Consider the following 57,671-nt stretch of genomic DNA (forward strand, 5'->3'; position numbering starts at 1 on the left):
TGGGTCACGATTAGCATACGGATGACTTTCATCAAACGATGTTCCTGTTTCCTTAATTGTTTTTCCATCCAGCATAATATAACTGTCTACCAACTCCTGCAAAGGAGAAAGCTGGGAATATCCACCCAAAGTGGGCGGCAGGAAAACATACATCATCTGATGTTCACGACTGGTTGGACGATACTGTGCATCCAAAATTACTTCAGAGTTGTATTCATTAGCGATCTCAAACAATCCTGCATAACTTCCAAAGAGTTTAAAGCCCCCCTCTGTCATAATGGTAGAAGTGATATTTTTCACTTGCGTCCAATTACCTTCAAACAAATAGATTTTAGCTTTAATCGCCATTGCCGCCCAACGGGTAATCCGACCTTTATTATCCGCATCATAAGAAGTCGGCAAATAGTTACCATTAATCACTTCATCCAGATCGGCCAAAACATTTGCTATTACAGTGGCTTTGGCCGTACGTGCAATAGACATACTTTCTTTAATAGAAAGCACTTTGGTAGTATAAGGTATATCGCCGAATTTCGTATACAACTCATAATAACTATAAGCACGAAGTACTTTTGCCTCACCAATATAACGTTTCTTCAATTCCGGGTCTAAATCAGGAACCCTGTCTATATTTTCCAGCAACTGGTTACACATACGAATACCCGTATAGCGCCCGTCCCAAACCTTTTTCACGTAAGGGTCTGCTGTAGAATATGAACCATTACCGATATTCTGTGTAGCATCGTTCGGTTGCTTGGTATAAGCATTGTCCGTCATTGCTTCACAATAAAGCTGTTCGTCCATATTTCCCAAATAGGTATAGCAAGTATTCAACGCCTTGACAGCTGCTTCAGGATCCTCTTCCCAATAAGTCAAGTCCGTTTCTCTGTCATACGGTGCCGTATCCAAGTCAACACAAGAGGCACCGCCCACTACCAAGACAGCAGATAAAATCAAATTCTTTATAGTTGTTTTCATCACGGTACAGTTTAAAATTTAACATTAAGTCCAAATGAATATACTCTTGCCACAGGATAAGAACGACCACTACCGTCTCCGGTATATTCCGGGTCCCATCCGCCTTTCATCTTCGTGAAAGTCAACGGATTCTGCACACTGGCAAAAATTCTTAAATTCTTGACATAGAGTTTTTTCATCCATTGTTGCGGGAAAGTATATCCAATCTGCGCATTTTTCAAACGCAAGTATTTAGCATCCTGAATCCAGAAATCCGATTTCGCTGCATTATTAGCAGATTCCGCACCCATTGTCAGACGAGGATAAGTAGCATCCGGATTATTCGGAGTCCAGCGATCTTGATGGAAATCCATTACAGGACCTTCATTGTTATTATGGAAAGCCTCTACAGATTCACCACGCATCCACTTGTTACGTTTTCCTACTCCTTGCCACATCATCGAGAAATCAAAACCTTTATATTCCAAACCATAGGTGAAGCCGAAAGTATATCTTGGGAAGTCATTACCAACAATAAAACGGTCATCGTCCGGTTTAATCACACCATCGCCATTTTTATCCAGATAACGGATATCTCCCGGTTTCGGTGTAATACCTTCCAAGTGCGGTCCTTTCTGACATTCTTCCTCATTCTGGAAAAATCCATCCGAACGATATGCATAGTAAGAGTACAACGGATAACCTTCCTTGATAATTGTCTGTACATCCGAGCCACCGATAATTTCCGTACCGCGTGTATCTATTACTTCATTAAAGCTATCTGAAATATTTCCGGCGAAGTTATGCACTACCGGACCAGTTTTCAAACGATAACTTACTGATAATTCCCATCCTCTCGTCTCTACCTTACCAGCGTTTTGAATCGGGGCACCATTACCAAACAATCCGGGAACCGGTAAATTCACCAAAATATCTTTTGTACGATTATTGAAGCAATCAAAAGTAATATTCAAATCATTATTCAACAATCCCAATTCGAAGCCGATATTAGCCATACGGGTAGTTTCCCATTTGAGATCAGGGTTTGTAGAAGCGAATTCAGCCGTCTGCGCCAGCTTGTCGCCAAAACTGATACCGTTCTTTACAGACACCGTCTGCATGTATTGATAAGCACCAATGCGGTTATTACCAACCAATCCCCAAGAACCTCTGATTTTCAAAGAAGGAACATACGGTTTCAATACAGACCAGAATTTTTCTTCCGAGATACGCCATCCTGCCGAGAAAGACGGGAAGACTCCCGAACGGTTTCCTTTCGCAAAATAAGAAGAGTAGTCATTACGGATATTAAATTCCAGCAGATATTTTTCATCATAGTTGTAAGTGGCTCTTGCAAAACCGGAATAGATAGCCCAGTCACTTGCCGAACCACCATTGCTAACTTTATCCCCACTCAAATCACCTACAAAAATATCATATTTAGAATCCTCCGTCAAACGACTGGTAGAGAACTGCTTTTCAGAGAAACCCTCATAAGCATATCCTAATAATCCACCGATAGAGTGTTTCCCTATTTTCGTATTATAAGTCACCATAAGATTGGTAGTGATATTCTTAGAACGATAGAATTGCTCGGTCAACTTATTTTCACTATCTCCCGTACCTTCGAAGGCCTTCCGGTTTTCATGCAAATTATTATTCCAAACACGTCCACCGGCACTTCCGATCAGTTTCAGTCCTTTATATACTTCCCATTCGGCTTGTATGGTTCCCAATAATTCATCATTCACATTCTGGCGATAACCGCCTTCTTCCAAACGCTGCAAACCGTTTGAGTTACTTCCGGCAGGATAATTATAACTGCCATCCTCATTCTTGATCGGGTAAATCGGTGGCATACGGTTTGCCTGCTCAATAATCCATTCCGTCCAGTAAGCATGTTCTTTAATATCATTACGGGCAAATTGAGAAGTCAAATTCAATGTAAAGTTATTCGTCACCTTATGGCTTACATTCAGACGTGCATTGTAGCGCTTATAACCATAATCAGGTCCTTTGAACATACTGTTCTGATCCATATAACCCAAAGAAGCCATGTAAGACAACTGGTCGTTACCGCCTGTCATCGAAACATTGTGTGAACTTTGAGGAGAATTACGATTATAAAGTTCTTTCACCCAATTTACATTCGGACCACCATTTCTATATTGCGCAATCTGCTCGGGAGTGAATTTTGCAGCTCTTCCCGAATTAACAGCCGCTTCATTATACAGTTCAGCGTATACCCACGAGTCTGCTATCTTAGGCAATGAAGTAGGTTGCTGAACACCATACATAAAATCATAAGAGATTTCCACCTTACCGGCTTTTCCTTTCTTGGTAGTAACAAGTACCACACCATTGGAAGCACGTGAACCATAAATAGCAGTAGAAGAAGCATCTTTCAAAATAGAAATCTGCTCAATATCAGCCGGATTCAGATTGGCGAGCGATCCTTCAATTCCGTCAATAATCACCAACGGATCATTGTTGTTCATCGTATTCAATCCACGGATATTAATAGAAGGTACACTACCCGGAGTAGAACTTCCCTGCTGAATTACCAAACCGGGAGTCGTTCCCTGCATCGCTTCCAATACATTGGAAATCGGCTTTCCTTCCAATTCATCCGTAGAAACAGAAGACACAGCTCCTGTCAGGTTGACTTTCTTCTGCACACCGTAGCCTACCACTACCACATCTTTCAAAGCAACCACATCCGACTTCAACACCACATTGATAAACTGGCGGCCGTTCACCGGAACTTCCTGTGTTTCATATCCAATTGAGGAAACTACCAATACCGCTTTCGAAGCAACATTCAGTGAAAAATTTCCATCCATATCCGTAGCCGTACCCGTAGATACACCTTTCACCAGCACGGTAGCCCCAATCACGGGTTCCCCGTCTGCCATTACCTTACCTTTCACTGCGATTGTATTAGATTGCGCATACAGTTTGGAACCAACAGCCACATTCATACAAACAATCAACATAACAGCCAATAATTGCCAACTCGAAAATGCCGTTCTGAAAAGCCGGCGGGCAAATTGCGCGTTCAATAGATTAGATTGTTTCATAACATTTTATATTTGAATTAATAGAAGAGTTATCATATATTATAAGATATTAAGTTGGGACAAAGCAAAGGAATAAGCCCCTAAAGCAACAGCCCTGCTTGCTCCTAATGTAGAAACAGCAATGCCTATTTTCTTGTGACAGGCATAATGTACCTCTCTCTCCGAAAATGGTATTTTCACCATCTTGTCTTTTTCTTCCAGAAATTTATCAAATGCCTCTTTTTCGGACAGATTGAACACCTCCATCTGCAAACAAGGGAAAGAAGCTCCTGCAAACGTGCCAATCTGCCGATTCATCTCATTCATAATTCCCGGAAGTATGTATTTAGCCGCTCCAGCCACTCCTCCGCCAATCACTACCAAGCCATCAACAATATTCAATGCACGGATGATAGCATCACCGGCCATCTCTCCCAGTTCGTTAAAACTCCGGACAGCAGCCTGCTGATCTCCCTCTGCAGTCCCTTCGGCAATATCATATATATCTTTGGGAGTCAAAGAAGAAGCATCCTTTCCGGTCAATTCCTGATATACTCGCCTGACGGCCCTGATGCTGACACTTTCTTCCGCGATCATTTCGGGATATTTCTTATTCCGCATAATCCAGACGTCGCCGCCGCAACCGTTGTCTCCGGTCAGTAACCGGCTGTCAATCACCACTCCGGCACCAAACCCGGTACCCAGCGTAATTCCGAGCAGGTTCTTATATACCTTACTGCTGCCTGCTTCTTTCAGGCGTTTATTCACTTCGGGCAAAGTGCCTGCCAAGGCTTCGCCATAAGCAAACAAATTACCGTCATTATTAATAAAAACCGGAATACCAAACTGTTCCCTCAAATAAGGTCCAAGTGCCACTCCTCCCCTGAAGGCCGGGAAGTTGGGCAAGTCACCAATAATTCCATGCTCATAGTCAGCAGGCCCGGGGAAAGCAAAACTGATAGCTACCGGAAGTTTCGGCAATCGTTTCTCAACTTCCAAGAAACCTTCTACAAGAACAGACAAGCAACGCTCCAAGTCGTCGGACGCTGCCGGAAGGCAAATAGGTTCCACTATTTCGCGACAGCCTTGTATGGCTGAAAACACGAAATTAGTGCCTCCCGCATCGAGCGTCATTACGATTCGTTCATCATGTTCATACATAGTTTTCAAGATATTAGATGATTTATTTCATTATTAAAAGCGTACGTAAGCTTTGATCGTTACACATTCTTTTCCTGCAGATTTACCATACGGGGCAATGGTATATTCTTTCACCCCGGCAGGAATGATAAATGTTTCGGCATAATGCACCACGAAAGGTTCAAAAGCATGAGTAGGACTCTCAACTACGGCCTCTTCTCCCTCCAACAGATTCAGTACATTTACACTATCGTTTGTGTGATGTAACACCGGTGATGAGAAACGGTGGCGACGAGTTTCGATAAATTCGTTCGGATGCAGTCCGGTACGTTCTTCTACCCAACCTTCTCCGGAAGCGACTTCCGTAAACTGATTGCGAAGGTGTTCATTCACATATTCCGTATCGCGATTCCAGTTGATAACGCATTTACCACGTTCCACATTGATCGGACGCGGTTTTCCATCCAGTCCCAAGCGTTGCCAGTCCCATAGTTTGAAAGTAAAGAGGTTCGGAGTCGAGCTGATTTCAAGCACCATACTGTTGGCACCGGAACAATGAACAGTTCCTCCCGGAATCAGGAAGTGATCGTGTTTCTTTGTCGGAATCTTATTTACGTACTTTTCTGCGTCAAACACCAGTTCACCTTTTTGTGCTTTACGCAAATCGCCGATCATCGCTTCTTTGTCCACTCCTGTCTTCACTCCCAGATAAACTACGGCATCTTCTTCCGCGTCTACCATGTAGTAACTTTCATCCTGCGTGTAGTACATACCGAAGCTGTCACGGATAAATTGAGTAGTAGGATGCACCTGCAAACTCAAATTACCTCCGCCCATCGTATCCAAAAAGTCGAAACGAATAGGGAAGTCTTTTCCAAAGCGTGCCTCCACCGGTTCACCAAGCAACTCTTTACTTTTCAGTAAAACCAAATCAACCGAAGGCAGTTCAAAGCGCACTCCATTCACTTCAAAATAAAGGCTGTTCTCTTCAGGTACACAGTCAAAGCACCAGCCGAAATTTTCGCGTTCACGATCCAGATCGCAAACCTCTTTCATCCATTGACCACCCCAGGGAGCCGGATCGAAGAAAGGAACTACCCGGAACGGTGTGTTCACCGTTGCCTCTACCCCTTTAAAGAAAGTATCCTTATCAATCATCTTCGGTGTCCCGGCCACATGGGTGTCAATCCAGAATTCTACCCTGCCAAACAATCTTTCCTTATACCTATCACATACTCTCCAATCGTTGAAATACCCTCTCTTGTATTGCAAAGAAACGGCATCGTTCCGATTGTCTATACCTAAAGCTTTTACCTCATGCCGGCGGAAACGTTGTTGGATTTCCCAACGTGCCATATCCGCATAAACCACCATTGCGTCCTGTGGAGCAACAACAGCAGCACCCGTACCTATGATTACAATGGTTTCTTTTGCTTCACTGATTTGCTTCCGTGCAGCAGCCACCTTATCCGCATCCAAATAATCTTCCAGCTTCAAATTGGTGACATAGCCGAATAATACATCTTCAGTCATGAAGCGTTCTGTCAACGCTTGAATTTCTTTTTCCGGTTTCATCAAATCACGTACATTCATCACTCTTCCGGAGAATTCTTTTGAAAAAGCACCCAGCACTTCTTCTTCATATACTCCTGTATATAAATCCACAGCCAGCACTTTTCTTGCATCCATTTTCTCTTTTAACATAGAAATGATAGAATCCCACCCCTGAACAAGCATCCCCGTCAGCTTCGTAGAAGGAAATTTATCATAATTAGCTTTTCTCATGTTTATAGCGTTTTTAAATTTTATATGTTCATACATACTTTCAATTGTGCAAATATATAGATTTTATTTTTATTCCAAACAAAACTTGGATTATTTTTTGATAAATCTTATATTTGCTGAAAATAAACCAATCAGGATAGATATGAAATTAGATCATAATAGTGATAAACCGCTTCATATTCAGGCAGAAGAGATACTAAGAAGACTCATAGAATCTGAAGAGTACAAAAACGGGAAGCTATTTCCCAATGAGGTCGAATTGTCTGAACAATTACATATTTCAAGGAACACATTGAGACAAGCTATCAACAAACTCGTGTTTGAGGGGCTTTTGGTGCGCAAGAAAGGCTACGGCACGAAAGTAGTAAAGAAAGGTATCGTAGGCGGAGTAAAGAACTGGCTTAGTTTCTCACAGGAAATGAAGATGTTAGGTATAGAGATTCGCAATTTCGAGCTGCATATCAGTTTAAAGCGTGCAACCGAAGAAATCGGTACATTCTTTGATTTAGGTTCCAGTCCCGACACTCGCTGTGTAGTGATGGAGCGCGTCAGAGGAAAAAAAGAATATCCGTTTGTTTACTTCATCTCTTATTTCAACCCCAATATTCCACTGACCGGAGAGGAAGATTATACACGTCCATTATACGAAATGCTGGAAACCCAATATAATATAGTGGTAAAAACCAGCAAGGAGGAGATTTCAGCCAGACTTGCAGGGGAATTTATTGCAGAGAAACTGGAGATAAAATCCAATGACCCTATATTAATAAGGAAAAGATTTGTTTATGATGTGAACGGAGTACCTATTGAATACAACGTCGGATATTACCGGGCGGACAGCTTTACTTATACAATAGAGGCAGAGAGATAGACGGTATGTTCATACATATATAATATAAGGAGGCTATTTTAGAAGTTGAAATCTCTATCTTTCCTTTAAAATAACCTCTTTATATCATCTCTCTTTCCATAATTATGTCCTACCCGTCATTTATTATCGAACTTACCATTAGAGCATCCGGCAAGAATCCGATCCAGACTTTCATCCACAACACCTATCATCTAAAGTTTGGATAATAAATGATAGTAGGAAGTTTTTCCTACTCCTTCTATTCTCAACAGACTTTTCCAACCTCTTCCCGATACGATTTCCAATAAGTCCTTTACCGTTCGAACATCTTGATTATACAAGATATTAGCCAACCGGGTATCAGCTATTTTACAAACAGGCAATTGAAGTATCCACTCCTCCTGCCCAACATTTATATTCTTATTATTGTCTGCCAAAGATAAAAAACGAGCATTGATAGCACGCTTTCGATAAGTAGCCAATATATCTTTCTTCAATTTCAACCCTTTAAGTATAGAGTTATACATTTGTAATGTCTTCCCATAGGTAATTCGATGCCGACCAGCCACTTTCGCTACTGATTCTCCTGTAGAAATAGAATAGAAAACATTGCGGGCAACAGGGTGAAGAATCAATGCTGCCAGTTCACGAATGATTATTTCATATAGCGGTTTACAAGTCTTCTGTGTTCTCAATACATATAGTAAATCATCATATTTGGAAATGATAAAGTCCCGTTCCAGTTTCTTTTCTTCCACGATTTTAGAAAGGTAACCTGCTTCTAAACCAAGTCTTTTGTGGGCTTCCAGATAAGCGTCCAAACTCTCATCATCCAAAAACAACTGATCGTTGATTCGGGAACTTGTAATATATCCAAGATTTGCCCAATTCTTTAAAATAGCTTCTTGGATGTCGTGTCTTTCAGACATCTGTTTTGTTGTGAGCCAATTTGACATAAAAAAACGGAACTAGATTAATAATATCAACTAGTTCCGTACCTTTTATTATAAAAGAGTACGGAGCTGCCACAATCCCGCAAACAGGAGGTAGTAGCGGCTACCTTACTTACACGGGCAGACAGCCCGTACCCTATGAGAAGTCATAGAAGTACAGGCGTCTCCCGGCGTAAGTAAAAAAAATCCGCTACGATTTCCTGTTCACCGAGGAAACGCACAATCGCATACCACAAAGGTATGCTACGTTCCAATGACAAAGGTACAAATACTTTTCGGAAAATAACAAGAGAGAGTTATAAATGTTTAGGGAAGAAAATGAATGATGATTGTATAATTAAAGCGTATGTATATAAAAAAGGCAGGTTTCAATAAGTTTTTTGTTTCGTATATAAAATAAGGGGCACACCATTTTGTCTCGTATACAAAACAAAATATTTAATAAAGCTGCTCTAATCTAGAGCACAATATCATTCAAGTCAAAATAAAGCAAACGTGTAGCAGAATCCACATCTTCATTATTCAAAGGAATAAATCCATTTCATACGTTTCCTCTATCAACTGACGATTCATATTTTATTTCTTAAAGATTTTCATTGCCAGTTCATAGTCTTTCAACCTTTTTTCCCGCTGCTCCGGCGTTTCACTACGCTTCTCTTTCATCCGTTCTTCAAATCGCCGAGCATCTTCTCCGAAAAGTATCGGAGTTTCCTTAATTGGTCTTGCCATACTTATACAACTCCTTTCTTTGGGTTTATACGCTACAAAAGTAATTGAATAAATCAGGAAGTGCAAGTTATTACGAAGTTATCTTTTACTCACCAGCTTTATTTTGCATACGAAATAAAATAAATAGCCTGTATTATTGTTTTGTATATAGAACAAAAGACGTACCTTTGCTCTTGCAAACAGAATACTAATAGAAAATGAAAACAACAGCAAACTATAAAAGCATCGAGAATCATGAACAAAAAAATTGACTTTAATGACATTCCTAAGAATTATCTATACTGCACCCACAACAAATGTCCGCGCCGCAATGAATGCCTACGCCATCAAGCGACACTCTGTATACCGCAAAATGTTCCTGATTTCCGAACAGTCAATCCCAACCACATAATAGGAAACGAGAATAACTGCAGATTTTTCAATCCATACTGCACTTCACGCTTTGCATGCGGAATTGACCATATATTGGACAACATACCATATTCTACGGCTATCACCATCCGCAAAGAATTATATTCTTTGATGGGGCGCAGTATGTTTTACCGCATCCGCAACAAAGAACGGATGCTACATCCTGACGAACAAAAGCAGATTACCGCCGTCTTTCTAAAACATGGTATCGAAAACAAACCTGAATTCGACAAATATATCGATTTATTCGATTGGTAAAACCTTTATCAGAAATGCTATAAAATTGCCGTTTCCAGACATTCTGACAAGGGGTAACACTCACGCCTATGAGAAAAAATACTCATACCAATGGGAATATATTCTCATAGGTATGAGTATTTTTTCTCATAGGCGTGAGTATAGTTGAGAATTTGTACTTCCCTGATAATGGTTGACTAGTTTAACCAGCCTTCTCTATAAGTTCCATTATCATCCGTGCAAACTCTTCAACAATCTTATGATTCTCTGATTGACTCACAACGTCCTCCTCATGAGTATCCAGCGCAAGATCTTCTTGCAATCGAAACATTTCCTCTTTTCCACAAGTTATCAGTTGATCCTTTTTACACATATTCCAGGGAACGAAAGTCTTGCAGATAAAAAGTTCCATGCCGGACACCATCGTAGCCGATCCGAGCGAAATACCATCCGGACTAGTGTACCACACAGGATTCAGCAAATCTTTCATTTCTTCTTCACTCAAGAATAAATGATCGGCATTATAGTGCATAGCAGTGTTCGTTTTAAAATATCTTTTTATCAGATCTTCTCCGGTGAGTTCCAATCCCATCCGTAGAGCATATCTGCTAAAAAAATGAGGTGGATAAAAAGTCACACCGGGGAGAGAACCTTCTTTAGCCGGTAAATCGTATCGATAAACATACTTACCATGATCTGTTTCTCTAACACAAACAAGAAAACTATCAACATACTGTTTCAAACGTCGCTTACTCTTGGCGAAGAATATCAAAATCCATTTGTTCTTCCTGGGTGAAGTGACTGTAGAGAAAAGAAACATCGGAAATTTGCTTTGCCTGCGGAAATATTTTAGAGCATCCGGCATTTTTTTCCGCATGATTATGCTCACGTCCATATAGTCCTTTGCTACTTCATTCGCCAATTCCTCGTAGGACATTTGTGAAGTTATCATATTTTCTTTTTTAATGTTTTAAATTACTCGATAATGAGAACTGGCGAAACTGATACCAAAGCATCGTTCCGGCAATCATACTTGCTATCAGGTCGGAAATCGGCATACTGATCCAAACTCCTAGTTGTCCGTAAAAGTGTGGAAGGATCAGCAGACAAGGTATCAGAATTAGAACCTGACGGGAGACAGACAAGAATATAGCCTTGCTTGCCATACCTATACTCTGAAAAAAGTTGGAAGTCACCATCTGAAAACCGACAATGGGAAAGAACATGACCACAATACGCAGTCCTTTAGCAGAAATACGAACCAGTTCTTCATCCGTGGTGAAAATAGAAACTGCCAAATCAGGTATCAGCATCCCCATCAAGAAACCGATAGTAGTGATAAGGGTGGCTACATAAATCGTAATTTTCAAGACTTTCGTCACACGGGGATATTGCTTGGCACCATAATTATACCCGGCAATGGGCTGCATCCCCTGATTCAATCCCATCACAATCATGACAAAAAGGAATACCAGGCGGTTGACAATTCCAAAAGCTCCAATAGCTAAATCACCTCCATACTGTTTCAACCCCTTATTAATCAAAATCACGATAAAACAAGCTGCCAGATTCATCAGAAAAGGAGCCATACCAATTGCTAAAGAATCAAACACAATCTTCTTTTTTAACCGGAAAATACCTTTATGAAAATGTAACAGTTCCTCTCTATTAGAAAATAACTTGAACTGCCATGCCAATGCGATAACCTGTGCAGTAATGGTAGCGATTGCCGCTCCTTGTATTCCCCAACCAAAGCCATAAATAAAAACAGGGTCGAGTATTGTGTTAATCACTACCGTAGCAATCGTGGCATACATCGCCTTCTGCGGATGTCCCGCCGAACGCAGTACAGCATTCAGACCTAAATAAAGGTGGGTGACGACATTACCCAACAAGATAACAACCATATAATCGCGGGCATAACCTACCGTAGCATCACTACCACCGAAGAAATAAAGAATAGGGTCGAGAAACAACAATGTGACGACTGTAAAGGCAAGCCCGATGATAATATTCAATACCAGTACATTGCCAAGTACCCGCTGTGCGGTATCGTAATCTTTCTGTCCCAATTTCACCGAAACCAATGTAGCCGCACCTACCCCCACCAAAGAGCCGAAAGCCGCGGCAAGATTCATTAGCGGAAAGGTTAATGCCAACCCGGAGATAGCCATCGCCCCTACTCCATGACCAATGAAAATACTATCTACCATATTATAAAGAGAAGACGCCGTCATGGCGATAATTGCCGGAATGGCATACTGCATTAAAAGCTTTCCAATCTTTTCCGTACCCAACGCAGTGGGTGTCTTTTGTCCTGTCATACCTATTAGTTTGAGGGTGCAAAGATACAAAAAAGAGACGGATTACAGGATATATGAGAAAAGTTTCGTATTTTTGCCCACAAAATTGAGTTAATACGTAACGAAATGAATATATTAGAACTAAGTGAACAGGAAATTATTCGACGTAACAGTCTGAATGAGCTTCGTGCAATGGGTATTGATCCATACCCTGCAGCAGAGTATGTAACCAATGCTTTCTCTACAGATATTAAAGCTGAATTTAAAGACGACGAAGAGCCACGCCAAGTTTCCGTAGCCGGTCGTATCATGAGCCGCCGCGTGATGGGTAAAGCATCTTTCATCGAATTGCAGGACTCTAAAGGTCGCATCCAGGTATACATCACCCGTGATGATATCTGTCCGGGAGAAGACAAGGAACTGTACAACGCTGTATTCAAACGCCTGCTCGACTTAGGTGACTTTATCGGTATCGAAGGTTTCGTGTTCCGCACACAAATGGGTGAAATCAGCATCCATGCAAAGAAACTGACTGTACTTGCAAAGTCTATCAAACCGTTGCCAATCGTTAAATACAAAGACGGAGTAGCTTACGACTCTTTTGAAGATCCCGAACTCCGTTATCGCCAACGCTATGTTGACCTGGTAGTAAATGACGGTATCAAAGAAACATTCCTGAAACGCGCCACTGTAGTGAAAACATTGCGCAACGTTTTGGATGAGGCTGGTTACACGGAAGTGGAAACTCCTATCCTGCAATCTATTGCCGGTGGAGCCAGTGCACGCCCGTTCATCACTCACCATAACTCATTGGATATAGACCTTTATCTACGTATCGCAACAGAGCTTTATCTGAAACGACTGATCGTAGGTGGTTTTGAAGGTGTATATGAAATAGGTAAGAACTTCCGTAACGAGGGTATGGATAAAACTCATAATCCGGAATTTACCTGTATGGAACTTTATGTTCAGTACAAGGATTACAACTGGATGATGAATTTCACCGAAAAGCTGCTGGAACGTATCTGTATCGCTGTAAACGGCTGTACGGAAAGCGTTGTTGACGGAAAAACGATCAGTTTCAAAGCTCCTTACCGCCGCCTGCCTATTCTGGATGCTATCAAAGAAAAGACAGGATACGACCTAAACGGCAAGAGCGAAGAAGAAATCCGCCAAGTTTGCAAGGAACTGAAAATGGAAGAAATCGACGAGACAATGGGTAAAGGCAAGCTGATTGATGAAATCTTCGGAGAATTCTGCGAAGGTACGTATATCCAGCCGACTTTCATCACCGATTATCCGGTTGAAATGTCTCCGCTGACCAAGATGCATCGTTCTAAACCGGGACTGACCGAACGTTTCGAGTTAATGGTGAACGGTAAAGAGCTGGCTAATGCTTACTCGGAATTGAATGACCCGTTGGATCAGGAAGAACGTTTCAAAGAGCAGATGCGTTTGGCTGACAAGGGAGACGATGAAGCGATGATTATCGATCAGGACTTCTTGCGCGCTTTACAATATGGTATGCCTCCTACATCGGGTATCGGTATCGGTATCGACCGCCTGGTAATGTTAATGACCGGACAGACCACTATTCAGGAAGTATTATTCTTCCCCCAAATGCGTCCGGAAAAAGTAGTGAAAAAAGACGCTGCCGCTAAATATATGGAATTGGGAATCGCAGAAGACTGGGTTCCAGTGATCCAAAAAGCCGGTTACAACACTGTAGCTGACATGAAAGATGTCAATCCGCAGAAGTTGCACCAGGACATCTGTGGCATTAACAAGAAATATAAATTAGAACTGACCAATCCGTCGGTAAACGACGTAACTGAGTGGATACAGAAAATTTAATAAGTTCTTCATCCAAATCCATACAAATGAAATTACCCGGCAAGATAGCGATAATGGGCGGAGGAAGTTGGGCTACAGCCATCGCAAAGATGTGTCTGGCCCAGGAAGACTCTATCAATTGGTATATGCGGCGAGACGACCGCATTGCCGATTTTAAACGATTAGGGCACAATCCGGCTTATCTGACAGGAGTGAAATTTGATACAAAACGCATCTCATTCAGTTCCAACATCAACGATGTGGTGAAAGAATCGGATACACTGATCTTCGTCACTCCCTCTCCTTATCTGAAGGCGCATCTAAAAAAACTGAAAACCAAGATAAAAGATAAGTTTATCATCACCGCTATCAAAGGAATCGTACCCGATGACAACGTTATTGTATCGGAATACTTCACAAAAGAATATGGTGTACCACCAGAAAATATAGCAGTCCTTGCAGGTCCCTGCCACGCAGAAGAAGTAGCCTTGGAACGCCTCTCCTACCTGACTATCGCCTGCCCTGACAAAGATAAAGCACGTATCTTCGCACGTCGTCTGGGAAGCAGCTTCATCAAAACATCTGTCAGTGATGACGTAGCGGGTATCGAATACAGTTCGGTACTTAAAAACGTATATGCCATCGCTGCCGGTATCTGTAGCGGTCTGAAATATGGCGACAACTTCCAGGCTGTATTGATCTCCAACGCCATTCAGGAGATGAACCGTTTCTTGAATACGGTGCATCCGTTGAACAGAAACGTGGATGAATCTGTTTATCTAGGGGATTTATTGGTGACCGGTTACTCCAACTTTAGCCGCAACCGAACTTTCGGAACGATGATAGGTAAAGGGTATTCCGTTAAGAGTGCGCAAATTGAAATGGAAATGATTGCGGAAGGTTACTATGGTACGAAATGTATCAAAGAAATCAATAAACATCATCATGTCAATATGCCGATACTGGACGCAGTGTACAACATTCTATACGAACGTATCTCACCAATGATCGAGATTAAACTGTTGACTGACTCTTTTAGATAAAAAAATATTAAGTATTAAGTATTAGGCATTTAAGTATTACCCGCAGGTACTCATACTTGACAATCCATACTTGATGACTAATACTTAATACTTAAAACTTAATACTTAAAAAATATGATTAGTTTAAACATTGAAAAAACATTTGGATTCATCTCCAAAGAAAAGGTTTTTGCTTACGAAGCTGAAGTAAAAGCCGCACAGGAAATGCTTGAAAAAGGTACAGGCAAAGGTAACGACTTTTTAGGATGGTTGCATTTGCCTTCTTCTATCACTAAAGAACACCTGGCCGACCTGAACGCTACTGCAAAAGTATTAAGAGACAATTGTGAAGTAGTAATCGTAGCCGGTATCGGTGGTAGCTATCTGGGTGCCCGTGCCGTCATCGAAGCTTTGTCTAACAGCTTCACTTGGTTGCAGGAAAAGAAAACAGCTCCTGTCATGATCTATGCAGGACACAATATCAGCGAAGATTATCTGTATGAACTGACTGAATATCTGAAAGACAAGAAATTCGGTGTCATCAATATCTCCAAATCAGGAACTACAACTGAAACAGCGCTTGCTTTCCGTTTGCTGAAGAAGCAATGTGAAGATCAGCGCGGCAAAGAAACTGCAAAGAAAGTAATCGTTGCCGTGACGGATGCCAAGAAAGGTGCTGCCCGTGTAACAGCCGACAAAGAAGGATACAAAACATTCATCATCCCCGATAACGTAGGCGGACGTTTCTCTGTCCTGACTCCGGTTGGTTTGCTGCCTATTGCAGTGGCCGGGTTCGATATCGACAAACTGGTTGCCGGTGCTGCCGACATGGAAAAAGTATGTGGTTCGGACGTTGCATTTGCTGAAAACCCTGCTGCTATCTACGCTGCTACCCGCAATGAGTTGTACAGAAATGGTAAGAAGATCGAAATCCTCGTTAACTTCTGCCCAAAACTGCACTATGTAAGCGAATGGTGGAAACAGCTTTACGGAGAATCTGAAGGAAAAGACAATAAAGGTATCTTCCCTGCATCGGTAGATTTCTCAACAGACCTCCACTCTATGGGTCAATGGATTCAGGAAGGCGAACGTTCTATCTTTGAAACGGTGATTTCAGTAGAGAAGGTTAACCACAAACTGGAAGTTCCTTCTGATGAAGCAAATCTGGACGGCTTGAATTTCTTAGCCGGCAAACGTGTGGACGAAGTGAACAAGATGGCCGAATTGGGAACACAGTTGGCTCACGTAGACGGTGGTGTACCTAATATGCGTATCGTACTTCCGGAATTGAGCGAATACAACATCGGTGGTCTGCTCTATTTCTTCGAAAAGGCTTGCGGTATCAGCGGTTACTTGCTAGGCGTGAATCCATTCAACCAACCGGGTGTGGAAGCATACAAAAAGAATATGTTTGCGTTGCTGGACAAACCGGGGTATGAAGAAGAATCTAAAGCAATCCGTGCAAAACTGTAATCAAGAACGTTTTTATAAACGGTAAACTATAAACAATGGACGGTGAACAACTATGCTATATGCATAGATTTGTTCACCGTTCATTATTATATTCTATTGGTTGCTGTTTCCGGTTGCACCGTTTATTATCCGTTGTACCGTTTACAGCGCACCATTTTTACTTATCATCCTCCGCTTTCGTCTTCAAGCCGATTTCTTCCTGTGCTCCTTCACATTCGGCTTTGGAAGAAAGATAGAACTCTAATTTTACATCGCCGTTCTTATCTACTTGTTTGATGGTCGCAATCACCATAATTTTAGCTTTTGACACACCATCCTTAAAACGAAGCTGTCCCTTTTCCACATCTGTCAGATTTCCCTCTGTAGATACTTCTGTTTTCTCAAAGATGAGTTTAGTATCCACTTCATCATCATTCTGAAGTCTAAAGGTTTTCAGTTCAGCTCCATTTCCATCCAAAAGCAGAAGAGCTTTCACTTCGTCCCCCACCTTCAAGGCCGGCAATTCGTCCCTCTGATTCGCATAGTCTTTTTCACCGGAACCGGAACTTTCATCCTCCGATTCAACCTTTGCATAAAGCTTTTCTATCTTGATAACAGGACTTTCCCCACTATCAGAGCAGGCGCCTAAAAACAATGGTAGCAACAATAATACTCTCTTTTTCATGCTATCGTCGAGTTTATAACGTTACAAAAATACACATATTCTTCTAAACAACAAATAATTATACAAGTAATACGCCGCAATTCAGTAGTGCCGAACAGTCTACACGACAAGAGTTGGCAGCATATACCACATGGCAAGTAATCACTAAACTATCTTCCCGTTCTAACTTATCTCTCGTTTTTTATCGTTATCTTTGCCTCGTATACAACTGTAGATTAAGCGAATCAAACTAAAAAAACAAATAGAATGACAGGAAATTTATTAAAGAAATCCAGTGGATTCATATTATTATGTAGCATATCATTGCTAATGCTCGTAATGACCGGTTGCCAGGGAGCCAAACTCAAGACAGTGATCGGAGTAGCCAACAAACAGTGTCCGATAGACATGGGAGCAGTCGGTACGATCACCAGCATCATCTACGACGGGAATAACGTAGTGTACACGCTGAACATGAACGAAGAGATTACCAATATAAAGATATTGAAAGACAATCCGGAAAGCATGAAATCATCTATCACAATGATGTTTCAAAATCCGGCAGCAGATGTAAAAGAGATGCTCAAGTTGATGGCAAAATGCAATTCCGGATTACACATGATATTTGTAGGGAATAAGTCGGGCGAACAAGCAGTTTGCGAACTTACCGCCGAAGAACTGAAAGAAGTGATTAATACAAATGCCGACCCGGCACAAAGCGGACAAACAAAGCTTGAAGCACAACTGAAAATGGCGAACCTGCAATTCCCGATGCAAGCCAGCGAAGAAGTCATTGTCGAAAAAATCGAGGTCATAGGCGAATCAGTTGTTTATATATGCAGTGTGGACGAAGAATTGTGTCCCATCAGCCAGATTGAAGAAAACGCAGCAGAAGTGAAAGAGGGTATTGTATCAACACTGGCAAGTCAGACCGATCCCGCCACCCAGATATTCATCAAAACCTGTGTAGATAACAATAAAAGCATAGCTTACAGATATATCGGCAAGGAATCCGGTCAGCAATACGATGTGATTATTCCTCTGTCTGATCTGAAGAAAATGCTTATAGAAAAATAAAATATCATCTTAAAAAGATTCTGCAACGTACCAAAGTATGAAAAAGAAACTGAAAGCCGTCCTGTTTGACATGGACGGCGTACTTTTTGACTCTATGCCCTATCATTCGGAAGCCTGGCATACAGTAATGAAATCTCATGGACTCACTCTTAGCCGCGAAGAAGCATATATGCACGAAGGACGGACAGGAGCCTCCACTATTAATATTGTTTTCCAACGTGAACTGGGCAGAGAAGCTACCCAAGAAGAAATAGAAAGTATCTATCAGGAGAAAAGTGTTTTGTTCAATTCGTATCCTGAAGCAAAACGTATGCCCGGTGCATGGGAGTTGCTACAAAAAGTGAAAAAGGATGGATTGATTCCGATGGTGGTCACTGGTTCCGGCCAACTATCCCTGCTCGAACGGTTGGAGCACAACTATCCGGGAATGTTTCGTAAAGAATTGATGGTTACAGCGTTCGATGTAAAATATGGTAAGCCCAATCCCGAACCGTATCTGATGGCATTGAAAAAAGGCGGACTTAAAGCTGATGAAGCCATCGTAGTAGAGAACGCTCCGTTAGGAGTGGAAGCCGGACACAATGCGGGCATCTTTACAATAGCTGTAAATACAGGTCCTTTGGACGGACAAGTATTGCTGGATGCCGGAGCCGATCTGCTACTGCCATCCATGCAAGCACTAAGCGACCATTGGGATACGCTGTTTGAAAAGAACACCTAAAAGCTGAAAAGATAATTTATTCTTCAAAATAGGAGAAAAACATTGAAAAGAAGGAATATAAATCGTATTTTTACAGGAGTTTAATTCACTTAGATTCCATCTAAGCCAACGCAGATTCTACTATGCAAAAGTTATTATCCTTACCACCCAATTTGATCCATTGCTTCCACGAACTGGAAGAAGTCAACCATACCGATTGGTTTTGTACATCAGACCCCATTGGGAGCAAACTAGGCTCCGGCGGCGGAACGACATGGTTATTGCAGGCCTGCCATCAGGCATTCGCGCCACAAAAATCTTTCGGCAACTGGATAGGAGATGAAAAAAGAATATTGCTCCATGCAGGCGGACAAAGCCGTCGCCTGCCCAGCTACGGACCTTCCGGCAAAATATTGACTCCGATCCCGATCTTCAGTTGGGAAAGAGGACAAAAACTCGGACAGAATCTATTATCATTGCAGCTCCCGCTCTATGAAAGGATTATGAATCAGGCCCCGGCCGGTCTGAATACGCTGATCGCAAGCGGAGATGTATATATCCGTTCGGAAAAGCCACTCCAGGATATTCCGAATGCAGACGTAGTATGCTACGGCTTATGGGTAAATCCTTCCTTGGCAACCCATCATGGTGTATTTGTTTCCGAGCGGAAAAAGCCGGAGGTTCTCGACTTCATGTTACAGAAACCTTCTCTTGAAAAGTTGGAAGGATTATCGAAAACTCATCTTTTCCTGATGGACATCGGTATCTGGATTTTGAGTGACCGCGCCATCGAAGTATTGATGAAACGGTCATTAAAAGAAGGAACCAATGATATTAATTATTATGACTTATACTCGGACTACGGCTTGGCTTTGGGAGAGCATCCCAAAACGAAAGATGAAGAAATCAATCAGTTATCCGTAGCCATATTGCCTTTGCCCGGTGGAGAATTCTATCATTATGGCACAAGCCATGAACTGATTTCTTCCACTTTAGCCATACAAGACAAGGTACGCGATCAAAGAAAGATCATGCACCGGAAAGTAAAACCGAATCCGGCTATCTTTATCCAGAACTCTATCACACAAGTTTCCCTTTCTGCAGACAATGCCAACTTATGGATTGAGAATAGCCATGTGGGAAAAGGCTGGAAACTGGGTTCCCGCCAAATAATAACAGGAGTTCCCGAAAACCAATGGAACATCAACCTGCCGGATGGAGTCTGCATCGACATTATCCCTATCGGCGACAATGACTTTGTTGCACGTCCGTATGGCTTGGATGATGTGTTCAAAGGAGCGTTGGACAAATCAACGACTACCTATCTTAATATCCCTTTCACCCGCTGGATGGAAGAAAGAGGAATTACCTGGGAAGATATAAAAGGACGCACCGATGATTTACAATCAGCATCTATCTTCCCCAAAGTAACTTCTGTTGAAGATTTAGGCATATTAGTGCGCTGGATGACATCGGAGCCCCAACTGGAAGAAGGGAAAAAATGTTGGCTGAAATCAGAGAAAGTTTCTGCCGACGAAATCTCGGCAGGCGCCAACCTCAAGCGTCTTTATGAACAGCGTAATGCTTTCCGTAAAGAGAACTGGAAAGGACTGGCGGCTAATTATGAAAAAAGCGTATTCTATCAACTTAACTTACTGGATGCCGCAAACGAATTTGTACGTTTCAACCTGGATACTCCCAATGTCCTGCAAGAAGATGCCGCACCCATGCTACGGATACACAACCGGATGCTTCGCGCACGCATCATGAAACTACGTGAAGACAAAGATTGCGCAAAAGAAGAACAGGCAGCCTTCCAACTGCTCCGCGACGGTTTATTAGGAGTGATGAACGAACGTAAAAGTCATCCCACACTCAACGTTTATTCCGATCAGATTGTATGGAGTCGCAGCCCTGTACGCATTGATGTGGCAGGAGGATGGACGGACACTCCTCCCTACTCTCTTTATTCAGGAGGAAGCGTTGTCAATCTTGCCATCGAACTGAACGGCCAACCGCCGCTGCAAGTATACGTTAAACCTTGCAAGGAATATCATATTACCCTTCGTTCCATCGACATGGGTGCAATGGAAGTGATACGAAATTATGAGGAACTGCAAGATTACAAAAAGGTGGGTTCTCCATTTTCCATCCCAAAAGCCGCCCTTACGTTGGCAGGCTTCGCGCCGGCATTCTCCACAGAATCCTATCCTTCTTTAGCCAAACAGCTGGAAGCTTTCGGCTCGGGAATCGAAATTACCCTGTTGGCTGCTATTCCTGCTGGCTCGGGTTTGGGCACCAGTTCTATCCTGGCATCCACCGTGCTCGGAGCAATCAATGATTTCTGCGGACTGGCTTGGGACAAGAATGATATATGTAGTTACACATTAGTATTGGAACAACTACTGACCACAGGAGGAGGTTGGCAGGATCAATATGGCGGTGTTTTTTCCGGCATTAAACTACTGCAATCCGAAGCAGGTTTCGAACAGAATCCATTAGTGCGCTGGTTACCCGACCAACTCTTTATTCATCCTGACTACCGCGACTGTCATCTGTTATATTATACAGGAATAACCCGCACTGCCAAAAGTATTCTGGCGGAAATTGTCAGTTCCATGTTCCTCAATTCCGGTCTACATCTAAGTATGCTAGCCGAGATGAAAGCCCATGCAATGGATATGAGTGAAGCTATCCTGCGCAGCAACTTCGATAGTTTCGGTCGATTGGTCGGCAAAACCTGGATACAAAACCAGGCATTAGATTGCGGAACCAATCCGCCGGCAGTAGCAGCCATTATCGAGAAAATCAAAGATTACACCCTGGGATACAAACTCCCCGGAGCAGGTGGTGGCGGTTATTTATATATGGTAGCCAAAGACCCTCAAGCAGCCGGACAAATCCGACGGATATTGACAGAACAAGCTCCCAACCCACGCGCTCGTTTTGTAGAAATGACGCTTTCTGACAAGGGACTTCAGGTTTCAAGAAGCTAAAGAAGAGGCATTGCCAGATTACCGGTCAATCTCATTCAGAACCACAAAAAAACAAGCTTGGACAGATTCAAACGAAATGTCCAAGCTTCAATTTTTCAATGCCATAATGATCTGTTTTACATGTTGAGACTTGAAATAACTGTAAAGTAAATCATAATAATGATAAAACCAATAGCTCCGATAATCAGCGCCACACTAGCCCATTTCTTTTTTCTAGCTTCTTCCATTCTAATTTATATTTATGGGATTAATATAATTTATCGTCAGATATCTACTTCCGGAAAGTTATAAATACACTATATCAACATCATTTTTTTACTTCTTCATCGTTACAAAGTTAGCATTTTCTATGAGATTTCAATCATCTAAAACAACTTTTCATTCTCTTTAGACTAAATTATGCAACTACAGATAATAATATGGAACACAAGATTTTATCTATTACTGTTTTTTTATCATGTGAAAGTTGTATATTTGCATAATCGACAATTCTGGTTGAACAAGGAAAAGAATCAAAACACAAAAGGTCATGACTAAAAAGGACGCTATAAAAATATTCGAAGATAAAAAGCTCTGCGCTGTAACATCATATACCATACATGGGCTGAAAATACAATAATAAAAAGCCGTACTCTCTGCAAGTACAGCTTTAAAGTACACCCGAAGGGAATCGAACCCTTATCTGAGGTACCGGAAACCTCCATTCTATCCATTGAACTACAGGTGCTTATACAAATTTATCAGGTTAGAAAAAACGCTTCATCCGCTTAAATAAAGAAGCCATTCTTTCTAAATGCGAGGACAAAAGTATAAAAAATCTTCTCATCTTCCTAATGATTCTTCTTTTTTTATAGTTCTTAAGGTACTTCCCCATGTCAAGACACTGTTATTTTGAAATGCTTTAGAGCATTTACTTTATCAAATTGACAATCTTTTAGAGAATATCCATTACATATATCAATTTTATTCCTATCTTTGCCGACAATTAACATTTAACAAACCTATGAGTTACTTGATAAAACCTAAGAACTATAATCCGCTACTCGACCTCAAACAGACCGAGCTGGGAATCAAGCAAATAAAAGAGTTCTTCCAATTAAACTTGTCATCCGAGCTACGCCTTAGACGTGTGACTGCCCCCCTTTTCGTATTGAAAGGAATGGGTATCAATGACGATTTGAACGGAATAGAACGACCCGTTTCTTTCCCTATTAAAGATCTGGGCGATGCACAAGCCGAAGTGGTTCATTCATTGGCTAAATGGAAAAGGTTGACCTTAGCTGACTATCATATCGAACCCGGATATGGTATTTATACGGATATGAACGCAATCCGTTCAGACGAAGAACTGGGCAACCTGCATTCTCTCTACGTAGACCAGTGGGACTGGGAACGTGTCATCACCAATGAAGACCGGAACGTAAACTTCCTGAAAGAGATCGTCAACCGTATTTATGCGGCTATGATCCGTACAGAATATATGGTATACGAAATGTATCCGCAAATCAAGCCGTGCCTGCCACAAAAGCTACATTTCATCCATTCAGAAGAATTGCGCCAACTTTATCCGGATCTGGAACCCAAATGTCGCGAACATGCCATCTGTCAGAAATACGGAGCTGTGTTTATCATAGGCATAGGCTGCAAACTTAGCGACGGCAAGAAACACGACGGACGCGCACCGGACTATGACGACTACACAACCAAAGGATTGAACGACTTGCCCGGACTAAACGGCGACCTCCTTCTGTGGGACAATGTACTGCAACGCTCCATCGAATTGTCATCTATGGGAATCCGTGTTGACAAAGAAGCCTTGCAACGTCAATTGAAAGAAGAAAAAGAAGAAAAAAGACTGGAACTTTATTTCCACAAGCGATTGATGAATGACACCCTTCCACTATCCATCGGAGGAGGTATCGGACAATCCCGCTTGTGTATGTTCTACCTTCGCAAAGCTCACATCGGAGAGATACAAGCCAGCATCTGGCCCGAAGATATGCGCAAAGAATGTGAAGAACTTGATATACACCTTATATAACAAACTATGAACGTACAAATTGAAGAAAGCTGGAAAGCACATTTAAAACCCGAATTCGACAAAGACTACTTTCGCACACTGACCGATTTCGTCAAAAGCGAATATAGCCAGTATCAGATCTTCCCTCCGGGAAAACTGATCTTCAATGCTTTCAACCTTTGTCCTTTCGACAAAGTGAAAGTTGTAATTATAGGACAAGATCCCTACCATGGACCGGGACAAGCACATGGTCTCTGTTTCTCTGTAAACGACGGAGTGCCTTTTCCCCCTTCATTAGTGAACATATTCAAAGAAATCAAAGCCGACATCGGTTCAGATGCCCCGAGCACGGGAAACCTGACTCGCTGGGCAGAACAAGGAGTTTTATTACTCAACGCAACCCTGACCGTACGTGCCCACCAAGCAGGTTCACATCAGAATCGTGGCTGGGAAACATTTACCGATGCTGCAATCCGTGCCCTGGCAGAAGAAAAAGAAAATCTGGTATTTATCTTATGGGGATCATACGCTCAAAAGAAAGGAGCGTTTATCGACCGCAACAAGCATCTAGTGCTCACCTCTGCCCACCCCTCTCCTCTTTCAGCTTACAACGGCTTCTTCGGAAACAAACATTTCAGCCGCACAAACGATTACCTGAAAACCCATGGAAAAACAGAAATCGCATGGTAGTTGGAGAAGTTGGATAAGTTGAGAATGGAGAGTTGAGAGTTGAGAGTTAAGAATAAAGAGTAAAAAAAATGGCTGCACTATTCGTCGAATGATAGCGCAGCCATTTTTCTTTTTCTATATTGTAACAAAACAATTACACGTCCGAATTTCCACTCTCAACTCTCAACTCTCCACTCTCAACTTATCCTAGTACCACTGAATGTTACTTTGCGTTTGGCTTCTCTGCTCATACTTCAAGTCTTGCAGGATGCTTGCATTCGCACGGATGGTAACATTGTAATATTTCCAGCGTCCGAAAGGAGAAAGACTAGCGGACAGGTTGAAACAGTGCAAGTCACGGGAGATTGTACAAGAAGTCTGCGTAATCTCTTTTGCCTGAAAATCATAGCCCGAGTTGAACGAGAGCGACCAGTTATTAGAAATCTTTATATTTCCGTTTGCATTGATGTTATGCGTATACGTATAAGGATATCGCATGGAATAACGGTTAATAGGCTTAGACCTATCTTCACGGATATTGAACGAATAGCTAAGGCTCAACGACCAAGGCATCTTAAACACTTGATAACCATCCGGGTCTGCCTGTGCTTTCTCTACTTTCTTAGGTGTAGTACCATCTCCTTCCGTTCCGTCAGATTCTTCATCGTCACTATCCTCCGACTTCTTATCTTTTCCTTTTTCATCCTCCTCTTTCGGACCGAACCATTTCTTCCATGTGTCATTATTAAAGGTATAGTTGAAAGAAGAGCCATATCCTTGGAAACGTCCGAAACGACCATACGACCATTCTGTACGATTACTAGTCACTACATTACCGCTTTTATCGAATGTATAAGCGTACGTAGCAAACGATGCATTCATATTGAAAGTATAATTCTTCGTCAGTTTCAAACGGAGGTTCATACTTAAATCACTCCAAGGTCTCTCTTTGGCAGCCATATTATAGGACATGCTCGCTCCCAATTCATCAATCAGACTGACTTTTTTAAGCGTATCTTTTTTGGCATCGTAATACTTCATTTCCAAGTTATTTGAAATAGAGAAGCTGACTGTTCCCGATCCTTCGCGCGAAGGTACTCCATAAGGTTGCCCCGTGAAAGGAGAATAATATTGCGTATTGCCATTATAATCTGTATATTCTTCCCAGTACTTGCTGAATCCCGGAGCACCGCTAAGACTTACCTGCGGCGTGAATACGTGACGAATCTGTATCTCTTTCTTCTTAGCAAAAAGAGGTTTGTACATACCATACAGTTTCGTACTCAAACTCAAACTTGCCGAATAATTGGAAACCCGGTAGAAACCATTCAATGTATCACCCGGCAATGCTTCCAATTTATGGTCTACCTCATTATATTGTTGATTAATCTTACGAGTATACCAACGCTCTGTATAATTGACCGAAGGAGAAACCTGCAAATATTTGAACAGTGTAAAAGTAGCACTGATAGGAATATTGTGATTCATTGCATTCTCCCATTCACTTAATCCGGCTTTAAACAGACGGTCGTCTTTGGTACGAATACTGTTTGTCAGACGTCCCGTATAGCTAACGGAAATCTTTTCATACCAACGTTCGGCTCCTGCCGCTTTCTTGCGTTTGAAGGGGAACAGACGGCTTAATGTAATATTCAAGTCAGGCAAAGTGACCGCAATAGAAGAGTCACGCATTGTCTGTGCGATATTGGTAGTTCCGGATAAGGTCAGACCGATATCAGGAAAACTACGAGAATAACTAATACTTGATGTTTTGGTATTTTGAGTCAACAACTGCGAATTATAAAGGTTGTTGATATTAGAACGTTCATAACTACTGGTCGAGAAGTTCACACTGGCGGAGAATGTGCTGTTCGGGCTGGCTTTGGCGTCCTGACGATGGTTCCATACTACCTTAAAATCCTTAGCAACTGCATAGTCCGGCATCCCTTTATCTCCAGTCTTGGTGACCTGATAGTCCGCTTGCAGCGTACCGGAATATTTATAGCGTTTATTATAGTTTGTCAATCCGGACAATCTCCATGAACCTTTCGTGAAGATATCTCCCGTTATTTTCAAGTCCATGATATCACTCATGGCAAAGTAATATCCTCCTTCTGCCAAACCGAAACCACGGCTGGAGTCGTCCATATAAGTCGGCATAATGAAACCGGAAGAGTAACTGCTGGAGAATGGGAAGAAGAAGAACGGCACAGCCAACGGCAGAGGCACATCTTCCACAACCAGATAGGCAGGTCCTGTCACTACATTCTTTTTAGGGCGCACTTTAGCTCTCGTCAGCTGCATATAGAAGTGGGGATGATCGTGATGATCGCAGGTTGTATAACGCCCATGCTCCATGAAAATTTCATCATTGGCCCCTTTCTTCGCCTTGCTTCCGGTCACATATCCTTCTCCCTGCTGGGTGACGATATCAGTAATTCCCGCTTTCTTGGTTTTGAAGTTGTATCGGATTGTTTCCGTATCATACGAGGTATCACCTTCTTTAAATACCGGTTTACCTTTTTCCACTCCGGTAGTATCCTTGATACCATAAGCATGCACAGTACTACTATCCAGATTCATCGAAATAACTTCCGCAGCCAGTTCGATGTTCTGATAATTCACTTTTCCGCTACCATAAAGTGTAGCGGCTCCTCCCAAAGTAAAGACAGTGGAGTCGTTAGATTCATAAACAACCGGTGCATCGAGTGGTTGTTTCTTCTTTACCGGTGCGATAGAATCAATGCGTACCGTTACCGTATCTGCTTTCAACGAATCATTTCCCTGAAGGGAATCCGTTTTCGCGGTATTGGAGGCAATCATTCCTCTTCTTCGACGTTGAGACGTAGCCTCATCGGGAAGCATCAGTAAGACAATCAGCAGTATGAATGATATAAGTATTTTTGCTTTCAATGGCGCCATTAACTAATAGTTTACGCTTGAAGTGGCAAAAGTACACAATCTTCACCAAATATGAGTTAGAATCTTCGTTATTTAATTATTTTTTAGTGCTATAAAAAGAGAGAACACCATCTATCAAAGCGGCTTAGACCTTCTTCACCATATTTTGCAATACTTTGCCGTGCTTTCTCCACTGTTTTCTCTTCATCCAGATGGGTTTTAGAAAAGAATTTATCCGCAAAGCAAATCAATTGTTCTTCTAGGGTGATGGGCAGCATCTCGCGATGAGGAACAGGAAGTTGCTGGGCAATGATATCTTCCAACGAAAGTCCGGCTCCCGTATGGCGTTCGCACACCAATGCGTGTTGGGGAAAACCTTCCGCCCGCAAGATTTCGGCTCCCAAATATCCGTGAGCGATATAAGGATGAGTGCCAAAGCACTGAATAGTTGGAGCGTCGGTCTGAAAAATACCAATATCATGCAACAGAGCGGCTTCTTTTACAAAACTCCGGTTTAAACGCAATTCGGGATGAGCATCCAGCATTTTCATTGCTTTTCCGGACACGGCCAAACTATGTATTACTAATATTTGTCTCTGCTGGGTATTCTCCGGATAATACTTATCAACGATTTCGTATGGATTCATGTGCTTTATTTTTTGCTCTCTTGATGAGAAATTAATATTTTTGTGCAATATTACAAAAAAATTACCGATATGCAAACTAGAGTTTCCTTCATTCTTATATTTTTGTTCATTATGTTGTTGCCAATGCGTGTAAACAGTCAAATTGTCACGGGAGCAGAACAGATGGATCAATATCTGCCGTTGCTGAAAGGAAAACGCATCGGAATGGTGGTCAATCACACTTCTGTTGTAGGAAGAAAGCAGGTTCATCTTCTCGATACCTTATTAAAGAGAGACGTCCGGGTGGTCAAGGTATTTGCTCCCGAACATGGTTTCCGTGGTAACGCAGATGCAGGTGAAACAGTGAAAGACGGAAAAGATTCCCGCACCGACATTCCTATCGTATCGCTTTATGGTGACAACAAAAAGCCGTCTGCTACCCAACTAAAAGATGTCGATGTGATCTTATTCGACATTCAGGATGTAGGGGCACGCTTTTATACCTATATAAGCACGATGTATTATGTGATGGAAGCTTGCGCAGAGAACAAGAAAGAAATGGTTGTACTGGATCGCCCCAATCCGTGCGATTATGTGGATGGTCCGATACTCAAACCTGCCTACCGGAGTTTTGTCGGCATGTTACCTCTTCCGGTTCTCCACGGATGTACCATCGGCGAACTGGCACAGATGATAAACGGGGAAGGATGGATTGCCAACAAGAAAAATCCTTGTTCATTAAAGGTAATTCCAATGACCGGATGGAAACACGGGAAACCTTATTCACTTCCCATCAAACCGTCGCCCAACCTCCCGAACGACCAGTCTATCCGATTGTACGCCTCACTCTGTCCTTTTGAAGCCACCCGCGTCAGCGTGGGACGGGGGACAACTTTCCCTTTCCAGGTATTAGGCGCACCTAATAAGAAATACGGAAGTTTCACTTTTACTCCCCGCTCCTTACCCGGTTTTGACAAAAATCCGATGCACAAAGGTATCACCTGTTATGGGGAAGATCTCCGGAATGTAACCAATGTAAATGGATTTACACTCCGCTACTTCTTGGACTTTTATCGCTTATCCGGCGAAAAAGCAGCTTTCTTCTCCCGTGCCCGATGGTTTGATTTGCTGATGGGAACTGACAGCGTACGCAAAGCTATCCTCAAAGGAGAATCGGAAGAGGCTATCCGGAATAGTTGGCAAAAGGAATTACAGGATTACAAGGAGATCAGAAAAAAATATCTTCTCTATGAGTAAAAAAACTAGTATCATACTCTCATTCATTTTCATAAACCACTTATAATTAAAAGAATAAGTATGATAGATAACTATTATTTCCGGTATCTATCATACTTAGACCATCAAAAACGGGGTATCTATCATACTTGATTATTCTACCTCCAAAGGTACAATATGATAATACGTACCATACGTTTTCCGTTTAGATTTCACTCCGAGCCGTTGCAAGATACGCCCGAAATAAGACGCCTGTCTGGCGGAAAATGTCATCTTACTCGCTTTCTGAATCCGGCGCAGAATGTCAATAGCCAGTAGCCATTCTCCTTCTTCCTCTTCTTCTGCCCTACGATAATAAACCATAAATAATTGTTCGATGGCAGGTGATTGTTCAAACTCCCGGTTGTTTTCCGTCATGATAGCCTCTTCTTCGGAGTCAAACCAATAACGTTCATTATGATAAAGCAACTCCAACGCCTGTGCATAAAGCTGTTCATAATCAATAGGACGCGACACATCTATAGCTCCCGTCATGTAAATACCGATGAAACGACGGCTACCGGAAGTATCCGTCAACAAATCCCGATGATTGCTCGTGGCAATGAACGATGCATACCGGCGAAGCTCTTCCACTGCCGAAGCATTCGGACGACGTGTGTTCACCACCGGCTTTTGCAGAATATGTTTCAGAAAAGCCTGTTGGGTAGGGCTAATCTGGTCGAATTCATCCATATTGATAAGTAGAAAGCGATTCAGATACAACTCCGCGTCCCGTTTCCGACTGAAATCAATGCTATCCGTATAGTACGCCTGTAAAGCAGGAGGAAGAAGCATTCTGCAAAAAGTCGATTTCCGATATGCCTGTGGACCAATCAGCAAAGGTGATGTACTGTTGGCGTGTTTCTTATCCATTCCCCTCCAATGGGCAACCATATTCAAAAACCACCGACGGAACAACGGCGCCCAATGTGGATTATCACAGGGAACACGGTTGGCCAGTTCCAAAATCCGGTCTTTACCATCCCAGTGAGGCAGATGATACAAAAAATCCTCCACAGGCTGATAAACAGGCACATGGTCGGAATCCAAATAGCGGATTACGTCCCTATCCCACATTTTCACCCCTTCATACATGGCATTCATCGTGATACTCGCCAGCACCCGCTTGTCTACCGGACGAAAATAGAAATTAAAACTATTCCGTTCGCGATATTCCACTTCCGTGGTCAGCGTATTGTATCGAAATTCATAACGGCGCTTCATAAATTCGTCCATCTGCATGGCGAAAAGCTGTTCGGCCGTCAGACTGCTCTTCTTGCCGAATCCCTTGGCGGAACGGTAGACACTTTTCACAGTTTCGCGAATCAGTAACTCGTCCGAAGGGAGCCGGTAGTGCGCCTTTGTCCACCGCACAGTATCTTCTTCGGGGATACCTGCCCGAAAACAATGCTCCGCCAAACACACTAGTAGTGGTTGCAGATCGTCTCCCTCCCGATATCCGTCCAGTTCTTCGAGCGCCCTGTTGAATGCAGCGGAGAAAAGCACCGACAATGCTTCATAATTTTCATATCCGGGCGCCATTCGCTGCAAAGGAGAATCGGTTTCCCGCGTTCGTTTAATAAAAGTCGTTTCGGAGGGAAGACTGACGGGCTGCTTCATATAAATGGGCATTGCTTTCGGATTGAAATAAAGTTCGGGATCGTACGTCAGCCGGCAATATTGTTCGAGCGACGGTTCTTTCAGTTCGATATCAAAAGGCAGTTGTGGCTGATAATATTTCACAGCCGTCTGATAAGCATGCGCGTGAAAAAGTTCCGCTTGCTCGCGTAAAGTCGGCAAGCGGTCGTCCGGATAGGTGAACCGCACCCATATCTTTACTGATTTGCCGGAAGATCCGGTAAAAGCAAGGTATGTTTGCGGAAGCTCTTTGAGCAGTTCCTTTATCTCATCGGCTTCCGCCCTCCCCGAAAGGTTATTGACTTCCATCATCACTATGCCGTTATATTCATTCAAGGTCATTACCCCTTCTTTACGGACAAAAGCTGCGGCAGGCATCACTTTGGGAACTTTACGCACCTCTTCAATCGAATTTCCCGGAAGAGTATACCGCAAGACTTCCCTCATCTTTGAGACGGGCTGCGCCTTGACTTCCGTTTTCATCTGCTCCAAAAGGAGCTCCATTTTCAACGTCCGTAAGGTTTTTACCTTGCCATCGTCTCTGACTAATGTTATTCTCATCTTTTTTTATTATTATTTCCAGTAAAAGGAAAGCTGCACTACAGCCATACAAAGATACAACATGCTCTTCGCCCAAACAAATTTCACCGCTTTTATTTGCTACGCCACATGACTTTATTTTATAGAAATAATGCTTACTAAATTTGCGAATAAAGGCAGGATAATGTATCTTTGCAGGCAGTAAGACTTCAGCCCGCATAAGTGTGCCGTACAGCCCACCTATGCGGGCTGTATAGTTTACATTCGTGGGCTGTAGAGCCCACAAATGTGTGCCCAAGAAAAGCCACTGATTCCAGTTGATTATCCAGGTTGCAATTGTAGGTTATCTTGCTGCAAAACAATCATTAAAATGCCTTTTAAAAGGCATTTTAGCCACATTAACCCATAATAGAAAAGACATGTACGCAAAGTATGATTTTCGCAAAAAACCGTCTTCGAAAGAAGACGAAGACGAACAGCCGTTGTATCCCCGCATCGTATCGAACGGAACCATCGACTTTCAACAAATTGTAAAAGAGATCGCTCAAGCTTCCAGCTTTACGCCGGCAGATATTGAAGGAGTCCAGCTGGCTATTGAAAATAAAATATCCGAATATTTAGTCAGCGGACATCACGTCCAGTTGGGGAACCTAGGATATTTTTCAGCCAAGCTGAAAGCACGTCCGGTGATGGATGCCAAAGAGATACATGCGCAGTCCATTTATTTCGATAATGTAAATTTTCGTCCATCATCTTCTTTCCGAAAGAAGGTTCGCGGATTTGTAGAAAAAGCGAAGTCGGGATTTGCACATTCCGCCGAAGTTCCGGTGGAAGAGCGTCGGCGCAGGTTGGAGAGGTTTCTGGATGAACGACCGATGATACGACGCAAAGAGTATACGCAACTGACGGGACTACTAAAGAACAAAGCGCTGAATGAATTGAACGGTTGGGTAAAGGAAGGAGTACTTGACACCATTGGAAGCGGCAGTCATAAAATTTATGTGCGAGCCAACACAAAGAAGGAGTAAACAGCAAAAAAAACAGTGAAACGGGAATGATAGATACCCATATTTCATAAAGAAAGTATGATAGATACCGGATTTTAAAAGCGTCTATCATACTTATTCATCAGATAATAAACATGTTAGCAAAAAGAATGAGAGTTATGATAGTTATTTTCTACTCTAAGAACAATCAGTTAATATATTTCACCTGAATATTTTCATAGAAAAATGGTTATCCACTCCTTTATTCTAACTATTTTTGCATAGATAACCGAACATAAAAAAGTGAAATGAATATCGAAGAATTTAGAGAATACTGCCTGTCTTTTAAGGGAGTCCATGAGAAGATGCCGTTTCCCAATGTGCCCGACAAATATAGCCGTGACATTCTATGCTTTTATGCAGCGGACAAATGGTTCTGTTTCGTTAACATTGAGATTTCCGATTTTTGTTGTATCAAATGCAACCCTGACGAATCCGGAGAACTGCAAACTGAATATACCGGCATAAGACCGGGATGGCACATGAATAAGAAATATTGGATCAGTGTTTATTTCAATCAAGACGTATCTGATGATAAGATCAAAGAGCTTGTAAGCAACTCCTACGATATTGTAGTTAAAAGTTCGACAAAGAAAGAACGGGAAATGTTATCACTGAAAGTTTAATGCGATATAGCTAACTTATTATCAAGATTACCATTCAGCTCATTTCAGTCTTAATATGAAAAATCTGAATCTCTATAAAGATAGTCATAAATTATAGGGAACTTTTCTTGAGATATCTTTCTAAATCCGGCCTTTTCATAAAACCGATATACTCTGTCTGTATTCCTTGGTGTATCAAGGATTATTTCTCTGAAATTGTGTTTTTGTGCAAAATCTAAGAAAATGGCATATAACTGCCGACCCAAATTATGAGGAAAACTTCTATAAGGTTCATAAACAAAAAACTTTTTTAAAATAACCACTCCATTCCCTGCATTCATTAAACCGATGGTTCCTACAACCTTCCCACTTTCCTTTGCCACCCAAAAATTCCCTCCGCCATCAATATACTTTTCTTTGATGTGAAGTAATTCCGGCTGGTCATCTACCGTTACCAACGGACGAGTGCCATCGTTCTGGCAATGAAGGACAAGTGCTATAATCTCTTCTTCATCGGACTAGACGTATTCTTCTATTTCTACCATGCTTATACGTGTTTGAAGTTACTATTATTTTAATTCAATTTCAGCATCATAAATTTTTCATAAATAATAATACACTGAAAATCAATAATATTATCTATATCAAAAATTGATATAAAACAAATATGCAACAAACAATTAAGGAAACACTGTCTTTATGATAGAACAATAAGAACTCAAAAGAACATTATTTTGTGATAGTGAATAATCTATATAGATGGCGACACATCCCACAGACTACTAAAAACGAACAAGATAAAAGGGACTATGCGCAATGCTTATAGTCGATTTCCACTGTTATGCCCCCGAGTGTAAAAACTTGGTATAACACAACAAATACTTGCCGAGAAAATGAGTTATACTCAACAGTCTATAGTGCCGAAAAGGATGGGTAGGAAGTCAAGCCAATTGTGGAAGGAATACGAAACGTACCGCCACAACACATGGGAGAGACACCGCAGATACGCAGTCCGGTGGTAACAAGTACGGAGTCGATGCTACCTCTTTTCAAAATGTAACATCACACTGCTTATGCTAGAACGCAAGAAAAAAGAAAATCCAAAGGGTTTGCTTCATTAACATTATTGATTAGGAAGGCGAGGTGAATTAGATAACAGTTCTTGCATATCCTTACTACAAAAGATTAGTGTAATTCTGTGTGGTGAAGACTCCCGAAAGTTTTCGCAATACCTCCATTCTTTTGTAAATTTGTAAAAATTATGAATGTGCAAAAATACGACTGTCTATTGACGACACCCAATCATTACAATATAGAGAGGGAACAAATTCATTTAACAAGAAAACAAACTGATAAAGAAACAAACGACTCAAAATCCACTTCTAAATGAATCAACACAAGTAGCTCTCTCAACTAAGTTTTTTTTATATCATTATACATTAAATTCAGGAATAAAGTTTGTCCTATAAATAAATAAACCTATTTTTGCCACTTATGAAATCTAATCATGAAATATAGAGTTGCGCAAAAAGATGATGAATAAACAAGAAAAATTCGAGCAGATATTCTATGAAATATTCCCAAAGGTAAAAGCCTTTGCCTGGAAAATATTGCAATCAGAAGAAGATGCGGAAGACATTGCTCAAGATGTCTTTGCCAAACTATGGAATACTCCCGAAACATGGGAAGACAAAGAAACATGGCATAACTATATATATACCATGACACGAAACCACATATTCAACTTCCTCAAACATAAAGCCGTCGAACAAAAATACCAGCAGCAATCCGAACCCGAAGACTACAATTATTATAGTACCGATGACATCCATGACCAGCTATATGCCAAAGAACTGCAACTACTCATTAAACTTACTATAGACCGCATGCCCGAGCAAAGGCGAAAAGTATTCCTCATGAGCCGACAAGAAGATATGTCCCACACAGAAATTGCCGAACGGTTGGGAATCTCAATACGTACAGTAGAGCGTCACATTTATTTAGCGTTGGGAGAACTGAAAGAAGTCCTCTACTTATTTTTTTTCATATTTACCATTGAGTAGTCAATCTGTTTCAGTTGTGTTTATAAAGTAAACGCATCCCGCTGCTCCTTAACCGACATAAGTTAAGGCACCGATGCAGTAATCACCTTTTAAACCTAAGAAACAATAGTAATGAAAACTCTGAGACTCACTTATCAATTGATCGCAATCCCTGCGGCCTTCTCACTTAGTGCCTGCCACACACAATCCAGCCAGCAGCAACCTACTCCACCGAATATCATCTATATATTGGCAGACGACATGGGATATGGCGATATCAATGCATTTAATCCACACTCGCAGATTCCCACTCCAACATTAGATTCGATGGCATCCGCAGGAATTATGTTCACCGATGCCCATAGCAACTCTTCAGTCAGCACTCCCACACGTTACGGCACGCTAACCGGAAGATACGCTTTTCGTTCTTCACTTAAAAAAGGAGTCTTGACCGGCTATTCTTCCCCCCTGATTGAAAAAGGACGCGAAACAATTGCGTCATTCCTCAGCAACCAAGGCTACCAGACCGCCTGCATCGGGAAATGGCATCTCGGGCTCGACTGGGTAAAAAAGGATGCCAAGAAACCCCTCTTTACCGGCAACGAGTGGAATGTAGAGAACACGGACAATGTAGATTACACCGCTTATATAAGCGGAGGTCCCACAGACTGTGGCTTCGGCTATAGCTGCATCCTGCCCGCATCACTGGATATGCCCCCATACATATATATAGAAGACGGAAAAGTGACAGCTCCCGTAAACGGATATACGGAAGACTATCTCGAAAAAAAAGTAAGAGGTGCCCGCTATCGACATGGCGACGTGGCAGACGACTTCAATCATCAAGAATGCCTCTCCTACTTCACCCAAAAGTCAGAAGAATACATAGCCCGTGCCTCCAGGCAAGACACTCCCTATTTCCTCTATCTCGCACTGACAGCCCCCCACGCCCCATGGTTGCCGGGAGAAGAATTCAAAGGACGCTCCACTGCCGGAGCTTACGGCGACTTTGTCTGTATGATAGACGAAACCGTACGCCGCATATACACAGCCGTAGAACGTGGCGGAAAGGCAGCCAACACATTAGTCATATTTACCTCGGACAACGGATCTATGTGGCTGGAAGAAGACATCGCACAAACCGGACATCGGGCAAACGGTGCGTGGAACGGTGCCAAGTCCGACCTATGGGAAGGTGGGCACCGAATACCACTACTCGCGACATGGCCCAATGTAATCATACCCGGAAGCCATTCAGGACATCTGATATGCTCCACCGATTTGTTCGCTACACTTGCCGACATGCTGGGAACAACATTGCCCCCTCACACGGCCGAAGACAGTTTCAGTTTCTGGCACGAACTATCAGGCAAAAAAACAAAAAAAGAAAGCAAGGAACGGCAATCAATGGTGTATCATTCCGTAAACGGTTTCTTCGCCCTGCGTAAAAACGAATGGGTATTTGTTGACTGCAAAGGTTCCGGCGGTTGGACATTACCTGAAGAAACAGCCAAAAAGCTGCCTGACACACAATTATACAACCTGAAAAATGATACCACCCAACTCCAAAATGTATTGATCTCTCACCCGGAAATAGCCTGGGAAATGAAAAGGGAACTGGAAGCCATTAAAACGAAAGGCTGAAAAATCACCTTGATGCATATTACCCAAAATTCAATCATCCTATAATATCATGAAAACAAATTCCCAATTATTGTTATTACTATCTCCTTTTTGTACATTCCACATAAGCATGGCACAAGATGCCTCTAAACCGAACATAATACTTATTATGGCCGACGACCTGGGATGGGGAGATGTAGGCTTCAACGGTAACACCCGTATCCAAACTCCTTGTCTGGACAGGCTATCTTCCGAAGGAGTGATATTCGATCAATTCTATTCCTCTGCCCCCCTTTCATCACCTACCCGTGCCAGTGTCCTGACCGGTAGAAACGCTTACCGAATGGGGGTGTTTGCTCCCAATGTAGGTATCCTGCGTCCGGAAGAGAAAACTTTGCCCAAGTTATTGAAAGAAAAAGGATATACGACAGGACATTTCGGTAAATGGCATTTAGGTACGCTTACCTACAAAGAAGTAGATGCCAACCGGGGACGGCCGGAAAATAAACATCTGTTCAATCCGCCATCCGAGCATGGATACGATGATGCTTTCGTGACGGAATCCAAAGTTCCCACCTTCGATCCGATGTCGGCACCCGTATCCAACAACGGACGTTTTTGGGATTATCTGCCGGAATATGAAGAACGGAAAACGTATGGAACATACTATTGGGACATCAACGGGAACAAAGTTACGGAAGAACTTCGGGGTGATGACAGCAGAATTGTCATAGACCGGACACTTCCTTTTATCGATCGTTCACTGAAACAAGGAAAACCTTTTCTGGCTACAATCTGGTTTCATACTCCACATCTGCCTTGCGTGGCCGGTCCTGAGCATGCTGCGCTCTATAGCGATCTACCTTTGGAAGAAAGAAATTACTACGGCTGCATTACGGCAATGGACGAACAAATAGAACGCCTGGTAAACTTCCTGAAGCGGAAAGGCATCTATGAAAATACTGTTATTTTCTTCTGTAGCGACAATGGTCCCGAGCTGAACACTCCCGGAACAGCCGGTATCTTCAAAGGGAAAAAACGCTCCCTGTATGAAGGTGGCATCAGAGTTCCGGCATTTATGGTTGGAGGAAAAGGGAAATTACCTGGACATATCACACAACCTTGCAGCACATCCGATTATCTGCCCACCATCTTAGAAATGACCGGGCTATCTCAACAAGGGCTATACGAACTGGACGGAGAATCATTCCTGCCTTTCCTTTCCTCAGAAAAAGCCATGCGGAAAAAGCCTCTTGTCTTCTGTTCGGGCACACAAGGAGCAGTTGTTACCTACGATTATAAATTATATTATAATAAAGGGAAGTTTGAACTGTACAAACTGCCGCAGGATCCGTCCGAACAAAATGACATCAGCGCATCTCATCCGGATGAAGTTAAAAAACTCTCTGGCTATTTACATCAGCAAATGTCTGCCTACCGCAATTCATTTGAAGGAGAAGAATATGGCACTTCTTCAGTAGAACGAATGAAACAGAAGTGGGAAGGGATATTTGCAAAGTAAGATTTAGTAAGATAAATAGTAACAACAAACCGTTTTAAATTATTATGGAAAAGTATTTTTTACCCATGTTAACCCTATGTATGAGTAGTGGTTACCTTCATGCCTCCACCCCCCAAAACCGCATGAACATCGTATTAATAATGGCCGATGACTTTGGCTATGAATGCATTGGAGCCAATGGCGGCAATTATCAGACCCCGCATATCGACAAACTCGCCGAAGAAGGCATACGGTTTGAACATTGCCACTCCAACCCGCTCAGCACCCCGAGTCGAGTACAGTTAATGACGGGTAAGTACAATGTTCACAATTATGTAGCTTTCGGCAAACTAGACAGAGGAGAGGAGACTTTTGGCAACATTTTAAAAAATGCAGGATACGCAACGTGCATTGCCGGCAAATGGCAACTGGGCAAAGAGAAAGACTCACCCAAACATTTCGGTTTCGACACTTCCTGTCTGTGGCAACAGACTGCAAGCGCAGTGGATGAGCAAGGACACGACACCCGTTATGCCAACCCCGTCATGGATATAAACGGTGAAACCATCGAATACCCCCAAGGCACATTCGGTCCTGATATATCTTGCGATTTTGTATTGGATTTCATAAAAAGACACAAAGAATCGCCTTTCTTTGTATATTATCCGATGGCACTGACACATTGTCCCTTTGTCTCCACACCTGACTCCGAAGAATGGTCCCCCATGCGCTCCCCCACTTATAAAGGAAATGCCGTACACTTTCCAGACATGGTGGAATATACCGACAAGTTAGTAGGGCGCATCTTAAAGCAGCTGGATGAATTACAACTTCGAGATAACACACTGATCATATTCACCGGTGACAACGGGACGGACAGCCCAGTGATCTCCATGCTAAACGGAAAGCCATACCCCGGTGGCAAAGGAAAAACCATAGACTCCGGTACACACGTACCACTGATAGTATCTTGCCCGCAAGGTGAAAAAGGGAAAGTCAACAAAGAACTGATAGACTTCACTGACTTTCTGCCGACTTTGTGTGATGTCGCCGGGATTAATCGTCCAACAACCCCGGAAACCGATGGTAAAAGCTTCTATCCGCAACTGTACGGAAAGAAAACAGAAGCAAGAAAATGGATATACTGCTGGTATGCTCCCCGGCAGGTATATGATGAAAAAGCAACAGTCTTTGCACGCGACCGGAAATATAAACTATACCGGACCGGAGAATTCTATGACATAGAAAACGATTTCTATGAAAAATCACCTATCACAAAACCCAATATGACCGGAAAACAAAAGAAAATATTCAAGGCATTGCAGACAGTGATCAACAAATATGAAGACGCTGCGAAGAAAAAAAAATAAAATTTCAAAAAAAGCCATTTACCATTGAGTAGTTACTCCTGCCTAGTTGTCTTTTCTATATAAAAACAATAACAATGAAAGATTATATCAGACAAATCATTCGGATATTCACAAATTCTTCTTTGGATAAAACAACCAGAGAAGAAGTGCACCAATGGTTGGTAAGTCCCGAACATGCCGATGAAAAAGAGGCGGCATTGCATGAGCTATGGATAGAAACCGAAGGTCGTCCGAGCAAGAATATGCACGAATCATTGAAAGCCGTTTATCGCAAAGCGGGTGTAACCGCTTCTCAAAAAAGACAACGCTACTACCTGAAGTTCACGCGCTATGCAGCAGCCGTAACACTCTTGGTTCTGTCCGTATCTGCCACCTACTTTCTGACCAAAGCCGAATACTCAGAGATAGCTATGGTAGAAAATTACACCCGTGCCGGTGAGATGTTGTATATCGACTTGCCGGACGGAAGTAAAGTACAGACCAATTCAGGTACATTATTACTCTATCCTGAAAAATTCACAGGAAATACCCGCACGGTCTTTCTACTCGGAGAAGCTAATTTTAAGGTAAAGCCTAATCCGGAAAAGCCATTTATAGTCCGTTCCAACACACTATCAGTCACAGCTTTAGGAACAGAATTTAACGTAGCTGCCTATTCCGATAAAAATGAAATAGTAGCTACCCTGCTTGAAGGAAAAGTAAGGGTCGTATGTGGCATAGAAGGAGAAAAGTACATCCTGCATCCGGGTCAGCAAGTCTCTTATCTGAAAAATACAGGCGCAAGCTATCTGACGGATGCCAACGTGGAGGATGTCACTGCATGGCAGAGAGGTATGCTGGTTTTCCGAAGCGTCACGGTGAAAGACATGATGATCACATTGCAGAGAAAATACAATATTACAATCCAATATAACGAAGCCCGCTTCAACAACGACAAATACAATTTCCGCTTCTCCGAAAAAGCAACTATTCAGGAAGTGTTTGCCGTTATGAAAGAGGTTATCGGTGGATTTGAATATACTGTAGAAAACGATGTATATACCATTCAATAACAGAGAAACATTGTTTAACCTTTAAATAAACAGAAAGTATGAAAAAAAATATCCGGGAAAAGGTTGCCGCCTCATCCCGGATGTGAAATCTTAACTTTTAGTATTTACATAATACTACAACTAGGGAAAAAATTCTAATATCATGAGTTTAACACTAAAAACTTTACAAAGATATGAACATATATCGATTAAAAGCTAAAATTATAACTTTTTTTTGCTGTTTGCTGCTCTCACAGACAGTAGTTTTCGCCCAAAATGCGAAAAAAATATCCATTAAAAAAGAAAAAGTCTCTTTGAAAGAGGCATTGACCGAAATTGAAAAACAGACTAAAATGTCAGTTGCCTATAATGAATCACAATTAGGCGCCGATAAAACCATTTCACTGAATGTCGTTGACGCGACAATAGAAAAAGCCCTTGACCAAATATTGAAAGGTACAGGATTTGCTTATAAAATCCAGGGAGACCATATCATGATCGTACAAGAGCCTAAACAAGAGAAAAGAAAATCCAAGAAGATAACCGGACAGGTATTAGATGATCAAAATATGCCCCTGATTGGCGTGAACATCGTTGTAAAGGGGAAACCCGGTGTAGGTGCCATTACAAACATAGACGGAAATTTTACTCTGGAAGTGAATCAGGGAGATGCGATTGAGGTCTCATACATCGGCTATGCCCCACAAACGCTAAAAGTTACGGATAATAATATCTATAATATCCAATTGTCAGCAGACGCTGAACTATTGGAAGAAGTTGTTGTAACAGCGTTAGGTATCAAGCGTAAGTCAAAAGCATTGGGATATAACCTCACTGAAGTGAAATCTGATGAAATCACTACGGTAAAAGACGCGAACTTTGTAAACTCGCTGACCGGAAAAGTAGCCGGGCTACAAATTAATAGTAGTTCTTCGGGTATCGGAGGTTCTACCAAAGTAGTGATGCGCGGTGTGAAATCTATCAGTAAAAGCAACAACGTGTTGTACGTAGTTGACGGTGTTCCTTTGAATAATACAAATGGAGGCGATGTCGAAAAGAACCAAGGTTTTTATACTGCAGCTCCCAAAGGTGAAGGCATTGCCGACTTTAACCCGGAAGACATCGAGAGTATGTCAGTATTGACAGGTCCTGCGGCAGCGGCGCTTTACGGTAGTAATGCAGCCAATGGTGCAATCCTGATTACCACGAAGAAAGGAGCTGCCGGCAAACCTAAAATAACATTATCGCATAACACGGATTTTTCCAACCCATTCGTAACTCCGCGTTTCCAGAACACATACGGCAACAAACCGGGCGAATTTTCGAGCTGGGGAGACAAATTGGCAACCCCTTCTTCCTATGATCCTCTGAATTTCTTCCGTACAGGTTATAATACCACTACTGCCCTGTCCATTTCACTGGGTAATGAAAAGAACCAGACTTTCGCATCGGCATCTTCCACAACAGCCGAAGGTATCATTCCGAACAATAAATACCAGCGTTATAACTTTACAGTTCGTAATACCTCCAATTTCTTTAATGACAGAATGACATTGGACTTAGGTTTCAGCTACGTGATTCAGAAAGACCAGAACATGCTCTCGCAAGGACAATACTTTAACCCGATTGTTCCTCTCTACCTTTTTCCTCGCGGTGAAGACTTCACCCCCTATCGCATGTACGAACGTTATGACGAAGGCCGTCAGCTGATGACCCAACACTGGCCTTATGGTGAAATGGGCATGGCAATGCAGAATCCATACTGGATCATCAACCGCAATATGTTCAATAACGATCGGGATCGTTATATGGCAAATGCCGGATTGAAATATAAAGTGTTCGACTGGATGGATATCAGCGGACGTGTACGCATTGACAATGCCAACACCCGACATACAAAAAAACTTTATGCCAGCACAGATGCCAAATTTGCTCAAAGCAAAGGATATTATGGCGACCGTAAGGACGTAGACAAACAATTGTATGCTGACTTCCTGGTCAATATCAACAAACGTTTCAATGATTTCGACCTCACTGCCAATGTGGGTGCCAGCATCCAGGACGTAAGTATGGATTATGTAGGTGCGGAAGGTCAGTTAAGCATGATTCCCAACTTCTTCACTTTGCATAATGTAGATTTGGGGGCAAATAATTCGCGCATCAAACAGGATGGTTGGAAAGAACAAACCCAATCGGTATTTGCCAGTGCGGAACTGGGATGGAAAAGCATGATTTACCTGAGTGCTACAGCACGCAACGACTGGTCATCGGCTTTGGTCAACACACCCAACAGTTCTTTCTTCTACCCATCTGTAGGTCTTTCAGGAGTAATCACTGAAATGGTGAAGTTGCCGAAGTGGTTGACATTCTGGAAAATGAGAGCTTCTTATAGTTCCGTAGGTAATGCACCTTCACGTTATCTCACAATCCCGACTTTCGGCTACAGTTCGAGTGGAGAATTTGAGACCAACACCCACATGCCGGTACCAGAACTGCATCCAGAGCGGACCAAATCATTTGAAATAGGTACAAATGCCAAATTGTTTGACGGGCATGTTGGCCTCGACTTCACCTATTACAAATCAAATACATACAATCAGACATTTGAAGCCAAAGCTTCCGCTTCCTCCGGATACTCAACATTCTATATTCAAGCAGGTGATATAGCAAACTGGGGTATTGAAGCTATGGTATCTTACGAAAATAAATTCGGGGACCTGAACTGGAACTCACAGCTTACTTTCAGTATGAACCGTAATGAAATAAAAGAATTGGTACGTGATTACCCGGATCCACTTACGGGTGAATTACTCAACATTCCCAGTCTGGAAGTTTCCAAGTTTGGAACATATCGGATGATACTGGAAGAAGGCGGCTCAATGGGCGATATATATGTAACCAGCCGTTTGCGCCAAGATGGTTCCGGATTTATTTATGTAGATCCCGATACCAACCAGCTCCAGACAGTAGAAGATTTACAGAAGGTAGGTAATGCCAATCCGGATTTTAACTTAGGTTTCCGCAACAACCTTTCCTGGAAAGGCTTTAACCTGGGCTTCTTGCTGACTGCCCGCATTGGTGGAGAAGTGATGTCAGCCACTCAGGCTATACTCGACAAATACGGAGTATCGGAAGCGTCAGCAATCGCACGTGACAATGGTGGCGTAACAGTCAACTTCGGTAAACTCGACCCACAGTATTTTTATGAATATATTGGCGGAGGTGATACCGGCATGTTATCTAACTATGTGTACAGTGCTACCAATGTACGCTTGCAAGAACTAACTTTAGGCTATAACTTACCGAAGAAATGGTTTAATGACAAATTGAATATGACAGTTTCCCTCATAGGACGCAATCTTTGGATGATTTACAACAAAGCCCCGTTCGATCCGGAAAGTATCGCATTTACAGGTACCTACTTCCAGGGATTGGATTACTTTATGCAACCCAGCTTGAGAAATGTCGGATTCAGTGTAAGAATGCAATTCTAAAAATAATACTATCATGAAGAACTATATATTAAATATTGGAAAAGGAATGATTTTTGCCGGAGCCATCTCCCTGGCATCCTGCACCGGATGGTTTGATAATGTCCCCCCTTACGAAGCCACCGAAGACATACTGGAAGGAGATAACGTGAAAGTCGGAGCTTTCTTCCCTCAATTGCAACGCAATGTGGTCTCTACGCATAACAATCAGTTTCAATTGTCGCAAAACTTGGTAGGAGATATCTATTCGGGGTACATGGCCATTCCCACCAATTTCAACAGCAATAAGAACAATGCCACCTACTTCTTCCAGGATAATTGGCTGAATAATCCGTTCGAAAAAGTATATACCCAGGCTATCGGCGCCTATATCGAAATTAAGAAAAGCGTAGATGGCGATGAAAACTCCCACATCTACCAATGGGCACAGATTCTTAAAATTGCTTCCATGCATCGCTTTACCGACATGTGGGGGCCTCTGCCTTACACCCAGGTAGGAAGCGGTTCGATGACCACTCCATACGACAGCCAAGAGACTGTTTATATGAAGTTCTTCGAAGAACTGGACAAAGCGGCTGAAGTCCTGACCAAGTTTACCGTGAACAATCCCGGTTCAAAACCTATGGCAGAGTACGATTTGGTCTATGGAGGCGATTACAGCAAATGGGTGAAATTTGCCAATTCACTACGTCTGCGTCTAGCAATGCGTCTAGCTTTCGTAAAGCCGGAAGTTGCAAAAGAACAAGCTGAAAAGGCTATATCCCATTCATTAGGGGTAATAACTTCAAATGATGATAACGCCGGGGTGAAAACGGTGGGAGCCAATGACGTAGTTAATCAACTATACACAATGTGGGCCAATTATAAAGACATTCGTATGGGAGCTTCCATTTGGTCCATACTGACAGGTTATGAAGACCCACGTTTGAGTAAAATGTTCACGCAAGGTACCCTGAATGAGACATCCGGTTACTTCGCTCTTCGAACAGGCCTCAACTTGGACAGCAATAAAGACTCGCGGCTAGGATACTCTTCCCCGAACATACAAAGTAACACTCCAATAATCTGGATAAATGCAGCCGAAGTTGCTTTTCTTAAAGCCGAAGGTGCTTTAAGAGGATGGAACATGGGAGGTGCTACTCCTCAAAGTGCTTATGAAGAAGGTATTCGCCTTTCTTTCAACGAATGGGGAGCAAGTGGTGCCAATGAGTATATGACGGATGAAGTGAAGACAGCCGCTAACTATGTAGATCCTCTAAAGTCGTCCAATAACATAGGTGCTGTCAGTAACATAACCATTGGCTGGAAAGAGAATGATTCCAAGGACAAGAAGCTTGAACGTATTATCACCCAGAAATGGATTGCCACGTTCCCAAATGGTCAGGAAGCCTGGACGGAATTCCGCCGTACCGGTTATCCTAAATTATTCCCTGTAGCAGTCAATAATAGCAGTGGAACAGTTGATACGGATATTCAAATACGCAGACTGCCATTTGCCAAATCAGAATACACTTTAAATCCCCAAAACATACAAGAAGCCATTCAATTATTAGGTGGTCAGGACAACGGTGGTACCCGTTTATGGTGGGATATAGAAAATAAATCAATAAACTAAAAGTAAGTAAATCATATGAAAAATATATTGAAAACTATCGGATTAGTATTTGGCTTGGGATTGTTTATGCAAGCATGCGATGACTGGACCATGCCCGAAGCAAATATAATACAAAATCTGGATGGAACTCCCAAATCAGAAGAATACTACAGGAAATTAAGAGCTTATAAAAAGACGGACCACCAAATAGCTTTTGGGTGGTTCGGCTTTTGGAACGGAGGCACATCAACTTCTGCAAGAGGTTCATTGCGCAGTGCACCCGACAGTATGGATATCATATCTATATGGGGAGACAAATATAACTTAACTCAAAATCACATAGATGATATGAGATACGTACAGGAGGTATATGGAACAAGAATCACATTCACGCTTTTCTCTCACAATATGTCCAACTTATTCAAAGGAGGAGTATGTCCGTTTGAAAACAAGGCAGAAGATATTCCCGCAGCAGCAAAGGCATTATCCGATTCTATCTTCAAATATGGTTATGATGGGATAGATTTTGACCACGAATGTTCAGCCGGTGACCTCTTCTACAACAAGGATAACATGACTACGCTATTACGTGAAATGCGCAAAAATTTAGGTCCGGACAAACTAATTATGGTAGATGGACATATCAGTTACATTACGGAAGAAGGATGGCAATATGCTGATTATGCCGTATCTCAAGCATATAATACTTCTGCTCCTTCCAGACTCCAAAGCCGTTACAACGGAGTCAGTAAATATATAGGTCCGGAGCGCCTCATTGTAACCGAGAATTTTGAGTCCTATTGGAAAAATGGCGGTGTAACCTATACAGATGAAGAAGGTAATAAAATGCCCTCCTTATTGGGCATGGCCGGTTGGCATCCCGAAGAAGGACGTAAAGGAGGATGCGGAGCATACCATATGGAATATGAATATGCACACGATCCGGAATATAAGTTCATGCGACAGGCCATTCAAATAATGAATCCGGCCAATCCCAACAATTAAAAACTGAACAAATCATGAAAAATATAGCAAAAATAGGAATAATATTCATGGTTGCTCTTTTGGCAGCCTGCCAATCAGAATATGATGTGATAGAGAATGGGGTATTCCTGACCGATGCGCAGAAATCCCAATCAAAAAAAGTAACTATTGACGATACGGGAGCCAAAACTGTTATCTCTTCCCGTTTAGGTACCATGATGACAACGGACGTAACCGTTGAATACGGAACAGATGCAACGGCACTGCAAGCATATAATCAGAAAAACGGTACAGATTATCAGTTGTTGCCGGAAAAATTTTACAGTTTTTCGGAAAGTACGACAACAATCAAAGCTGGTGAAATCGGTTCATCACCGACAAACTTGATAATAAAACCTTTTGATGAAACTATCGACGCAACCAAAAAATATGCTATCCCCGTAGCTATAGTTAATGCAAACGGAGCCGAGAAACTATTGTCTTCATCTTCTTTAATAGTACTTTTGGATCAGATAATAGTAACTACAGTACCATATTTAGCCAATGGTAATGCTATTTCTATTGTTCCAGAATCTATGATAGAAGGGCTTTCATCATGGACATTAGAGTGGAATTTATGCATGGATGCATTTAACAGAAACAATGTGACTCAATGGACTATAAAGGGAGCCGACGGGAAAAACAATATTTATACTCGCTTCGGAGATGTTACCTGTGAACAAAACCAATTCCAGGCTAAAATAGGTTCTGGGAAACCACAAAGTATTACACGCTTTACGGCTAATAAATGGTATCATCTGGCATTAACTTACGATGGAACAAACATACGTTTCTATGTAGATGGGGTACTGGATTTTACAACTCCGCATGCTCTTCCGGGAGAAGTTTTCGAGATGAAAGAAATAGGCTTTGCAAATAGCGTAAATACTGCCTATACATTGAAGGGAAGTATTAGCGAACTTCGCGTATGGTCTGTAGCTCGCAGCCAAGCTGAAATCTCGAATAATATGTATGTTGTCTCACCTCAGACTCCGGGATTGGAAGTTTATTGGAAGTGTAATGAAGGAAGCGGAACCATAATCAAAGATTATTCCAGTCATCAAAGAGATGGCAAACTTGTGAAAGAAGCAACCTGGAAGACTGGTGTACGTTTTCCAGATGACGGAGAATGATTCTGATTCCAAATATCATCGATTATAATCAGCTTTTATAAGATAACGAGAGCGTTTCCTGAAATGAAACGCTCTCGTTACTAAAACCTAACTATTTTCCCGGAAACAACCCTATTTATATATGAAGAACATTTTAACAGACCATATAACGATAAAGTTGGGGTATTCTATTATCGGATTCAATTCTCTATTTTTTTTATCTGCCTGCAACCATACTTCCCGAAGAGAAGGAAAAGATGCGGAACGTTACAACATCGTCTACATCATGACTGATGACCATACCGCCCAAATGATGAGTTGTTATGACAAGCGCCACATCCACACCCCTAACCTCGACCGTATTGCGGCTGACGGTGTTCGTTTCACCTCCAGCTTTGTGGCTAATTCGCTAAGCGGTCCCAGCCGTGCGTGTATGCTCACCGGAAAACACAGCCATGCCAATGGTTTTACCGACAACACCACCTGCGTCTTCGACTCTTCACAACAAACTATGCCCAAACTCCTGAAAGCGGCAGGTTACGAAACCGCCATGATAGGCAAATGGCATCTCGAAAGTTTACCGACAGGATTTACCTTCTGGGAGATTCTACCAGGACAAGGAGACTATTACAATCCGGACTTCATCACCATGGACAACGATACCATACAAAAGAAAGGTTATCTGACAAATATCATCACAGATATGAGTATCGACTGGCTGGAGACGCAGAGAGACAAGAACAAGCCTTTCTGCCTGTTCATTCACCACAAAGCAGCCCACCGCAACTGGTTGCCGGAACTGAAATACCTGTCCGAATACGAAGACCAGACTTTTGAACTTCCCGAAAACTTTTACGACGATTACCATAACCGCACAGCCGCCGCCTCAGCCGAAATGAGCATCCTGAAACACATGGATATCATGTACGACACAAAAATGCTGAGCGAAAAAGACGATTCACGGCTGAAAGCAACTTATCTAAAGTTCATAAGCCGTATGACCGACGAAGAACGGGCACAATACGATGCCTTTTATTCTCCACTTATCCAAGAATTCTATAAAACCAAGCCGCAAGGAAAAGAACTGGCGGAATGGAAATATCAACGCTACATGCGCGACTATGCCAAGGTGATAAAATCCTTGGACGACAACGTAGGACGCGTACTGGACTATCTGGACGAAAAAGGCCTGTCGGACAACACCCTGGTGGTCTACACCAGCGACCAAGGATTCTATATGGGCGAGCACGGATGGTTTGACAAACGATTCATGTACGAAGAATCCATGCATACGCCATTAATAATGAGACTTCCCCGCGGACTAAACAAGCGGGGCGACATCCCCCAGTTGGTCCAGAACATTGATTATGCCCCCACTTTCCTGGAACTGGCCGGAGTGTCCGTCCCCGAAGACATGCAAGGCGTATCGTTAGTACCCCTGCTGAAAGGCGAGTCGCCTGACGACTGGCGACACTCCTTATACTATCACTTCTATGAATACCCGGCGGAACATGCCGTAAAACGGCATTACGGCGTACGGACGGAACGGTACAAACTGATACATTTCTACAATGATATCGATGTCTGGGAATTGTACGACCTAAAAGAAGACCCTTCGGAAATGAACAACCTGTACGGTCGGGAAAGCACCGAAGAAATAACCCGCCAATTGAAGGATGAGTTGAAAACTCTTCAACAACAATACGGTGCTCCCATATCCTTATAAATAACAAAAGATCATGAAACACACTTATTGGTTATCGGGACTGGCCGTCCCCTTCTGCCTGCCACAACAGGCAATGGCAGAGAAACAGCCGCATATCATCTTCATAATGACCGACCAACAACGTGGAGACGCGATAGGGTGTGCGGGAAACGACCGAATCATAACCCCGAACATAGACGCCCTGGCAGAAGACGGCTTTTTATTCAACAACGCTTATTCCGCCACCCCCAGCAGCACCCCGGCACGCGCAGGATTGCTGACCGGACTTTCGCCCTGGCATCACGGCATGCTTGGTTATGGCAATGTGGCGGAACATTATAAATTCGAGATGCCGCAAATGCTACGTGATCACGGCTACCTCACGCTGGGCATCGGCAAGATGCACTGGCGCCCTCAAAACGCCTTGCACGGTTTTCATGCCACCATCCTCGACGAAAGCGGACGGATAGAATCGCCCTATTTCCGCAGCGACTACAGAAAATGGTTCATGACCGTCGCGCCGGGTAAGAATCCCGATGCTACAGGAATTGGTTGGAACGATCACGCCGCCTCTACCTATAAACTATCCGAGAACCTACATCCCACAGTTTGGACAGGCGACGTGGCCGTAAGTACCATCAAGCATTATGAAGGTGAACAGCCGCTATTCTTGAAGATATCATTCGCCCGTCCTCACAGCCCTTACGATCCTCCGCAACGGATTCTGGAGATGTACGAAAACATAGAAATCCCCGCCCCCGCCGAAGGAGAGTGGAGCAAGCATATAGGCAAAGACATCACCGATCCCAAAGCTGATTCTTCCGCCGCATTTGCCCAATTCAGCACCGAATATGTAAAGAATACCCGCAAGCATTATTATGCAGCCGTCACTTTTATCGACGAACAAGTGGGAAGAATCGTAAAAGCGCTCAAAGAGAAAGGCATGTATGACAACACAATTATCTGCTTCACTTCAGACCACGGGGATATGATGGGAGATCATCATTCATGGCGGAAAACCTATGCCTACGAGGGTTCTGCAGCCATCCCGATGATTATAAAAACTCCGAAAGACGTGGAAGGCGTACACTGCAGAGGAAAAGTCATCGAGAATCCGGTAGAGTTGAGAGACATTCTGCCCACATTTTTAGATGCGGCGGGGGGAGAAACGCCCGAAGCAATGGACGGCCGTTCAATGCTAAAACTTATAAAAGAAGAAAATCCACAGTGGCGGCGCTGGATAGATATGGAGCATGCCACCTGTTACTCGGAAGAAAACTATTGGTGTGCGCTTACAGATGGAAAGATAAAATATATATGGTTCCTGCGCACAGGTGAAGAACAACTGTTTGATTTAGTGAAAGATCCTCACGAAACAGTGAATCAGATAACCAACAGGAAATACCGGAAGCAAACAGATGAACTGCGCCGCGCAATGGCAGAGCACCTGAGCGAACGTGGCGACAAATGGGTGAAAGACGGACAGTTGCAGAAAAGGGAGAAAACCCTGCTTTACAGTCCTAATTATCCTTCAGGACTGTCAACTAAAAAGTAACGAATAAACAAGAAAACATACATGACCATGAGAAACAGAATGAAAACAGAATATATTGCCATTGCATTCGGCTTGTTGGGCTGTACCGGTCACCAGCCGACATACGAATACATCTTTGAAGCAGAACCCGTAGACTTACAGGTGAAACAAATAGAAGGCGGGTATGAAGTGGAAGGAACATCCGCCTTGCAAGTACCGGGGCACTTCACCTGGGGCGGCTCGGTGAGCAAAGCCGAAGATGGAAAGTATTACATGATCTACTCCGCACCCGAAACAGGAGTACATCCCTTCAACAACGCCTGGGTATTCGGCTCTAAACTCGGCCTGGCGGTTTCTGAACGTCCCGATGGTGGTTTCCGCCAGTTGGGCTTCTTCTACAACCAGGACGGGTTTGCCGCTGACACTTCCTCGTGGGATGCCCAAAGCACTTCAAATCCGCATGTGCGCAAGTTTGGCAACAAATACTACCTGTACTATGCGGCAACAGTAGATCCGGGCAATGACAATGTGCTTTCAGAAACAGACACTCTACCCAAAAGAGACAGGGTACAGCAGAACCAGAAAATCGGCGTAATCGTGTTCGAGTCGTTTCCCGACCTGCTGAAAGGAAAGTTCACACACTCGGACAAGCCGTTGCTTGAGCCGCGCACGCGGGTGAAGCCCGACAACGTGCTGGCTCCCTCACCCCAGGGTACAGAGCCGAAGCCGGATAACCTGATTGTGGTGAACCCTGCCGTAGTCTATCGTCCCACCGACGGCAAATACTTGCTATTCTTTAAAGGGAATATCTACGACCCGCATTGGCGCGGCATTCACGGAGTTGCCATCAGCGACCACCCGGACGGTCCGTTTACAGCTTTGGATGAACCCGTCTTCCATCTGGAAGGTGTGGAAGGAAAACTATCAGCAGAAGATCCTTACGTATGGTATCACAAGCGTGACAAGTGCTTTTATGCCGTATTCAAGGACTTCAACGGAAAGTTCACCAAAGGAGACGCATGCCTGGCCATCATGCGTTCGAACGACGGCATCAAGTGGCAGCTCCCCCAACATTCCTTGTTCATGAAAAAGGAGTTGATACTGGCAAACGGAGATACCGTGAAAGTTAAACGCCTGGAACGCCCGCAACTGCTGTTGAATGAAGAAGGAGACCCCGAAGTGCTTTATGCTGCATGTTCCATCGACAATGTAAATCCTAAGATAAACGGTGGCTCGTTTAATGTGCAGATAAGGATAAAAATAAAGAAGAATTAAACTTAAAACACTATTAAACCCAATGAAATATAAAACAGTTCAAAAGTTGAAAGACAACATGTTGCTGAGTTGCAAAGTATTGTCCAGCAGCAGAATATTATTGAGAAGCGGAGCATTCTTAGGCAGCTGCGCCTTATTAAGCAGCTGTGCGCATTCCGACAAAGAATTACCATTGAATATCGTCCTGATCAATTTGGACGATGCCGGAAACGGCGACTTCTCTTTCAAGGGAGCTGTGGGATATCAAACTCCCCATATCGACAAACTGGCGGCCGAAGGAGTGTCCATGACCAATTTCTATGCGGTACAACCCATCAGTGGTGCATCCCGCGCCGGCCTTATGACAGGATGCTATCCCAACCGTATAGGTTTTGCCTACGCCCCCAACCCAAACTCCCCTACTGGTATAAGCGACAAGGAAGAAACTATTGCCGAACTCTTGAAAACGAAAGGATATGCCACAGCCATTTTCGGCAAATGGCATCTGGGAGATGCCAGGAAATTCCTGCCACTCCAGCATGGTTTCGATGAATATTACGGATTACCCTACTCCAATGATATGTGGCCTAATCACCCCCAATATAAATTTCCCGATCTGCCTTTGATTGAAGGCAATGAAGTAATAGGCTACAATACAGAACAGTCGGAATTAACCACCAACTATACAAACAGCGCGGTAGACTTTATCCGGAGAAGTACCGGCAGCGGCAAACCATTCTTCTTGTATCTGGCTCATTCCATGCCTCACGTTCCGTTGGCTGTATCGGATAAATTCAAGGGAAAAAGCGAGCAGGGACTTTATGGAGACGTAATGATGGAACTGGACTGGAGCGTAGGAAAAGTCATGCAGGCCTTGCGTGAGGCTAAAGTAGAAGAAAATACATTGGTCATCCTTACTTCGGATAATGGACCTTGGGCCAATTACGGCAATCATGCAGGTTCGTCAGGCGGACTTCGAGAGGCAAAAGCTACCACCTTCAACGGCGGTATGCGCGTACCTTGCCTGTTCTATTGGAAAGGGACAATCGCCCCCGGAAGCATCTGCAACGACCTGATGTCGAATATCGATATCCTGCCCACCTTGGTGGAACTGACCGGTGCACCACACCCCCAGTTACCGATAGACGGACTGAGCATGGCAGCCATATTGAAAGGAACGAACAAAGCCCCCATACGCCAATCACTGTGTATGTATTATCACAGGAACTCATTGCAAGCCATCACCGACGGATATTACAAACTGGTATTCCCCCATAAATATGTATCCTACGAAACACAAATGCCAGGCAATGACGGACAACCGGGTGAACTGGGTAAAAAAGAAATAACCGAATGTGAACTCTATGACCTGAGACGTGATCCGGGTGAACGGGTCAATGTCATCAGCCAGCATCCCGCGATTGCAGAAAAACTACAACGGATAGCCGACCAGTGCCGGGAGGACTTGGGAGATGACCTGACAGGACAACCGGGAAAAAATCGGAGAGAACCGGGAAGAATAGATTGAGGTAAACAAATAACGATTACAAATGAATACCATAAACTTAAAAAACATACATGGAGTTATCCTACTGGGAATCGGATTACTAGTACAGGCTTGTTCTCAACAGCCGGCCTCGACCTATCTGCAAATTCCCCAGCCTGCCGATATAACAATTCATGCTGGAAAACCATTCACAATTGATGAACGTACCACAATTATCTATCCGACAGGAAAAAACGAATTGCCGGAAAGTGTCTCAACATGTATCTCCGAAATGGAGAGACACACCGGCATAACCTTTAAAAAAAGTACAGGAGAAAAGAACCTGAAGAATTGTATCCTCCTGAAACATAATGCGGCATTGCCCACCGAAGGGTTTAGGCTGAAAGTAAATGCGGACAGCATTGTGATTGAAGCCAAAGATGCTTCCGCAGCATTTTATGCTTTACAATGGTTAAAGCAATCTCTACTGTTACAAAAGAAAGCACCTTTCACGCTATCTGCCATCGAAATTGAAGACTATCCCGAAATGAATTACCGGGGAGCGATGCTAGACGTAAGCCGCCACTTCTTCACGGTGGAGCAAGTAAAGCGCTTCATCGATCTATTGGCAATGCACCGTTTGAATTATTTCCACTGGCACCTCACAGACGACCAGGGTTGGAGAATAGAGATAAAGAAATATCCGGAACTGACACGCGTAGGCGCTTGGAAAGGCACCGGCAGCGAACGTTACGGTGGTTTCTACACACAAGAGGAAATAAAGGAAGTAATTGCCTATGCAAAAGGGCGTGCTATCACCATCATCCCCGAAATAGACTTACCCGGACACACCACAGCCGCTCTTGCCGCCTATCCACAGTTAGGCTGCACCGGTGGCCCTTACGAGGTATCTATGGATCGCGGAGGAGTACACAAAGACGTACTCTGCATGGGCAAAGAATTTTCACGGCAATTTGTGGAAGATGTATTAGCGGAAGTGGCCGCACTCTTCCCTTCGCCTTATCTGCACATCGGGGGCGATGAAGTGCCGAGAGACCGCTGGAAAGCCTGTCCGGACTGCCAAAGAATCATCCGCCGATACAGCCTGAAAGATACGGAACAAGAGTCTGCGGAAGATTTGTTACAGAGCGAGTTCAACAAGCAAGTGGCTCTTTATCTGAAATCGTTAGGGAAAAAAATGATTGGCTGGGACGAAGTCCTCTCCGACAATATAGACCCCGAAACCGTAATCATGTCGTGGCGAGGACTGGGACGTGGCGTAAAAGCCGTCAAACAAAATCATCCGGTAATTTTCTCATCCAACGGGCATTTCTACCTGAACAACTATCAGTCAAGCAATATGGAAAACGAGCCCGCGGCAACCGGAGGACTTGTATTGATGCAGAAACTTTATAGTACGGAGATCGTCACACCCGAAATGACAGACAAAGACGTAGAAAAAATACTGGGAGCAGAAGCCTGCCTATGGGCTTCTTACGTACCTGACAACAAAACGCTGGATTATAAAATGCTGCCCCGACTGGCCGCCTTCGCCGAAGTTACATGGAGCGGAAGCAGACGGAAAAATTATCTCGACTTTCTAGAACGGCTACCGGTAATGCTCGACCTGTACCGTGAAAACGGTTTCAGATATGCCCCTCACTTCTTTGAAATAGAAGCAGGATACCGGCCGGATATGAAAAACCAACGACTGGAAGTGACGTTGAAGACCCTCGAAGGCACAAACGTTTATTACACACTGGATGGCAGCACTCCCACTCCCAAGTCCCTCAAATACACAGTTCCGTTTTACGTTTCGACAGATGCCTGCCTGAAAGCCATTGCCTACACTCCGTCCGGCCTGCACAGCGATGTGCTGGAGAAAGATGTCAGAATCAATAAAGCCACTTTTGCCGACATAAAGTTGTTGACAAAACCGTCAGATAGGTATAATGGAAACAATGGCACGATACTGGTAGACGGCGTGCGGAGCACAGCTTTCCACACCACCGGGTTGTGGGTGGGCTATAATCCTCATCCGTTGCAGGCGGTAATAGACTTGGGAAGCGTGCAGACAGTGAAGCAAGTTTGCCTCTCGTCACTGACAGACATGAGTTCCTATATCATGGGGATAGAGAGCGTGCGGATTGCACTGTCAATTGACGGAAAGGAGTTCAGCGAAGTGGCCTCGCGCACCTGGCCGGCTCCCGAAGCCCGGATGGAAGGAAAGCGCCGGGAGACACTGGAGCTCAACTTCGATGAAGCGCAGGCACGCTACGTAAAAGTAACCGCAAACGGTTTTGAAGCCTTGCCGCCCGGACACTCTGGCGCCGGAATGCCGCCTTTCCTATTTGTGGATGAGATAGAAGTATACTAATGGCTTAATTAAGAAGTTAAAGACGAACGACCATGAAAACAATGAAAACCCTGTTATCCGCCTCACTCGCCCTGACGGCCTTGAGCGGATGCCAACCGGAAACGGAAAAACCCAACATCCTGTTCCTGCTGGTAGATGATATGCAAAGTGATGCCATCGCAGCCTTAGGGAATAAAAATGTGTACACTCCAAATATCGACGGCCTAATAGCTGAAGGTGTCACTTTTACCCGCACTTACACCAACGGTGCCCTTTGCGGTGCATTGTCAATGCCCAGCCGTGCCATGCTGATGACCGGAAGGGGAGTATTTGAAGTGCAAAGCGACGGCATGAAGATACCCGAATGCATGGTGACACTTCCCGAACAATTACGAGCCAACGGTTATCAGACATTTGCTACCGGCAAATGGCATTCAGACCATGCCTCCTTCAACCGTTCGTTTGCCGCAGGAGAGAACATCTTCTTCGGTGGGATGCATCCTTACGAAAAGAACGGACACTGCTCTCCCCGTCTGCATCATTACGATAGAACAGGCCAATATAAAGAGACGTCTTTCATCGGAGAAGAGTTTTCTTCAAAAATGTTTGCCGATGCGGCAATCGAGTTCCTCAGCACCGCGGCAAAAGCCCAAAACCCTTTCATGGCATTCGTGTCATTCACTTCCCCGCACGACCCACGAAATCAATTGCCGGACTACGGAAAGAAATATAAAGCCAAAGACATCATCCTACCCACTAACTTTCTGCCGCAACACCCGTTCGACAATGGCGAACTGGCTATCCGCGACGAACAAATTCTTCCCCCACCCCGCACAGGCGAACAACTTCAGGAGGAACTCGCCCTCTATTACGGAATGGTCAGCGAAGTAGACGAACAGATAGGACGGGTGCTCAACGCATTGAACGCCACGGGCGAAAGAGAGCATACGGTCATTGTATTTGCATCGGACAACGGCCTGGCAATGGGACAAAACGGTTTGTTGGGCAAACAAAGCCTCTATGAGCACAGTGTGGGTGTACCCATGCTAATCATCGACCCA

General features: G+C 43.2%; 39 protein-coding genes, 1 tRNA gene and 2 pseudogenes (2 of these 42 running past the window's edge). 28 read left to right on the forward strand and 14 right to left on the reverse strand.

What is annotated here, in order from left to right:
- The 4 genes in view from DW173_RS05460 to DW173_RS05475 are tightly spaced (at most 39 nt apart) and all read right to left on the reverse strand, a layout consistent with a single transcriptional unit that may run on beyond the window.
- On the reverse strand, positions 1–978 hold the 5' portion of the coding sequence (locus DW173_RS05460) for a RagB/SusD family nutrient uptake outer membrane protein (protein ID WP_120143973.1). The gene continues 627 nt to the left of window position 1, outside the view; 978 of the gene's 1,605 nt are visible here — the first part of the coding sequence; its start codon is at positions 976–978; the stop codon falls past the left edge of the window.
- An 11-nt stretch (positions 979–989) separates the two neighbouring features.
- Complete coding sequence (locus DW173_RS05465) at positions 990–4,037, reverse strand: SusC/RagA family TonB-linked outer membrane protein (protein ID WP_120143974.1); 3,048 nt, start codon at positions 4,035–4,037, stop codon at positions 990–992.
- 39 nt (positions 4,038–4,076) lie between these two features.
- Entirely contained in the window at positions 4,077–5,177 is a 1,101-nt protein-coding gene (locus DW173_RS05470) for an ROK family protein (protein ID WP_004326178.1), read from the reverse strand.
- A gap of 33 nt (positions 5,178–5,210) precedes the next feature.
- On the reverse strand, positions 5,211–6,941 hold the full coding sequence (locus tag DW173_RS05475; protein WP_120144001.1) for a class I mannose-6-phosphate isomerase: 1,731 nt from the start codon (positions 6,939–6,941) through the stop codon (positions 5,211–5,213).
- Positions 6,942–7,083: 142 nt separating this feature from the next.
- Here DW173_RS05475 and DW173_RS05480 point away from each other — a divergent pair, with 142 nt between their 5' ends.
- Positions 7,084–7,812 carry a GntR family transcriptional regulator gene (locus tag DW173_RS05480; RefSeq protein ID WP_004313528.1) on the forward strand — a complete coding sequence of 243 codons (729 nt, stop codon included), beginning with the start codon at positions 7,084–7,086 and terminating at the stop codon, positions 7,810–7,812.
- A 116-nt stretch (positions 7,813–7,928) separates the two neighbouring features.
- On the opposite strand, the pseudogene DW173_RS05485 reads toward DW173_RS05480, so the two are convergent.
- Positions 7,929–8,720: pseudogene (locus DW173_RS05485) on the reverse strand (hypothetical protein).
- A gap of 600 nt (positions 8,721–9,320) precedes the next feature.
- The gene (locus tag DW173_RS23910) at positions 9,321–9,473 is read right to left on the reverse strand and encodes a hypothetical protein (RefSeq protein ID WP_004326181.1); all 153 of its coding nucleotides are present in this window, start codon (positions 9,471–9,473) and stop codon (positions 9,321–9,323) included.
- 234 nt (positions 9,474–9,707) lie between these two features.
- Here DW173_RS23910 and DW173_RS05490 point away from each other — a divergent pair, with 234 nt between their 5' ends.
- Positions 9,708–10,142, forward strand: coding sequence for a DUF6078 family protein (locus DW173_RS05490; RefSeq protein WP_087320587.1), 435 nt, complete (start codon positions 9,708–9,710; stop codon positions 10,140–10,142).
- Between the two features lie 181 nt (positions 10,143–10,323).
- Here DW173_RS05490 and DW173_RS05495 read toward each other — a convergent pair whose 3' ends face one another.
- A complete protein-coding gene (locus DW173_RS05495; protein ID WP_008024955.1) occupies positions 10,324–11,073 on the reverse strand; it encodes a hypothetical protein in 750 nt (249 codons plus the stop codon).
- Positions 11,074–11,083: 10 nt separating this feature from the next.
- Complete coding sequence (locus DW173_RS05500) at positions 11,084–12,475, reverse strand: MATE family efflux transporter (RefSeq protein WP_008024957.1); 1,392 nt, start codon at positions 12,473–12,475, stop codon at positions 11,084–11,086.
- Between the two features lie 75 nt (positions 12,476–12,550).
- On the opposite strand from DW173_RS05500, the gene lysS reads away from it, so the two are divergent.
- From lysS to DW173_RS05515, 3 genes are all read left to right on the forward strand, one after another.
- Positions 12,551–14,278 (forward strand): lysine--tRNA ligase, encoded by a 1,728-nt coding sequence (gene lysS / locus DW173_RS05505; protein ID WP_004299379.1) that lies wholly within the window; start codon positions 12,551–12,553, stop codon positions 14,276–14,278.
- Positions 14,279–14,304: 26 nt separating this feature from the next.
- Entirely contained in the window at positions 14,305–15,300 is a 996-nt protein-coding gene (locus DW173_RS05510) for an NAD(P)H-dependent glycerol-3-phosphate dehydrogenase (RefSeq protein ID WP_008024959.1), read from the forward strand.
- A gap of 114 nt (positions 15,301–15,414) precedes the next feature.
- Positions 15,415–16,752: a glucose-6-phosphate isomerase gene (locus DW173_RS05515; protein ID WP_004299377.1), complete on the forward strand. Its 1,338-nt coding sequence runs from the start codon at positions 15,415–15,417 to the stop codon at positions 16,750–16,752.
- Positions 16,753–16,909: 157 nt separating this feature from the next.
- Here the strand turns inward: DW173_RS05515 and DW173_RS05520 are convergent, their stop codons facing one another.
- Positions 16,910–17,416 carry a DUF5035 domain-containing protein gene (locus DW173_RS05520; RefSeq protein ID WP_004313491.1) on the reverse strand — a complete coding sequence of 169 codons (507 nt, stop codon included), beginning with the start codon at positions 17,414–17,416 and terminating at the stop codon, positions 16,910–16,912.
- 246 nt (positions 17,417–17,662) lie between these two features.
- On the opposite strand from DW173_RS05520, the gene DW173_RS05525 reads away from it, so the two are divergent.
- The 3 genes and pseudogenes from DW173_RS05525 to DW173_RS05535 all read left to right on the forward strand — a co-directional run.
- Positions 17,663–18,472, forward strand: a complete 810-nt coding sequence (locus DW173_RS05525) for a hypothetical protein (RefSeq protein WP_120143976.1) — start codon at positions 17,663–17,665, stop codon at positions 18,470–18,472.
- Positions 18,473–18,509: 37 nt separating this feature from the next.
- Positions 18,510–19,193, forward strand: coding sequence for an HAD family hydrolase (locus DW173_RS05530; RefSeq protein WP_004299374.1), 684 nt, complete (start codon positions 18,510–18,512; stop codon positions 19,191–19,193).
- Between the two features lie 119 nt (positions 19,194–19,312).
- Positions 19,313–22,168: pseudogene (locus DW173_RS05535) on the forward strand (bifunctional fucokinase/fucose-1-phosphate guanylyltransferase); the annotation flags it as partial.
- A gap of 655 nt (positions 22,169–22,823) precedes the next feature.
- Here the strand turns inward: DW173_RS05535 and DW173_RS05540 are convergent.
- A tRNA-Arg gene (locus tag DW173_RS05540) sits at positions 22,824–22,895 on the reverse strand.
- A gap of 276 nt (positions 22,896–23,171) precedes the next feature.
- Here DW173_RS05540 and asnA point away from each other — a divergent pair.
- Both asnA and ung read left to right on the forward strand, forming a co-directional pair.
- Positions 23,172–24,209, forward strand: coding sequence for an aspartate--ammonia ligase (gene asnA / locus DW173_RS05545; protein ID WP_004299370.1), 1,038 nt, complete (start codon positions 23,172–23,174; stop codon positions 24,207–24,209).
- Positions 24,210–24,215: 6 nt separating this feature from the next.
- A complete protein-coding gene (gene ung, locus DW173_RS05550) occupies positions 24,216–24,878 on the forward strand; it encodes a uracil-DNA glycosylase (RefSeq protein ID WP_118407591.1) in 663 nt (220 codons plus the stop codon).
- Positions 24,879–25,064: 186 nt separating this feature from the next.
- Here ung and DW173_RS05555 read toward each other — a convergent pair whose 3' ends face one another.
- Both DW173_RS05555 and DW173_RS05560 read right to left on the reverse strand, forming a co-directional pair.
- Positions 25,065–27,779 (reverse strand): putative LPS assembly protein LptD, encoded by a 2,715-nt coding sequence (locus tag DW173_RS05555; RefSeq protein WP_120143979.1) that lies wholly within the window; start codon positions 27,777–27,779, stop codon positions 25,065–25,067.
- Positions 27,780–27,868: 89 nt separating this feature from the next.
- Positions 27,869–28,405: an HDIG domain-containing metalloprotein gene (locus DW173_RS05560; RefSeq protein WP_008024970.1), complete on the reverse strand. Its 537-nt coding sequence runs from the start codon at positions 28,403–28,405 to the stop codon at positions 27,869–27,871.
- Positions 28,406–28,474: 69 nt separating this feature from the next.
- Between DW173_RS05560 and DW173_RS05565 the strand changes: the two genes are divergently transcribed.
- Positions 28,475–29,641 carry an exo-beta-N-acetylmuramidase NamZ domain-containing protein gene (locus DW173_RS05565; RefSeq protein ID WP_120143980.1) on the forward strand — a complete coding sequence of 389 codons (1,167 nt, stop codon included), beginning with the start codon at positions 28,475–28,477 and terminating at the stop codon, positions 29,639–29,641.
- A gap of 132 nt (positions 29,642–29,773) precedes the next feature.
- On the opposite strand, the gene DW173_RS05570 is transcribed toward DW173_RS05565, so the two are convergent.
- Positions 29,774–31,858 (reverse strand): BT4734/BF3469 family protein, encoded by a 2,085-nt coding sequence (locus DW173_RS05570; protein WP_120143982.1) that lies wholly within the window; start codon positions 31,856–31,858, stop codon positions 29,774–29,776.
- Between the two features lie 398 nt (positions 31,859–32,256).
- Here DW173_RS05570 and DW173_RS05575 point away from each other — a divergent pair, with 398 nt between their 5' ends.
- Entirely contained in the window at positions 32,257–32,865 is a 609-nt protein-coding gene (locus DW173_RS05575; protein WP_087317194.1) for an HU family DNA-binding protein, read from the forward strand.
- A gap of 266 nt (positions 32,866–33,131) precedes the next feature.
- Positions 33,132–33,509: an MmcQ/YjbR family DNA-binding protein gene (locus DW173_RS05580; protein WP_087317195.1), complete on the forward strand. Its 378-nt coding sequence runs from the start codon at positions 33,132–33,134 to the stop codon at positions 33,507–33,509.
- 50 nt (positions 33,510–33,559) lie between these two features.
- Here DW173_RS05580 and DW173_RS05585 read toward each other — a convergent pair whose 3' ends face one another.
- The gene (locus DW173_RS05585) at positions 33,560–33,946 is read right to left on the reverse strand and encodes a GNAT family N-acetyltransferase (RefSeq protein WP_225450776.1); all 387 of its coding nucleotides are present in this window, start codon (positions 33,944–33,946) and stop codon (positions 33,560–33,562) included.
- Positions 33,947–35,020: 1,074 nt separating this feature from the next.
- On the opposite strand from DW173_RS05585, the gene DW173_RS05590 reads away from it, so the two are divergent.
- The 15 genes from DW173_RS05590 to DW173_RS05660 all read left to right on the forward strand — a co-directional run.
- Complete coding sequence (locus tag DW173_RS05590; RefSeq protein WP_087320694.1) at positions 35,021–35,551, forward strand: RNA polymerase sigma-70 factor; 531 nt, start codon at positions 35,021–35,023, stop codon at positions 35,549–35,551.
- A gap of 111 nt (positions 35,552–35,662) precedes the next feature.
- A complete protein-coding gene (locus tag DW173_RS05595; RefSeq protein ID WP_087317197.1) occupies positions 35,663–37,174 on the forward strand; it encodes a sulfatase family protein in 1,512 nt (503 codons plus the stop codon).
- Positions 37,175–37,223: 49 nt separating this feature from the next.
- Positions 37,224–38,675 (forward strand): sulfatase, encoded by a 1,452-nt coding sequence (locus tag DW173_RS05600; protein WP_087317199.1) that lies wholly within the window; start codon positions 37,224–37,226, stop codon positions 38,673–38,675.
- A gap of 44 nt (positions 38,676–38,719) precedes the next feature.
- Positions 38,720–40,024 carry a sulfatase-like hydrolase/transferase gene (locus tag DW173_RS05605; protein WP_199722817.1) on the forward strand — a complete coding sequence of 435 codons (1,305 nt, stop codon included), beginning with the start codon at positions 38,720–38,722 and terminating at the stop codon, positions 40,022–40,024.
- A gap of 74 nt (positions 40,025–40,098) precedes the next feature.
- Complete coding sequence (locus tag DW173_RS05610) at positions 40,099–41,076, forward strand: FecR family protein (protein WP_087317200.1); 978 nt, start codon at positions 40,099–40,101, stop codon at positions 41,074–41,076.
- Between the two features lie 173 nt (positions 41,077–41,249).
- Positions 41,250–44,549, forward strand: coding sequence for a TonB-dependent receptor (locus DW173_RS05615; RefSeq protein ID WP_087317202.1), 3,300 nt, complete (start codon positions 41,250–41,252; stop codon positions 44,547–44,549).
- A gap of 13 nt (positions 44,550–44,562) precedes the next feature.
- Positions 44,563–46,161 (forward strand): RagB/SusD family nutrient uptake outer membrane protein, encoded by a 1,599-nt coding sequence (locus DW173_RS05620; RefSeq protein WP_199722818.1) that lies wholly within the window; start codon positions 44,563–44,565, stop codon positions 46,159–46,161.
- 15 nt (positions 46,162–46,176) lie between these two features.
- Complete coding sequence (locus DW173_RS05625; protein WP_225450775.1) at positions 46,177–47,145, forward strand: glycoside hydrolase family 18; 969 nt, start codon at positions 46,177–46,179, stop codon at positions 47,143–47,145.
- Positions 47,146–47,159: 14 nt separating this feature from the next.
- Positions 47,160–48,296, forward strand: coding sequence for a DUF1735 and LamG domain-containing protein (locus tag DW173_RS05630; RefSeq protein WP_087320593.1), 1,137 nt, complete (start codon positions 47,160–47,162; stop codon positions 48,294–48,296).
- A 121-nt stretch (positions 48,297–48,417) separates the two neighbouring features.
- The gene (locus DW173_RS05635; RefSeq protein WP_087320596.1) at positions 48,418–50,001 is read left to right on the forward strand and encodes a sulfatase; all 1,584 of its coding nucleotides are present in this window, start codon (positions 48,418–48,420) and stop codon (positions 49,999–50,001) included.
- Positions 50,002–50,074: 73 nt separating this feature from the next.
- The gene (locus DW173_RS05640; protein WP_225450782.1) at positions 50,075–51,535 is read left to right on the forward strand and encodes an arylsulfatase; all 1,461 of its coding nucleotides are present in this window, start codon (positions 50,075–50,077) and stop codon (positions 51,533–51,535) included.
- A gap of 27 nt (positions 51,536–51,562) precedes the next feature.
- A complete protein-coding gene (locus tag DW173_RS05645; RefSeq protein WP_143241477.1) occupies positions 51,563–52,789 on the forward strand; it encodes a glycoside hydrolase family protein in 1,227 nt (408 codons plus the stop codon).
- Between the two features lie 22 nt (positions 52,790–52,811).
- Positions 52,812–54,296: a sulfatase gene (locus tag DW173_RS05650; protein WP_233562101.1), complete on the forward strand. Its 1,485-nt coding sequence runs from the start codon at positions 52,812–52,814 to the stop codon at positions 54,294–54,296.
- A gap of 22 nt (positions 54,297–54,318) precedes the next feature.
- Entirely contained in the window at positions 54,319–56,631 is a 2,313-nt protein-coding gene (locus DW173_RS05655; RefSeq protein ID WP_087320599.1) for a family 20 glycosylhydrolase, read from the forward strand.
- A 32-nt stretch (positions 56,632–56,663) separates the two neighbouring features.
- Positions 56,664–57,671, forward strand: the 5' portion of a protein-coding gene (locus DW173_RS05660) for a sulfatase-like hydrolase/transferase (protein WP_225450773.1). Its footprint extends 453 nt past the window's final position; 1,008 of the gene's 1,461 nt are visible here — the first part of the coding sequence; the start codon lies at positions 56,664–56,666; its stop codon lies off the right edge, out of view.

This window comes from Bacteroides sp. AM16-13 (assembly GCF_003602705.1).
Taxonomy (GTDB): Bacteria; Bacteroidota; Bacteroidia; order Bacteroidales; family Bacteroidaceae; genus Bacteroides; species Bacteroides xylanisolvens.

Excerpts from the sequence above, each read along its gene's own strand:
- DW173_RS05465 (WP_120143974.1), bottom strand. The coding sequence starts at position 4,037 with ATGAAACAATCTAATCTATTGAACGCGCAATTTGCCCGCCGGCTTTTC.
- DW173_RS05470 (WP_004326178.1), bottom strand. The coding sequence starts at position 5,177 with ATGTATGAACATGATGAACGAATCGTAATGACGCTCGATGCGGGAGGC.
- DW173_RS05475 (WP_120144001.1), bottom strand. The coding sequence starts at position 6,941 with ATGAGAAAAGCTAATTATGATAAATTTCCTTCTACGAAGCTGACGGGG.
- DW173_RS05480 (WP_004313528.1), top strand. The coding sequence starts at position 7,084 with ATGAAATTAGATCATAATAGTGATAAACCGCTTCATATTCAGGCAGAA.
- DW173_RS23910 (WP_004326181.1), bottom strand. The coding sequence starts at position 9,473 with ATGGCAAGACCAATTAAGGAAACTCCGATACTTTTCGGAGAAGATGCT.
- DW173_RS05490 (WP_087320587.1), top strand. The coding sequence starts at position 9,708 with ATGAACAAAAAAATTGACTTTAATGACATTCCTAAGAATTATCTATAC.
- DW173_RS05495 (WP_008024955.1), bottom strand. The coding sequence starts at position 11,073 with ATGATAACTTCACAAATGTCCTACGAGGAATTGGCGAATGAAGTAGCA.
- lysS (WP_004299379.1), top strand. The coding sequence starts at position 12,551 with ATGAATATATTAGAACTAAGTGAACAGGAAATTATTCGACGTAACAGT.
- DW173_RS05510 (WP_008024959.1), top strand. The coding sequence starts at position 14,305 with ATGAAATTACCCGGCAAGATAGCGATAATGGGCGGAGGAAGTTGGGCT.
- DW173_RS05515 (WP_004299377.1), top strand. The coding sequence starts at position 15,415 with ATGATTAGTTTAAACATTGAAAAAACATTTGGATTCATCTCCAAAGAA.
- DW173_RS05520 (WP_004313491.1), bottom strand. The coding sequence starts at position 17,416 with ATGAAAAAGAGAGTATTATTGTTGCTACCATTGTTTTTAGGCGCCTGC.
- DW173_RS05525 (WP_120143976.1), top strand. The coding sequence starts at position 17,663 with ATGACAGGAAATTTATTAAAGAAATCCAGTGGATTCATATTATTATGT.
- DW173_RS05530 (WP_004299374.1), top strand. The coding sequence starts at position 18,510 with ATGAAAAAGAAACTGAAAGCCGTCCTGTTTGACATGGACGGCGTACTT.
- asnA (WP_004299370.1), top strand. The coding sequence starts at position 23,172 with ATGAGTTACTTGATAAAACCTAAGAACTATAATCCGCTACTCGACCTC.
- ung (WP_118407591.1), top strand. The coding sequence starts at position 24,216 with ATGAACGTACAAATTGAAGAAAGCTGGAAAGCACATTTAAAACCCGAA.
- DW173_RS05555 (WP_120143979.1), bottom strand. The coding sequence starts at position 27,779 with ATGGCGCCATTGAAAGCAAAAATACTTATATCATTCATACTGCTGATT.
- DW173_RS05560 (WP_008024970.1), bottom strand. The coding sequence starts at position 28,405 with ATGAATCCATACGAAATCGTTGATAAGTATTATCCGGAGAATACCCAG.
- DW173_RS05565 (WP_120143980.1), top strand. The coding sequence starts at position 28,475 with ATGCAAACTAGAGTTTCCTTCATTCTTATATTTTTGTTCATTATGTTG.
- DW173_RS05570 (WP_120143982.1), bottom strand. The coding sequence starts at position 31,858 with ATGAGAATAACATTAGTCAGAGACGATGGCAAGGTAAAAACCTTACGG.
- DW173_RS05575 (WP_087317194.1), top strand. The coding sequence starts at position 32,257 with ATGTACGCAAAGTATGATTTTCGCAAAAAACCGTCTTCGAAAGAAGAC.
- DW173_RS05580 (WP_087317195.1), top strand. The coding sequence starts at position 33,132 with ATGAATATCGAAGAATTTAGAGAATACTGCCTGTCTTTTAAGGGAGTC.
- DW173_RS05590 (WP_087320694.1), top strand. The coding sequence starts at position 35,021 with ATGATGAATAAACAAGAAAAATTCGAGCAGATATTCTATGAAATATTC.
- DW173_RS05595 (WP_087317197.1), top strand. The coding sequence starts at position 35,663 with ATGAAAACTCTGAGACTCACTTATCAATTGATCGCAATCCCTGCGGCC.
- DW173_RS05600 (WP_087317199.1), top strand. The coding sequence starts at position 37,224 with ATGAAAACAAATTCCCAATTATTGTTATTACTATCTCCTTTTTGTACA.
- DW173_RS05605 (WP_199722817.1), top strand. The coding sequence starts at position 38,720 with ATGGAAAAGTATTTTTTACCCATGTTAACCCTATGTATGAGTAGTGGT.
- DW173_RS05610 (WP_087317200.1), top strand. The coding sequence starts at position 40,099 with ATGAAAGATTATATCAGACAAATCATTCGGATATTCACAAATTCTTCT.
- DW173_RS05615 (WP_087317202.1), top strand. The coding sequence starts at position 41,250 with ATGAACATATATCGATTAAAAGCTAAAATTATAACTTTTTTTTGCTGT.
- DW173_RS05620 (WP_199722818.1), top strand. The coding sequence starts at position 44,563 with ATGAAGAACTATATATTAAATATTGGAAAAGGAATGATTTTTGCCGGA.
- DW173_RS05625 (WP_225450775.1), top strand. The coding sequence starts at position 46,177 with ATGAAAAATATATTGAAAACTATCGGATTAGTATTTGGCTTGGGATTG.
- DW173_RS05630 (WP_087320593.1), top strand. The coding sequence starts at position 47,160 with ATGAAAAATATAGCAAAAATAGGAATAATATTCATGGTTGCTCTTTTG.
- DW173_RS05635 (WP_087320596.1), top strand. The coding sequence starts at position 48,418 with ATGAAGAACATTTTAACAGACCATATAACGATAAAGTTGGGGTATTCT.
- DW173_RS05640 (WP_225450782.1), top strand. The coding sequence starts at position 50,075 with ATGGCAGAGAAACAGCCGCATATCATCTTCATAATGACCGACCAACAA.
- DW173_RS05645 (WP_143241477.1), top strand. The coding sequence starts at position 51,563 with ATGAGAAACAGAATGAAAACAGAATATATTGCCATTGCATTCGGCTTG.
- DW173_RS05650 (WP_233562101.1), top strand. The coding sequence starts at position 52,812 with ATGAAATATAAAACAGTTCAAAAGTTGAAAGACAACATGTTGCTGAGT.
- DW173_RS05655 (WP_087320599.1), top strand. The coding sequence starts at position 54,319 with ATGAATACCATAAACTTAAAAAACATACATGGAGTTATCCTACTGGGA.